The sequence below is a fragment of the Intestinimonas timonensis genome, from assembly GCF_900626145.1.
Lineage (GTDB): Bacteria > Bacillota > Clostridia > Oscillospirales > Oscillospiraceae > Intestinimonas > Intestinimonas aquisgranensis.
Map to the genome: position 1 here is coordinate 80702 of NZ_LR130817.1, position 55998 is coordinate 136699.

Below are 55998 nucleotides of genomic sequence, written 5' to 3' on the forward strand. Positions count from 1 at the left end.
CGACTGTGAGAAAGCAGATCGGCAAGACAACCTATATCGTCCGTGTGCATTTCAGCGAGACCGCCAAGGAGACAATGGAGGACAAAATCAAGCGTCTGCTCCGTGAGGAAGTCCGCAAAATGTGACTTCTTTTTGAATTTGATGAAAAAGTCCTTGACTTTTCGTCTCTGGCAAAACAGCCAAGTCGATTTTGATTAGCTGCGGAGCCCGGCTGGCCCCCTTTGACATAGCGGAGCTTCGGGAGATTATGAGCTATGACGAGCTGGAGCTTGACAAGCTCGGGGATGAGAAAACGGCCCTGTTCTTTCTGATAAGCGATACAGACACCACCTACAACTTTATCGTGGCCCTTGCCTTTTCGCAGATGTTCAACCTTCTGTGTGAACGGGCCGACAACAAATACGGAGGCCGCCTGCCCCATCATGTGCGGGTGCTGTGGGACGAGGCGGCCAACACCGGACAGGTGCCGGGACTGGAAAAAATCGTGGCTGTCATTCGGTCAAGAGAAGTCAGTCTGACCCTCTTTTATCAGGCCATGAGCCAGTGCAAGGCCCTGTATAAAGACAACGCCGAAACCATCATGGGCAACATGGACAGCATTGTGTTTCTGGGAGGCCGTGAAGCGTCCACCCTAAAGGACATATCGGAAAACTGGCTGGGCAAGGCCACCATCTCCATGCAGACAGACAGCCGCACAAGGGGCCAGTCGGAAAGCTACGGGCTCAACACCCAGCGACTGGGCCGGGAGCTTTTGACCACCAGCGAGATCACCACCATGCCCGGAAACAAGTGCCTGTTACAGCTTCGGGGCCTGCCCCCATTCTTTTCGCCCAAGTATGATTTGAAGCAGCACCCCAACTACCGCTACACAGCGGAATATGACAGTAAACGGAACGCCTTTCATCTGGAACGCCTGACTTCCCGGCGATTGAGACTAAAGCCCGAGGAAGAATACACGGTGTATGAGGTGGACGCCTCTGACGAGGACGCTGACATTCTCAATTATGACGATCTGGACAGCGCAGACGATTTCGTTTAACTGATAGATGGACTTCGGGCCAAGTTGGCCCGAGGTTCGCCGCCGCCTGAAAGGGCGGCTTTTTTGTTACCCACAATTCAATCTTTTTATCAAATGGAGGAAATGTATATGGAATTTTTCGCTTCTGCTGTTGACACTCTGAAGGTTCTGGTTATGGCTATCGGCTGCGGCCTCGGTGCGTGGGGTATCGTCAACCTGCTGGAAGGTTACGGCGCCGACAACCCTGCAAGCAAGAGCCAGGGCATGAAGCAGCTTATGGCTAATTAGATGTAACAAAAGCGAAGAAAGGAAAAGCACAATCCAGACGGAACCGGTGGTGCGGTCAAGAAATATTGTGGAAACACAAGATTTCTGCTATAATGAGTGCAGTACATTTGACGATGGAGAGAAAGGCGGGACGCCTATGCACATCAGCTATCAGCCGCTATGGAATACCCTAAAGGATCGCAGCATGAGGAAAGAGGACTTGCGGCTGGCCGCCGGTCTGACCACCAACATGATCGCCAACATGGGCAAGGGCAAGCATATCAGCATGGAAACGCTGACGAAGATTTGTGAAACCCTGAATTGTGGGATTTTGGATGTGATTGAGTTGAAACAGGACGAAAAAGATTCATAGGAGGAAACACAAGATATGGAGTATCAGGAAAATGTATTATGCTATGAAGATTATTGCCGACTGAGGGAAAGCGTTGGATGGACTAACTTTTCTAAAGAGCAGACACAGGCTGCATTGAGTAATAGCTTATATACCGTTGCAGTTTTTGAAAATAGTCAGGCTGTTGGGATGGGCAGATTGATAGGCGACGGTATGTATCTGGTAATAGCTGATATTGTAGTCAATCCTGTTTATCAAGGGAAAGGGATTGGAAGCAAAATTGTCAGTATGCTTATAGAATATACCACTAAGGAGCTGCCAGACGGAGGACGAACCAGTATCCAGTTGATTTCAGAAAAAGGAAAAGAGCCGTTTTATGAAAAACTGGGCTTCAAACGGATTCCGAATGACTTTTGCGGTTCTGGCATGAAAATGGTCATTCGCAAGTAAAAAAAGAGAGTGGAAAATGGATAATTGGTTTACCATTGCGCAAATAGACCGTGATACATTCTCTATTAGTGAATACAAACACTGGGAAGAAACACATTGCTATCTATTATGTGGAGAAAAATGCGCTATTCTCATTGATACAGGCTTAGGCGTTTCTAATATCAGAAAAATTGTGGACAGTCTAACAGAACTGCCTGTTATGGCAATTACTACTCATGTTCATTGGGATCACATCGGCGGGCATAAGTATTTTGATAATATCGCTGTATATGAAGCGGAAAAGGACTGGTTATCAGTCAGGTTTCCGATACCGTTGCAAGTTGTAAAGAACAATTTAACAAGACTTCCTTGTAATTTTCCAAGAGATTTTGATATTAACGCCTATCAGATATTTCAAGGTATGCCACAAAGAATCTTGCAGGATGGAGATTTTCTGAATTTAGGCGGACGGGAAATTCAGGTTATTCACACGCCGGGACATTCTCCCGGACATTGTTGCTTTTACGAGCCAGAAAGAAATTACTTGTATTCCGGGGATTTGATATACAAAGGAAGCCTTGACGCATTTTACCCAACTACTGATCCGCAACTATTTTATCAATCTATAAGGCGGATACGGAAATACAAAATAAAAAAAGTGCTGCCCGGACACCATCAGTTGGATATTCCTGTTTCTTTGATTGCTGACATTGAAGCCGGATTTGCACAATTATCGAGAGCCGGAAAACTCAAACAGGGAAATGGATTGTTTAAGTTTCGGGATTTCCAAATTCATATATGATTCAAAACTGCCGTTGAGAGGGCAACCTGCCTTGCGGTCTTACATATATATATCAGAGTATAAAAACACCCTGCAAGATTTTTAGTCTTGCAGGGGTTAAATTTTGCAATTCACAATGTGAGAGGGTAGGTTGAACGATACACCATTTTTGGAGGGTCGTTCAACTACATTGGAAGATAATTTACACAAGGTAAGATTATCCCCATAATTATTATATTGTTAAACTTTATTAAAGTCAAATGCTTTTTACATTTTAGTCATCTGCAGGTTCTTGACCTTCTTTTTTAGGTTCTTCCCATTCTGATTTATGCTTTTCCCACCACTCAGGAAAATTTGGGTCTTTTGGAGAAAGGGTAGGTTTGATTGAACTAATATCAGTAACAAGCGATTCTCCATCTTCTTGTAATGAAAATGGTGTTAAATTAATATTTACCATTCCCAATTCATATAATTTAAGAAGATTATCTGCACTAGTTGTCCATTTTTTTCCATTATAATTCATAATTCCATATTCTAAAAGCATAAGACCTTCTTTTTTATGTGCGCCGTCTAATTGTCCTAATAGGTAAGATATATTTTTAGAATTTTGAGCAATTCTAATTTTACTAAATCTAACTAAATCTGAATCCTTACCTGATAGAGCCTTTTGCAATACTTGTGCATATGTAGTTGCTTCTCCTTCTTTTGCTAAACATCGATTAAATATTGCTTGTACATTTCCTTCGTTTAAATCTATTGGAAAAAATTGATTTTCTTTTTCTTTTGCTTTCTTATCAGCTCTTTCTAAATTAAATTTCATAGTTAATCTCCTTTATAAAAAACTAATTATAGTTTTATTAAAACCCTGTGAGGGTTAATAACCACTTATAAAATTGTAATTTTCAAATCACAATTTATATCATAGCATATTATAATTAAATAGTAAACTAAAATCATCCTATGCCTTAGTTTAATTGTAAATCAGTAAGTGTACATTATTCTGGACTATTGAATACAACAATGTAATTGTAATGCTCAACTCTCTTACTTCTCTACCAGTATATTAACCCATACAATTTTTTGCTATTTATAGTACTTTGAAAGATTGTATGTTGGTATGCTGAAAGTGATTGTAAGGTAACCCATATTTCACAAAATGATGATTTCTGAACGCAAGCACAACTCAAGCATAGTAACTGAATAATAAAAAGAGGTGATGCCATTCTATAATCAAATGACTTCACCTCTAGTTTTTCATCTCATTATGATAGTATTTATCCCAGAGCAGCTAGAACCTGCATGATGTAGCTTACTATCTTCAGAGCGATATTAGTAAAGATATTAATGTTGCCAGTCAGCAAGATAAACAGTACTACGGATACAATGATGTAAGCCCAAATTCTCTTGTCTAAATAAGCTGTCAATGGACTCTTGCCCTGGTTTACATTGCAGTTCTCAACAACATACACTGCTTCATCGGATACAAAGCGAAGTTTGATTCCACCGTTTGCACCGGGCTTAGTGTACTTAGGATCACCAGTCATTTTTGCATTTGCCCCCTTTCCCGAATTGATGGACAAAAAAACATTCGTTATAATGGAAAGGAAAGGGGACAAAGGAAATGGAAAACAAACGCAAAAAAGGGATAGCGCCGCCCCGGTACGACGAGGCGTTCAAGGCCGGAGCGATCCGGATGGTGACAGAACAGGGCCGTCCGAGCACAGAGGTTGCCAAGGAACTTGGTATCTGCATCGACACCCTGCGCAGCTGGCTGAAGGCCGCAGGCGTACAGGCAGGTCAGGCAGACCGCCAGAACCGGGACAGCCGCCGGACACGTGAGCTGGAAGCGGAGGTGCGTGCACTGCGCAAGCAGCTAGCAGAGAAAGATGAGGTTATTGACGTACTAAAAAATCCGTCGGCATACTTTCCAGACCATAGAGGACAAATATCGGTACATCAAGGCCGACCGTTCGGGAGTCTCTGTGGAGAAATTATGCCGCTTGCTGGAAATCTCCCGAAGCGGGTACTATGCCTGGCTTACACGCCGTCAAAGCCAGCGGGCACAGCACAATCAGGCGTTAACGAGAGAACTGGTATATTTGCATGAGAAATACCCCGCGTTGGGTCTGGACAGCCTATATCACATGTTGAAGGCTAGCAATTCCTGCTCACGCGGGAGGGTCCACCGGCTAATGAAAGCCGCCGGAATCCACTCCATGCGCAAAAAGGCCTACAAATCCGTTGAAGGAACATAATTCCCCCAACGGCAGTTTTTATTTCCACGACCTGCGCCGGAAGTTGATCCCCGAATGTTTTATCAGCGGCGATCTTTTGAACAGCCTTTTCAGGGTCGTTCTTTCCTCATCTGTGAGCCGCTTATATTTTAGCTGGAACGCCTTGCAGAAGATTTCCAGAAATTCCTGCACCCTATCGCCGGGGGATTGCATGGCCTTTCGGACTTCCTTTATCAGTTCATCGGCGGGAGTTGTATCCGGCGCACTCTCCATGTCGTTCTCATGGGCTTTGCGTATATCGTGAAGGATTGCGTCCCATGTTTTGTGTGTCACATGGCAGAAAAAATCTTCTTCCTCTATCTGACCGGCTTCCAGAATTTTCAGGGAACGGTCTGCGGCAGCTTCGGGATGTTCTTCCAGTATCATTGCCCTTACAGCGGCCAGCGTACTATTGATGTCATGGAACCGCATGGTAGCCATTCCGTCCACATAGATTTCTGCGTCAGCCATCAGCTCCGCAAATTTTTCGTGGGACATCATCTCGCACAGCAGCCGGGTATTGATTCGTCTGCTTTTCAGAAGCGCCACAGCTTCATCGGTCAAATGCAGTTCAGACAGCGGGGTGTTGATCTGTTCCCGGTTTTCTGTCCGGCAGAACAGATAGTCAATGGACACCTCATAAAAGTCTGCCAGTGTGATAAGGTTGCCGTGATTGATTTCCTTATTTCGGTTTTCTTCATTTTCATAGCTGGCTAAAGCAGATTTTGAAATGCCGGTCTTTTCCGCCAGTTCTTCCAGCTTCAGCCCCTTTTCCACCCGTAAATCTTTCAACCGTTCCTGCAAGGAAACATGGTCTTTCATCGGTTTGTCACTCCCTTTCCATGTGGTTTTCGAGAATATATAACCATTATACCATACCGTTCCGAAATCGTGGAAATTTTCGATTTTGGGGCGGTATTCCTACTTTCTGGACATACGGGAAAGGGTTCAAAAATGAGCTATGATTAAGTCAGTTCATCGATGGATTATTCCAATCGAATGACCGGCCTGATGGGATATGCTCCCCGGCGATGTAGCGCAACGACCTGCTGCAAGGAGTTGGAGGAACCTTGACCGCAGCGAGCGTACCAACGGGAACGAAACGCTGCTGTGAGATTCAGGGGCAGGAACGACATCAGGGAAACCCGGCAGAACTGACACCAAAACGCTACCCAAACACGACAAATCGGCAGGGTGTAGTCTGCCCCATCCGTGATACTATGGGGCTTTTCCAAGCGGCTCTATGGCCGTATTTTTCTTGAAAATCGCCCCGAAACATGACACCAAAAACCGCTATCCGCCCATCTCCACCGTTACGGCTGAAATGGGCGGATTTTCTATGATAGGAGGCACCATGCCGAGAATGAGCAAGAAACGGAAGTTGGAGCTGTCCTTCTTCCTCAATGACCGGGGGCGTGTGACCTACAACGACCTGTGCCGGAAGTGTCAGCATGAGTGCAAACAGAGCTTCCGGGCTGTCGTGATTGACTGCCCCCGTTACCTGTCCAAACGAGCCAAGCGAAAGGAGAAAACCGACTAAATGGATTTTGAATTTATGACCGCAGACACCGTTCTGCCGCCCTGTATGCCACTTCCCACCGCCATGCTGAGGCTGCCGGTCAGCAGTACCGCAAAGGTCATGTATGCCCGCCTGCTGGACGCCACCCTTGCGGGAGGTGCGGAGGATACCAACGGGATACTGTTTGTCCGTTTCCCCATTGTGAAGCTGGCAGCGGCCTTGTCCCGCAGTTCCGTGACCGTCAAGCGTTCCTTGAAAGAATTGGAGGATGCCGGACTGATCCTGCGGGTGCGCCGGGGTGTGGGAGAACCGAACCGTATTTACACGCTGCTCCCCAAGAAGGAGGGCTGCCGTGATGAATGAAAAGCTGGAAAAGCTCAACCGGGAGCTTGCCAAAGGCGAAGCCAGACTGCGGCGGGCGCAGCACGAAGAAAAAATACTGGAACACCAACTGAAACAACTTACCCGGAAGGAACGGACGCACCGGCTCTGTACCAGAGGAGCTATACTGGAAAGTTTCCTGACAAGGCCGGAAGTGCTGACGGACGACGATGTGATGGACATTCTGAAACAGGCATTTTCCCAAACTGGTATAAAGGAAACCGTTGCGGAGAGCGTGAAAAGTCGGGTAACCGGGAACCCCCTTACGAAGTAAGGGCGCAACTATACACCGGTCAAGCCGGTACGTTGCGCCCTGCCGGGGGCTTCCTGCGAAAAGCGGATAATTGACCCCAGCGTTCCGGCTCCTGTCAATCATCACAGGGGAAGCTACACTTCCCCTGCGCTGGCTGCCGCCAGCTACCCCTTTGTGGACTTGCCGCCCGGGAACATCTTGCGCTGCAAGCTGTTCCCGTCCAGCAAGTTTACAAAATCATCCTATACTTACCCAGCTGGATGAAGTATAATGAAAACAATGACAAATCGGAAATTTACGGGGGAAAACTAATTGAAAATTAAGAATAAGAAATGGTATATCTCCCTGGGATTTTGGGTGATATTTGAAGCTATAGCAGTAATTCTTTGGCTGACAAAGGACAATCTATTTTATTTGTTTAATTTCTCATATATAGGTACAGTAATAGCTATTGGATTGCTGCTCTTCCAGATAGAATATAAACATGCCAGACGCATAGTTCAACTATTCATCGGCCTATATATGGTTGTTTATCTGGGGCTGATCTGTAACGAGAATATGCAGATAGAGGGCTTTTGGTATTATCTGTTTACAGGGGTATTTGAAGCAGCGACAATACATTATGCAGTTGCAAAAATATTTGGTCCACTGATCTTTGGAAGAGGATGGTGTGGATATGCTTGTTGGACTGCAATGGTCTTGGATTTTCTTCCATACAAGATTCCACAGACTTCTCGCAAAAAGAAATTGGAGAGAATACGGTATTTTACTTTTATTGTATCTCTGATTTTTGTAGCCTTGCTGTTTTTATTTCAGGTGGGTAATCTTGAACGCATCATGTTCTGGTGTTTCCTGATTGGAAATATCCTTTATTATGCAATCGGAATTGCTCTTGCTTTTGCATTTAAGGATAACCGAGCGTTTTGCAAATATATCTGTCCAGTCACTGTATTCTTAAAACCTGCAAGCTATTTTTCTTTATTGCGTATCAAATGTGATGAGGAAAAATGTATATCATGCGGAAAGTGTAAAAGTGTGTGCCCAATGGATGTTGATGTAACAGATAATTCGAGAAAACGAAAAAATGGAACAGAATGCATTCTTTGCATGGAATGTGTAAAGAATTGTCCTAAAAAGGCACTGTAAAATCCCAGTTTTCCAATCTTTCCGTCATCGGTCCAACCTGACCCGAACTTTTAAAACTGAATAACCAGCCGCCCACCAACGGCACCACCGAGCAGGAAATCAGAAACGGTTTCCTGCTTTTCTTTTGCCCAAAATAAGGTGGCAAACCGCCACCCCATCCAATTAACCACAAGAAGGAGGAACCCGTTATGCCCTGTCCCCACCATGATATAAAAATCGTTCAGCGCAGCAACCGCCAGTCAGCCGTAGCCGCCGCAGCTTACCAGAGCGGCGAACGGCTGTTTTCCGAGTACGACCAGAAGCAGAAATACTATGCCGAGAAACGAGGAATTGTCCACACAGAAATCATGCTGCCGCCCCACGCCCCACCGGAGTACGCAGACCGCAACAACTTGTGGAACGCTGCCGAAGCCGTAGAAAAACAATGGAACTCCCAGCTTGCCCGCAGGATCGTACTTGCCATACCGAGGGAAATCCCCTCGGAGCAGCACGCCGACCTGATCCGGGACTATTGCCGGGAGTTTTTCGTTTCCAAAGGCATGATTGCCGATTTTGCCATTCACGATAAGGGGGACGGGAATCCCCACGCCCACATCCTGCTGACCATGCGGGCAATGGACGAAACCGGGAAATGGCTTCCCAAGAGCCGGAAGGTTTATGACCTTGACGAGAACGGCGAGCGTATCCGGTTCCCGTCCGGGAACTGGAAAAGCCACAAGGAGGATACTGTGGACTGGAACGACCAGAAATACGGCGAGATATGGCGGCAGGGCTGGGCGGCTGCCGCTAACCGCTATCTGGAAGCCAATGACTGCCCGGAGCGCCTTGACCTTCGTTCCTATGAGCGGCAGGGACTTGACAAAATTCCCACCGTCCACATGGGGCCAGCGGTCAGCCAGATGGAGAAACGAGGAATACAGACCAATATCGGCAACCTGAACCGGGACATTACCGCCGCCAACCGGCTCATGCAGTCCATCCGTCAGATGGTGCGCCACCTGAAAGGTTGGATTGCAGACCTGAAGGAGAAAAAGGCCGCCCTGCTGGAAGCCTTGCAGGAAGCGAAGGAACCCACCCTGCCGGAGCTGCTGGGCAAATATCTGGATTTGCGCCGGGAAGAGCGCACCGGCTGGACGAGCAAAGGCCAGCTCAAAGGCACCGTAAATGACTTCAACAAGGTAATGGACGCTATCCGCTATCTGCGGGAAAAGGAGCTGTCCACCGTGGAGAGTTTGGACGCCTATCTGGATACCGTCAGCGAGCAGGCCGTTTCCCTCCGGGCAGAGATGAAGCCGAAGGAAAAGCGCATGAAGGAGATCGACACCCTGCTTTCCCATATCGCCAACTTTGAAGCCCACAAGCCGGTTCATGCGGAATATGCCGCCATCCGGTTTAAGCAGCCAAAGGAACAGTTTGCCGCCGCCCATCGGGACGAGCTGGACGCCTACAATGCCGCTGTCCGCTATTTCAAGGTACATTTGGAGGGAACCAAGTACAGCACCAAAAAGCTGAACGAGGAACGGACGCTGCTTGCCGGAGAAGTGGCCGAGTACAGGGAACACCTGTCAACGGTACAGGAGGATGTGAAGATTCTCCGAGATGTGCGCCACTGGCTCAATCAGGTGCTTCCGTCCGAGCAGTACCGCCAGACCGCCGAGCCGGGCAAGAAACCGTCCATCCAGCAGGCAGTCAAAGGTCGGGCGCAGCGTATTCGGGAGGAACAGGCCGAGAAACGCCAGCAGCCCCACACAGAGAAAAAACAGGATATGGAACTTTAACAGACGCTTGCCATTTTCTTTTCGAGAATGACAGGCGCTTTTCTTATTTTCGGGAGGATTTAGTTGAATGTATTTGAAGCTGTCAAGCAGTCTGTTACCACCCAGCAGGCTGCCGAGCATTTCGGAATCCGGGTGGGACGAAACGGAATGTGCGTCTGTCCCTTCCATACCGACAAAAACCCAAGCATGAAGGTTGACCGGCGCTTTCACTGTTTCGGCTGTCAGGCAGACGGGGATGTGATCGACTTTGTTTCTCGTCTGGAAGCTGTCAGCCCAAAGGAAGCCGCCCTCATGCTGGCACAGGAGTTTTCTATCCCCTATGAGGACAAGGAGCCATCCCACAGCAGGAGCCAGAGGAAGCCCCGGCAGGAAACCCCGGAACAGCGGTTCCGCCGTATGGAACGGTACTGCTTCCGGGTGCTGTGCGACTATCGAAACCTGCTGCGCCACTGGAAACGGGACTATGCCCCCAACACACCAGACGAGGATTTCCACCCTTTGTTTGTGGAAGCCCTGCAAAAACAGGACTATGTGGACTATCTGCTGGATGTGCTGTTCTCCCCGGATATGGAGGAACGGGCAGCCTTTATCATCGACTGTGGAAAGGAAGTGAGCAATCTTGAAAGACGAATGGCAGAGCTTGCCGCCGGAGATACGGCAGGCCGCAGAACAGACCATGCAAGGAGCACCGCCGCCCCGGAGCGTTGAGGAAGTCAAAGCCATGCTGGAAAGCACCGAGAAAGGGGGCGTCCGCAACAGTATCCGCAACTGCCTGACCGTCTTTCAGAATGACCCGCTGCTTTCCGGGGCAATCGCCAAAAATCTGCTGACCGAGCGCACTGACATCATCAAGCCCATCGGCTACCACCGTACCGGCACCGCCATCACGGACACGGATATGAACTATCTACTCCTGTATCTGGAAGAAACCTATGGGCTGACCAGCGAAAAGAAGATTGCCGCCGCCATCGGGATCGTTGCCAACGAAAACGGTTATCACCCCATCCGGGACTATCTGAACGGCCTTTCATGGGACGGAACCGAGCGTATCCGTACCTGTCTGCACCACTTTTTAGGAGCCGACAGCGACCAGTACACCTATGAAGCCCTGCGGCTGTTCCTGCTGGGAGCCATCCACCGGGCATTTCATCCCGGCTGCAAGTTTGAGGTCATGCTCTGTCTGGTGGGCGGTCAGGGTGCCGGGAAATCTACCTTTTTCCGGCTGCTGGCCGTGAAAGACGAGTGGTTTTCCGATGACCTTCGCAAGCTGGACGATGACAATGTGTACCGCAAACTGCAAGGCCATTGGATTATTGAGATGTCGGAGATGATCGCTACCGCCAACGCCAAGAGCATTGAGGAAATCAAGTCTTTTTTGAGCCGACAGAAGGAGGTCTATAAAATCCCATACGAAACCCACCCGGAGGACAGGCTGCGGCAATGCGTGTTCGGCGGCACTTCCAATGCCCTGGACTTCCTGCCCCTTGACCGTTCCGGCAACCGGCGCTTTCTGCCGGTCATGGTGTACCCGGAACAGGCGGACGTTCATATTTTGGACGATGAAGCCGCTTCCAGAGCCTACATGGAGCAGCTATGGGCGGAAGCCATGACCATTTACCGCAGTGGGGATTTTAAGCTGTCTTTCAGCCCCGAAATGGTGCGCTATCTCAAAGAACACCAGCGGGATTTCATGCCGGAGGACACCAAGGCCGGGATGATCCATGCCTACCTTGACCGCTACACCGGCAGCATGGTGTGTTCCAAGCAGCTTTTCCGGGAAGCCCTGAACCACCCCTTTGACGAGCCGAAGCAATGGGAAATCCGGGAGGTCAACGACATTATGAACCATTGTGTCACAGGCTGGCACTACTTTTCCAATCCCCGGATGTTCCCGGAATACGGCAGGCAAAAGGGCTGGGAGCGTGAAGCCCCGGCAACGGATACCAGCAACGGAGCCGAAAAAATTCCGGAGGGATTTGTGGAGGTCACAGAGCAGATGGAGCTTCCTTTCTGAAAATCCCACCTCGTTGCCGACTTTGTTGCACTCCCGTTGCCGGGCTGGTTGCCGGGGAAAGCCCCGTAATTGCGGGCTTTTTCCCCTATCAGCAACCAAAGCAACAGAAAAATAAAAGAAAATATAAATTGTAACCAAACCGCCAGACAGAGATGGTTTTGAGGTTTTTTGAAGCCCGTTGCCGGACTTCGTTGCCGACCTTCTCCTTGTCTGGCTATTCTATTATGGAGGATAACTGCCTATGGCAAAAACGAAAACAGAGATTCATGTTACCACAGTTTTTGACGGTGAGCTGGACGCAGCGGATGTCTTTGTGAGCCTGATTGCCCAAAAATATGGGCAGAATACCGGGAAGGAAAATCTTGCGAAAACACAAGATTTAGGATATAATAAAGACGAGGTTCAGAAGAACCGTGTTCCGTCTGGATTGTGCGGGTAAACGGTTATGATGAACGGATATGAATACACAGGCATGGACGCAATTCTGGCGGGCAGCTTCCGGGTGGCCATCTATTGCAGGCTTTCCAAAGACGATGACCTTGACGGGGAGAGCGCCAGTATTGCCAACCAGCGGGATATGCTGGAAAGCTACTGCGAAAAGCAGGGATGGGAGGTTGTGGCAGTCTATCAGGACGATGGCTACACGGGGCTGAACATGGAGCGCCCCGACCTGAAACGGATGTTAAAAGCCATCGAGCGCAGGCAGATAAATCTTGTGATAACGAAAGATTTATCGAGGTTGGGTCGAAATTACTTGCAGACCGGCACACTGATCGAGGACTTCTTCCCCCGTCACGGCGTCCGCTATATCGCCATGAATGACGGTATCGACACCATGCGGGATAACAACGACATTGCGCCGTTCAAGAACATCCTGAACGAGATGTACAGCAAGGACATTTCCAAGAAGGTACATTCCTCGTATCTGCTGAAAGCCCAGCAAGGCCAGTTTACCGGCTGTGTGGCTCCCTTTGGGTATCGGAAAGACCCGGAGGACAAAAACCACCTGCTGGTGGACGAGGAAACCGCCCCTATTGTCCGGCAAATCTTCCTTTGGGCGCTGGAAGGACACGGCCCCAACTTCATCCGGCGCAGGCTGGAAGAACAAAAGGTGCCTTGCCCTACATGGTGGAACCGGGAACGGGGCTTCCGCAATGTCCGCACCAAATGGGAAAAGAAAGACCCGGAAAACGGGCGGTATATGTGGGATTTCTCCGTGATAAAGGACATCCTGATGAATCTCGTTTATACCGGGGCGATCGCTTCCCAAAAGAAGGACTACCGCTTCAAAATCGGCACCATTGGCGAGAAGAAGCCGCAGGACTGGATCGTGGTGGAGCAGCGGCACGAACCGTTGATTGACAGCAAAAGTTTTGCCATCGTGCAGGACAAGCTGAAATCCCGCCAGCGCCCCCGGCAGGACGGGGAAACCAGCCTGTTTGCCGGGCTTATCAAGTGCGGCGAGTGCGGCAAGTCGCTGACCATCCGCACCACCCACGCCAAGCACCCGCAGCAGATTTACGCCTGTAAGACCTATGGGGCGTTTGGCAAGAACCATTGCACCCAGCACCGGGTGGAGTACGACACCCTTTACCACCTTGTCCTGAACAAAATCCGGGAGTGTGCCAAGGCCGCCCTGACCGATGGGGAAGCCATTGCCGGGAAGCTGAGCAACACCTGCGAAGCCGAGCAGAAAGGCCAGCGGGAAGCGTTGGAGCGTTCCCTGACAAAAGACGAGGAACGGATTGAGGTGCTGGAAAAGATGGTGCTGCGGCTCTATGAGGACATGGTTGCCGGGCGGATCAGCGAAGCCAACTTCAATCTCATGCTGGACAAGACGCAGAAAGAACAGGCCGAGTTGAAAGAACGGGTTGCACAGGGGCGCAAGAAGCTGGCCGATGAAATGCGGCTGGCGATGGACGCCAAACAATGGGTGGACGCCATTCAGGAATATGCCGACATCACGGAGCTGGACGCAGCCACCTTAAACTGCCTGATTAAAGAAATCGTTGTCCATGAACACATCGACAGCGATAAAACACGACACATTTCTATCGAAATTCACTTCAATCTCAAACCCATCCCGGAGGTAGAACAGGTCAAGGGCTGACCTGTCCACGCCGGGGCAGTTCTAAAACAATTCCATATATTTTTTGACACGCCGCCGCCCGCCATCGAGCAAGGTTTTACTCTTAATTAGGGATAAAACAGCTCATGGCTGGCGGCGGTATCGTCCTGCTGGGTATGAACCTGATCCCTCTGCTGGCAAACCTGTTCTAATCTTCCCAAAGGAGTAAGCTATGCAAAGTATCTTCGACGCTATCACGGAATGGCTCAAAGGGCTGTTGGTCGAGGGTATCATGGGAAACCTCGGCGGGCTTTTTACCAATGTGAATGAGCAGGTCGGAGAGATTGCGGCGCAGGTAGGGACGACCCCGGCGGCATGGAACGCCGGGGTCTTTTCCATGATACGGCAGCTCTCCGAAACGGTCATCCTGCCTATCGCCGGGCTGGTGCTTACCTTCGTGATGACCTATGAGCTCATTCAAATGCTGATAGACCACAACAATCTACACAACTTCGACACATGGATCTTCTTCAAGTGGATTTTTAAGACCTTTGTTGCGGTGATGATACTGTCAAACACCTTCAACATCGTTATGGCGGTGTTCGATGTGTCCCAGCAGGTCATTCAGCAGTCGGCAGGCCTGATACAAGGTTCCACCGCCGTCACGCCGGATGTTCTGAACGATATGCAGACCCAGCTTGAAGCGATGGAGCTGGGGCCGCTCCTTGGTATCTTCCTGCAATCCTTCTTCGTGCAGTTCACCATGACGGCCTTAAACATCGTGATTTTCGTCATCGTCTACGGGCGTATGATTGAGATTTACCTAATGACGAGCCTTGCCCCCATTCCCTTTGCCACCAGCGTGAACCGGGAGGTCGGCCACATGGGCCACAACTATTTCAAGTCCCTGTTCGCTGTCGGTTTCCAAGGGATGCTCATTATGGTGTGCGTGGCGATCTACGCCGTGCTGGTGCAGAGTATCGCCACGGACGGCGATATGATGAACGCCATCTGGACTTGCGTGGGGTACACGGTTCTTTTGTGCTTCGTGCTGTTCAAGACCGGGAGCCTGTCTAAATCCATCTTTGGAGCGCATTAAGCCACTTCGGGTCAAGTTGGCCCGAGGATGGAAGGAGGTGTAGAACGATGATGTATCAGGAACCGGAAAAGTCCCCGTGGGGCAAGGTGCAGACCTGTGACCTTCTCTGCCCCGGCGTATTCCTTGTGAGTACCGCCAGCCACGGCGGGACAATGGTTTCAAACGAGGTGGCGGCGTTCCTCTCCCCGGCGGCCAAACGGTGTGGCTTCAAGCGGGGCGGCTACCTCTGTTTTGAGGAAGATACGCAGGAGGATGTGGTGCTGCGGGAACTTTTGGACAAGAAGCTCTGGCAGATACCCGAGCGTATCAAGGACAAAGCCGCCTTTGAGAAAAATATCAACCTCTCCATCAGGCGGTACAACCCCGAGTATTGGCGGGCAAGGCAGTCCGGCCTTGAAGCGGCGCAGGCTGCCCGGAAGGAGGCCCCGGCCCGCCAGACAGAACGATGACCTCGGGCCAAGTTGGCCCGAAGCTGTGAGGAGGTGATCTCATTGGCCTATGTGCCAGTACCCAACGATTTGAGCCGCATTAAGACCAAGCTGGCCTTCAACCTGACGAAGCGCCAGCTTATTTGTTTTTCCATAGCGGGCGGTATCGGTATCCCGTTTTACCTGTTCACCCGCTCCCATATCGGGAACAGCACGGCCCTGTTCCTGATGATTGGCCTGATGATGCCGTGTTTTCTGTTCGCCATGTTTGAGAAGGACGGCCTTCCCTTTGAGAAGGTGCTCCGCAACATTATCCGAACCAAGTTTTTATTGCCACGGGTCAGGCCCTATAAGACCGAAAATTTCTATGCTTTTTTGAGCCGAAAGGAGGAAAAGCCGATTGCAGACCACCAAAGGGGCAGCAAGGCCGGGCGCAGAAAGAAAGCGTCCTGACCGCAAGCCCACAAAACAGGCCAAGCCGAAAAAGGCCGGGCCGCAGACCGCCCAGCAGACCATACCCTACCGGGAGCTTTTCAAGGATGGTATCTGCCGGGTAAACGATAAGCTCTACACCAAGAGCCTTGAATACGAGGACATCAACTACCAGTTGGCGCAGGCCGATGACCAGAGCGCCATTTTTGACGGCTACTGTGCGTTCCTCAATTCCTTTGACAGCTCCCTTCCGTTCCAGCTCTCCTTTATCAACCACAGGAGCCGCCCGGAAAGCAAGTACAAAATCAATATCGCCATGAAGGATGACGAGTACAGCGAAATGCGGAGCGAGTATGTGGAAATGCTGGAGGGCCAGATTGCCAAGAGCAACAACGGCATTGTGAGAACCAAGCTGTTGACCTTCGGTGTGTCGGCGGACAGCCTTGCGATTGCAAAGCCCCGCTTGGAGCGTGTGGAGGCTGACATAATGGGCAACTTCAAAAAGCTGGGGGTACAGTCCCGCTCCCTCAATGGGCTGGAACGCCTGGAGATTTTACACGGCCAGCTCCACCCCGGCGGCACCGAGCCCTTCCGCTTCACATGGGATATGATACCGAAAACCGGGCTGGGGACAAAGGACTTTATCGCCCCAACCAGCTTTGACTTCCGGCAAAGCCGCCTGTTCCGCATGGGCTCCACATGGGGAGCGGCGTCCTATATGCAGATCATGGCCTCCGAGCTTTCCGACAAGCTCCTTGCGGAGCTGTTGGAGGTGGACGCTGAAATGACCATCACCATGCACATTCAGACTGTCGATCAGGCCAAGGCCATCAAAACCATCAAGGGCAAGGTCAGTGACATTGACAAGATGAAGGTGGAGGAACAGAAAAAGGCCGTCCGAAGCGGCTACGATATGGACATACTCCCGCCCGACCTTGTTACATTCAGTCAGGATGCCAAGAACCTGTTGAACGACTTGCAGAGCCGCAACGAGCGAATGTTCCTCCTGACCTTCCTTGTGGTAAACACCGCCGCCACCCGCCGGGAGCTGGACAACGACCTGTTCACGGTGTCGGGTATCATGCAGAAATACAACTGCATTTTGAAGCGGCTGGACTTTCAGCAGGAACAGGGCCTTATGTCCAGCCTGCCCCTCGGCTACAACGGCATTGAGATACAGCGGGGCATGACAACCAGCTCCACGGCCATCTTCGTGCCGTTTATGACGCAGGAGCTCCGCATGGACGGCGAGGCCATCTATTACGGCCTGAACGCCCTTTCCCACAATGTCATCATGGCGAACCGCAAGAAGCTGAAAAATCCCAACGGCCTGTATCTCGGCGTACCGGGAGCGGGCAAGAGTTTCGCCGGAAAGAGGGAGCTTGTCAATGTGTTCCTTGCCACCAATGACCGCATTATCATTCTTGACCCGATGGGCGAATACTCGCCGCTGGTGCGCCAGTTCGGACAGGACGGCCTTGTGGTGGAGATCGCCCCCAACAGCCCGCACCATATCAATCCGATGGATTTGGATGTAAGCATTGATGACGAGGTTTCGCCCATCAGTCTGAAATGCGATTTTATCCTTTCCCTTATGGAGCTGATTGTGGGCGGCAAAGACGGCTTACAGCCCGTGGAGCGCACCATCATTGACCGCTGCGCCCGCATGGTGTACCGGGATTTTCTCAATGACCCGGACAATACCCCTATGCCGACGCTTCAAAATCTGTATGACCTTCTGTGCCAGCAGACCGAGCCCGAGGCAAAGCGGCTGGCAACAGCCCTTGAGATCTATGTGTCCGGCTCCCTCAACATCTTCAACCACAAGACCAATGTGGATTATAGAAACGCCCGTGTAGTGTGCTTCGACTTGAAGAAGCTGGGGGCGGGCCTCAGAACGATTGCCATGCACATCATCAACGACCTGATGAACAGTCAGGTGTCCCACAACTTCGCCCGTGGTATCGCTACATGGTGCTACTATGACGAGTTCCATGTGCTGTTGCAGGACGAGCTGACTTCCAGCTACTTTGTCACCATCTGGAAAATGCTCCGTAAAAAGGGCTGCGTCCCGAGCGCCCTGACACAGAATGTGAAAGACCTCCTTGCCAGCCGGCAGGTTGAGAACATCTTTGAAAACTCCGACTTCATGGTGCTTCTGTCGCAGGCGCAGGGAGACAGGCAGATACTTGCCAAGCAGTTGGGTATCAGCCCGCACCAGCTTTCCTATGTGACCCACTCCAATCCCGGCGAGGGGCTGTTGTTCTTCGGAAATGTGACCATTCCGTTTGTTGACCGTTTCCCGAAGAATACCAAGCTCTACTCCATTATGACTACTCGCCCGGAGGAAAAGGAGGCGCAGAATGAGTAAGGCTGCTTCGGGCCAAGTTGGCCCGAAGCCAGTGGGCGGCGGGAAATTCCGGCAGGACGAGGAACGGAAAAAGCCGTCCTCCCGCTTGCGTCAGGATGACGAGGCCCGCAGGGATACCGCCCATGAGGAACAGGACGCCCAAAAGGCCAGGAAGGACAAACAGGAGAAAAAGAAGGAACGGGCCGAGGCCAAGGCCGAACACTCCGCTGCCAAGCTGGAAGCCGCCAAGGAAAAGCTGGCCCAGCAGAAACCCCAGAAGCCGCCCGGCCTCCCCCGGCGGGCGGCAACGGCGGCGGGGGCAGGTGTATGGGCCTACACCCACCGCAAAATACATGAGGTCGAGCATGAGAATGTGGGTGTGGAGAGCGCCCACAAGGCCGAGCTTCTGGCGGAGGCCGGAGTGCATAAGGCCACCCGCTACACCAAGCGGCGTATCCGGGAGCACCCGACCCGACAGGTGGAGAAATGGGAACACAAGACCATGAAGGCCAATGCCAACCTCCACTATCAGCAGATGGCGCAGGAGCACCCGGAGCTTCAAAGCAGCTTCCTTTCCCGCATGGCCCAGAAATGGAAAATCAAGCGGGAGTATGCCAAGCAGGCCCGGGAGGCTGCAAGACAGGGGGCCAAGGCGGCGGGAGCGGCGGCCACTACCACCGAAAAGGCGGTGGCCTATGCCTCCCGGTTCGTGCGCCGTCATAAAAGCGGAGTAATCATCATTCTGCTGTTGTTCTGCCTGTTTCTGATTTTGAGCTCCGTCTTTTCCGCCCTCCCTTCGCTGGGTACTGGCATGATGAACGCCGTGGTCGGCACCTCTTACACCGCCGAGGACGAGGATATTTTAGGGGCCAACGAGGACTATACGGCTCTTGAAAACGAGCTCCGGCAGAAGATCGCCAACATTGAGCGCACCCACCCCGGCTATGACGAGTACCGCTATCAGGTGGACGAGCTGGGACACAACCCCTATGAGCTGACCTCCTACCTGATTGCCAAGCTCCGCACCTATACCCGTGAAAATGTGCAGGGTGAGCTCCGGGCCTTGTTTGAGGCGCAGTATAAGCTGACGCTGACCGAGGAAGTGGAGATACGCTACCGCACCGAAACGGACACATGGACGGACGAGGACGGAACCACCCATACAGATACCTACGAGGTGCCGTATGAGTATTACATTCTCCATGTGCGGCTCCAGAACAAGACCCTGCCTGTGGTGGTGAACTCCCTGCTGGATGCCGAGCAGAAAGAAATCTACGACATTACCTTGGAGCTCAAAGGCAACAAGCCCTATCTGTGGGATGACATTTACACGGGCGGCGGTGGCAGCTATGACCCCGGAAGTGATTACACCGTACCGGGCGAAGCTCTTTCTGACCCTGCCTTTGCGGCCCTTATCAAGGAGGCGGAAAAGTACCTGGGCTGGCCCTATGTATGGGGCGGCTCCAGCCCCTCTACCTCCTTTGACTGTTCCGGCTTTGTCTGCTGGGTCTATACGGCCAGCGGCGTCCACAACCTGCCCCGCACCACGGCAACAGGGATTTTCAATCAATGCGCCTATGTATCACCCGCTGACGCAAGGCCCGGAGATCTGATTTTCTTTACGAAAACCTATGACTGCGACGGCCCTGTTTCCCATGTGGGTATCTATGTGGGCGACGGCATGATGATCCACGCAGGCGACCCCATCAAATACGCCAGTATCAATACGAACTACTGGCAGGAGCACTTTTACGCCTTTGGGCGTTTGAACTGATTTTCCGAAAGGAGCGACGATATGACCAAACTTGAAAAAATCGACAAGGAGCTGGACAAGGCCCGGGAGAAGGCCGCCGAATGGCAGGCCAAGGTCAGGGACTTGGAGAAACAGCGTCAGGAGGAAGAAAACAGCATGATCGTTCAGGCTGTCCGCTCCCTGAAACTGACGCCATCCGAGCTGGCTGCCTTTTTCAGCAACCCCACCATCACCACCTCGGGCCAACTTGGCCCGAAGCACGATGAAGCAAAGGAGGATACCGAGCATGAAGAATAAGCTGTTTCGCAGGGCCGCGGTTTTGACCGCCGCCCTGTTTTCTCTTACCTGTATGAGCATCACGGCCTACGCCCAGAGTGACGAGCCCGCAGAGGAAACCACGCCGCCCGCCGTAACGGAAACCGTTGCCAAGCCCTTCACCCCGGATGGGACGGGAACGGTGGTAGACAATGCCACCGACGAGGACGGCAAGGAGTTTTTCACCATCACCACCCCCAGCGAGAATGTCTTTTATCTGGTCATTGACCGTCAACGCACCGAGGAAAATGTGTATTTCCTGAACGCTGTCACGGAAAAAGACCTGCTGGCCCTTGCCGAAGCCGACCCGGAACCCGAGGTCAAGGAGCCTGTCACACAGCCTGAGACTGACCCGGAGCCTGTTGCCGAGCCGGAACCCGAACCTGAAAAAGATGCAGGCTTTCCTGTTGGCAATCTCCTGATGGTAGCGGCTGTCCTGTTGGTGGGCGGCGGAGCAGCCTATTATTTCAAGGTCTACCGTCCGAAGCATGAGGCCCCGGAGCTGGACGAGGATGATTACGACTATGACGAGAACGACCCCTACGGCGATATGGCGGTTGAGGAAGAAACGGAGGACGAGGAATGAATTTCACCAACAGCCCTTATGAAAAGATGATGAAAGAGATCCCCCGTCCGGGCCGTGGCGGCGCTGACCGCTGTGCCGGGTGCCGCTACCTGAAGGAGTGCAGAAGCCAGAAGGGCCGATGCCGCAAGCAGTTCCGTACCTCGGGCCGAGTTGGCCCGAAGTCCTGATGTGCCGGGAACTGACCCGTGACGAGCGAAGAGGTATCCGAAAACTGGTCACGGAGATGTGCGCCAACTATGACCGGGAGTATGGCTGCCTGCCGCTGGACTGTGAGTGCTATATGCTGGGGAAATGCTGGACGGGAGCCTACTGCCGCTACTTCCGGGAGGCCGTTCTTCCCCTTGACCCGGCGCTGATGGCCTCCATCTGCGAGGACGGCCCGGCCCCGGATACCCGGCTGTGCGCCGTTTGCGGGAGGCCCTTTCTCCCGGAGGGGCGGCAAGCCTACTGTTCCGACGCCTGCAAGGCCGAGGGAAACCGCAGAAGGAGCCGGGAGCGCATGAGAAAAAAGCGGCTGAAAAACGGATAGACCTGTTACGATTTGCCCGGAGAAAAAGCCCGGTATTCCGGGACTTTTTCCGCCTGTTTTCCGGGCCGGAATACCTTAATACCTTCCGGCTCGGTTTGACCGGGTATTTCGTAACATTCATGCACTTCGGGCCAACTTGGCCCGAGGCTGGAAAGGAGGAAATTATGAACGAGAGAGACAATCATCTGCATACTGCCGAGCTTTCCGAGGAACAGAACGACAATATGCTGGACGGCATTTTGAACAATCTGCCGCCCTCGCCGCTCCCCAAGGGGCCGGAGAAAAAGGAACTGGACAAGGTGAAGGAGCCACCCGCCCACAAACGGAGCCGGGAACGGGAGGAACGCTGACGGCCCGGCGCAAGCGTGACAGGCACCTTCATGTGATGGTGACGGCAGATGAGCTGGCACAGATACAGGAGCGCATGGCCGAGGCGGGCATTACCAACGCCGGGGCCTATATGCGGAAGATGGCCTTGAATGGCTATATCCTCCATGTAGACCTTGCCCCTGTCCGGGAGCTGGTGTCCTTACAGCGAAGGTGCGCCAACAATCTCAATCAGGTGGCCGTCCATGCCAATAGCTTCGGCGTGTACCCGGAGGAGATCGCCGGGCTCCAGAGGGACTATGAAAAGCTCTGGGGGCGGGTGTCCGATGTTCTCACGGAGCTGTCTAAACTGGTGGAAAGATGATTTGGAGGGGTGCGGCCTTAGTGGCTGCACCCCTCCTTTTTCTCATTTACCATCTATATCTTCGACGAGGAAAATGTAATTCACGAAGCCCGGCCTCTCTGCAAATAGAAGATAAAACTTTTAATATTTCTTCTCTTGTAAGGTTAAACCATTCACCAAGTTCACTATCCGAAAAACAATAAAAAACATCTTGCCCCGAACCATATTTTGTATATGCCTTTTCTGCTTCGGCTATCTTTAACCGCCTGCGGATAGAATTGAGCATATCGGCAATAGTATCAAGCTTTTCACGCCAGGAAGGATTATGAACAGCAGATTTTCCTTCCGCTTGCTTTAATATTGCACCATCCCTTGTACGCAAAACCCCTGTATTTAACGCAACAAGAGTATCCTCAATCGCCTTATCAAAATCCTCCATTCGGCCTTCCTGACTAATATCGTCCTGAAATGCAGGGCGATCAAAGCATTGAACAAAAAACTTGATAAGGTCTTTATCTTCTTCAAAAGATTGCGTTGGCGAAACCATTTCTACCTCTAAGATGGCTAATTCTTCCGCAATTTTTTTCCACCTGAGAAGAACCTCTTTTGTATAACGAGCGGTATCTGTATCTATTAGCTTTGAACAAGATTGACATAGCCATATCCCATTATCAAAAGACTTTCGTTCTTCGGTTGTCATGCTTTCGTCATATCTGGGGTCACCCTTGGCCGCAGCACAAATATGGGAAGCTACACCGATATTTGTAATTTTATCAGGATCTGTATTTGCTCCACAGGTTAGTTTCCGACAGCTCGGATTACTGCATTTTCTACCCACTCGATTTGCAAGTAATTCCTTCGTAGCCAAGGAAAAATCATCTCTGTTGTTTGCCATAAGTGTCACCTCGTTTCGTTTAAGAACTATTTTAAGTATAGCACAATAAGTAGATTGTTTCTATGGACTCTCCTTAGCTTCGAGCCAAGTTGGCCCGAAGAATGGATAATTGACGATTTCTGAATTGTGCAGTAAAATTTAATTATAATTGACAATTAAAACAGGGGGGGACTTAAGATGGATAAGAGCTATATTTACCAAGTCCCAATCAGAGAATGGATTGAAAACGATTGGGGTAAAGGAATATTCGTGCCTGTATATGGCAGCAAAAAGGATGACAAGTGGGATGTATTTTTTCAAAGCTATCTTATTTCAGCAAATGAGGCAGAGGGACAATTAGAAACGGATTCCTATGACATTCATGGTTCGTTATTGCCCGGAATCACTGTTTATGGCGCATGGGATTCCGGAGAAGCCGTATATCATAAATGGAATAACGATTCTAACATGGAGCCCTTAGTTATCAAAAGAGATTATAATGGCTTGGCAAATGATAACATAGAAATTGTTGAAGAATTTAGATTTCTTTTTAACCTTTACTATAATTCACAATCTAAAGAATACATCGACTTGGAGAATGATATTTCTGTTATAAAAATATCTGGCGACAATTTAGTTAGCATACATAAGCGGTATCTCAAAAGCTATCTCGCTGTAAAGAATATGGCACTCATCATGCACATTGATAGTCGTTGTGTTGACATTACTGGAGAAAATGTTCCAACAGATGGGATCGCTTATCGTAATGAAGACAATACCATTTTTTACACAGTGAATACAGGCAGATGCCATACAGGAGTTCGGCAAGAAAGTTTTTCTATTCTATTTGGGAAAAAAGTACTATTTGGATGCGAACTTAAAGATTGTAATATTTGGCCTTATAACGAAGAAAAGCATTATATTGATTTTGTTATTGGTGTTGACGATGATGGTAGAGAAATACATCATACTTGTGATCCGAGTAAATTGAGTAATTATTTTGGTGCAAACCCTACTGCCCCACATTATTTGACTCCTGTATTCTTTGATTCGGCTGTTCTAAATAAGTATTATTCAAAGCCAGAAATATATAAGGTCGAAGATTGCATTATACGATGTGGTACATTGTGGTCGCTTTATATTGATAATCAAAATACGGGATATGTTTCGGTGTATCTTGGTGACTTGGGCAGAGATTTACCAAGCGAACAAGAGCAACACTATTGGCGAGGATTTAACAAAGCACTTGATGCAAAATTAAGTGACACAAAATTCAGAAGAGATTTTATGTCGTTGCCTACAGACCCACAATCATTAGATTTCATCTTCAAAAATACTTATTTGAAGATCAATCGTCAATTTACTGAAAAAATGGGATGGCCATTGTTCTTAGAGCTTGATGAACAGGATTTATATAATTTTGAAGGACTGCGTATTCCAATCAATAACTCTATTGTCGAAATGGATATGCTGGTGCTATCATTGGTTAAAGTAGTGCTGGATTCCTTAAATGAAAAGGAAATTGTAGCACAACTAACGGGTACATACGAAAAGCTGGTCGGGAGCATATCAAAATTAGAGGCATGGTTTCAAGAAAAACAGCTTACAGACTATCAAGATCATATTAAGTTCCTGAGAAATTTGCAGGAATTGCGCTCGAGTGGAACAGGGCATAGGAAAGGAAAAGGTTATCAAAAAATATCAAAAGTATTTGATGTTCAAAAAGAAAATTATGCAGAAACATTTTCTAATATCTTAGAAAACACAATTTCATTCTTAAATTATATAGGAACTCACTTAGAAGAACTAAGCAAGTAACTTTGAAACTCTGTTAATGGGGAAAGCAATTGGATTGCTTTCCCCATTCTATTTGGGACAAGATTCACTAACCATCTACAACATTGTTGCCCCTACGCCTGCATGGTAAAATATAGGTAAAAAGATATTTAGAAATGGGCTGAACCTATGAGACTATTATTAAAACTGATTGCTGCGCCGTTTGTGGTGCTGCTGACTGTCCTTGTGGCCGTCCTGCTGTTCCTGTTCTCCCTGTCCTCCTTCCTCCTGACGGCGGCCTCGGTCATTATGGCGCTGCTGAGCGTGGGGCTGTTCTTCATCAGCTACCCGGTGGGCGGCGTCATTTATCTGGTGATTGCGTTCCTGCTTTCCCCCTATGGCTTGCAGGCGGGTGCCGGAGCTGTTATCACGGGGCTGGACAGTCTGAACCTGTCTTTGCGCCAGTTCATCACAAGCTGACAGCTTCGGGCCAACTTGGCTCGAAGTGACACGGATTGATGGCGGCTCGGTGGGGCCGCCGTTCTCTATGAAGGGAGGGATTTTCTCTGGCAACGACCACCTTACTGCAACGCCATGCCAACGAGGGAGAAAGCATAGCCGAAGCCATCCGTGACTGTCTGGACTACGGGAAAAATCCCGAAAAGACGGAAAGCGGAAAATACATATCCTCCTATGAATGCGACCCGGCCACAGTAGCCGCCGAGTTCCTTTTGGCAAAGGCCAGCTACAAGGCCATGACGGGCCGGGAACAAAAGAAGGGCGAGGATGTGCTATGCTATCAGATCCGCCAGTCCTTCTATCCCGGAGATATCACCCCGGAAGAAGCAAACCGGGTCAGCTATGAGCTGGCTATGCGCTGGACGAAGGGCCGCCATGCGTTCATTGTCACGACCCACACGGACAAGGAGCATATTCACTCGCATATCTACTACAATTCCACGACCCTTGACTGTACCAGGAAGTTCCGAAATTTCTGGGGTTCGTCCTTCGCTCTGCGGCGGCTCTCTGACCGCTTGTGTCTGGAAAACGGATTATCCATTGTGGAAAATCCCAAGCCCCGGAGCAAGGGCAAGTTTCGCAATTACGGGGAGTGGCTGGCCAGACGTAAAAGGCCGTTGACCTATCAGGACAGACTGCGGGCCGCCATTGATACCGCCCTTGCAAAGAGGCCCGCTGACTTCCCGGAATTTCTCTCCCTGATGGAGCAGGCGGGCTATGAGGTCAAGCAGCATCGGGGAACAATCAGCTTTCGGGCTCCCGGTCAGGAGCGGTTTACCCGCCTGCGCTCTGACACCCTCGGGGACGGCTACGGCGAAACAGATATACGGGCCGCCATATCCGGCTCCCGTCAGCGCCCCGGCCAGTCCCGCCAGAAGGTCAGTCTTGCCATTGACATTCAATCCCGGCTCCAAGGGAAAGGCCCCGGCTATGAACGGTGGGCCAAGGTGTTCAATCTCAAACAGATGGCCGCCGCCCTTGCCTACTTGCAGGACAACGGCCTGACGGACTATGAGCAGTTGGAGCAGAAGGCCACGGCGGCGACCGAGCGGTTTCACAAGCTGTCCGACCAAATCAAAAGCACCGAGGCAGCCCTCCATACCAACATGGAATTGAAAGCGGCAACGGTGCAGTATGCCAAGACCCGGCCTGTCTTGGAGAAGTACAAGGCCAGCAAATACAGCAAAAAGTTTCTTGCGGAACATGAGGCGGATATTGAGCTTTACCGGGCGACCTATGCCGACTTCAAGCGCATTTTGGACGGTGGCAAGCTCCCCAAGATGGACGCACTCAAAGAGGAAGGCCGCAAGCTGGCCGAGCAGAAAAAGAAGCTCTACGCCGAGTACCGTAAGGCCAAGGCGGATATGCAGGAGGTCACGACCATCAAGGCCAACATTGACTATCTGCTGGGCTACTCGGAGCCGGGCAGAAAGAAGGAACAGGAGCGTTAGGGACTGTGACGCATAAGGAGCGAAGCGACGCTACAACTTCGGGCCAAGTTGGCCCGAAGCGCCGGGTTTGGGGAGGCTCCCCAACAAGCAGATTTTCACAGGCTGGCCGTAAGGCCGGGCTTGTGAAAATGGCTTCTGTGGCCACAGAAGCATTGCTTGCCATTTAGCGGCACCCCGGAAAAGCCCGCAAAAATGAGAAAACGAAGGCCCTCGTTACTTGACCTCCGTTTCTCTGGCTTTTTGTAGTCCTTCCGCTGTGGCCTCCATGACCGTCAATTCCTTTTCGTCCATTGTATTGAGCAATCTGTCAATATGCTGGCGGCAGTCGCTTTCGCCGTTCTGCCTGTCAGGATAAAAGAACTGGTCTACGGAAATGTCCAACAGGGTGACGATTTGGTAAAAGGTGTTCAGGCTCGGATGCTGGCCTCGGTTCTCAAAATACATGATGGAACGAGGGGTACGGTCTACAAGCTGTGCAAGATATTCCTGCGTCCAGCCTTTCGCCTCTCTTTTGCGCTTGATCTCCCGGCCTAATGCGTGGAAGTCAAGCCGTCTGGTGTCTTGGTACATTCTCATATCACTCCTATATTATTCTACATTTCGGGTTAGATTATGAGAACGAAATATAATTTTATTTCAAAGTAGCATTTTGTTTCATCATCTTATTGGCTTTGTAATTGCAACCTACTGTACTTGCCTATATAATAGGCATAAGGTCTAAGCAAATCCATTGAAGGGAATGATATTATGAGATTATATAGATTGTTACATTTAATGAACATCCTTGCAAATAATGAAAAGACCACAATAAAGTATTTGTCAGAAAAATTAGAGGTATCCAGACGCACCATATACCGTGATTTAGAGGACATTTCAATGGCTGGTTTTCCCATTGTCTCAACTCCGGGATATGGTGGAGGTATAAGTATAGTAGAGGGGTATAGGTTCGACAAAAATCTACTATCGTCAGAGGATTGGGAGCAAATTTTAATTGGGCTCAATGCAATTAAGACGATGGGCGATAATGAAAAGATTGAATATTTGATTGGGAGAATTGCACCTAAAGATATTCAGACTATAAATGAACAAAGTGATATAATGATTGATTTATCTCAATGGTATGATGATGATGCACAAGAGTTATTTGTAGATATTCGTAGTGCCATCAACAACAGGCAGTTACTTTCTATTGATTACCAAACAAAATCATCATCGACGCATAGGGAAATTGAGCCTTACAAATTGATTTTCAAAGAACGGGATTGGTATTTGTACGCATTTTGTCGGTTGAGAAATGAGTTCCGACTATTCAAAGTTAATCGCATTTCTTCGTATAAATTGATAAATACTTACTTTATTCCGCAAAAGATAACCCTCCCATCCTTTGAAGGATTGGTAGAAAGGCAAATCTTTCAAAAGGCGGCAAAAAACAAGTACCATGTAATACTTGAGTTTGATTTTCAAGACAAAGAATTTTTAATACAAACTTTGGGAGCTCTCAACTTCAAAACAACAGAAAACAAAGGTGTTATTGATTTCCAAACGACCAACATCGAATATACAGCAAACCTAATACTTAGCTTACAAGATAAAGTAAAAGTAATAAGTCCACCAGAGCTATACGAGAGAGTTTTATCAACTATATGCAAAATGAAAATGTTATATGAAAGGTGACATACTGATGGCACCTTCCTTGCACTATGATATAGACAAAGGAGGGGAAAGCCTAATGAAAATGCCTATGAAAATTGATACTGAAATGTTTGCTCCGTGCGGTATGAACTGCATGGTTTGCTATAAGCACTGTTATACTAAGAAAACAAAACAACCTTGCGGAGGATGTATGGTTGAAAGTAAAGGTAAGCCAGAACATTGCCGTAAGTGCAAAATTAAGGACTGCGTTCAATCCAAAGGAATAACATACTGCTATGAATGTAATGAGTTTCCTTGCAAACTAATAAAAAACCTTGAAAGAAGTTATAAAAAGCGGTATGGCGTAAGTCTGGTAGAAAATAGTCAGATTGTTAAAGAAAATGATATTCCATTTCTACTGAAAATTCATAGCCAAAAATATTGTTGTCCTAAATGTGGAGGTACTATCTCTATACATGATAAAGTGTGTAGTGATTGCCAGAAGCCCGTATAGCTAAACAATACCGAAGGAACGGAAATAAAAAAAACCGTTGTTTCGGCGGCTGGGTATCTGTGCGCCTAAACAAAATACAAGTAGCCTTACGGCGGTTTTGAGAAATTTCAAGCCGCCGTTTTCTTTTTCAAAAATTGAAATCTGGGGGGTGTATTAAAGTTACCCTTTTTTAAGGATACGGCGGTGTCCGGGAGGTATTGCCGTGTCCTTATTTATTTTTCACAGTCCCCATGACCTTTACCAGCTAAAAAAAGCGTAGCTCCCCCTCCGGGACAGTCCGGCCATGTAGGTACAAAATATCAGTACAATGTAGATAATGTAGTTTCGTGCGTCCGAGCGGCTTTGTGCCGCCCGGGCGTTTTTCTTTTCCGGTGGGGTCGCCTCGGGTCAACTTGGCCCGAAGTCCAGCCCCGGTGTCGCTCCCCTCCGGCCTTCGTTTCGGTCACTCGTCAACACCCAACACCGAAACGGAGGTACACAATGAAGGAAATCAATTTGCGGGATTTTTACCCGTGGTATAAAGAGAATGTCATTATCGAAGTCACAGAAGAAGTTGCGGAAGAACTGCTGGCGGGCCAGCGGTTCATTAAGGCCAGCCGCCGCCGTGTCTACCGTAATAAGGCGCATTATTCTCTGGATGCCGAGGATGGTATCGAGTATTCCGCCTGCTTCTCTAACCCCTCCCCGCAAGAGCTGATCGAGCGCATGGAGCGGTTTGAATATCTCTGCCACGCTCTGAACAGTCTGCCAGACGCACAGGGCCAACGGGTCTTTGAGCACTATCTGCTGGGCCACTCGGTCAAGGCGATTGCCGCCGCCGAAGGGGTGACGGAACAGGCCATTACCGCCGCTATCCGCCGGGGCTTGGAGAACATGAAAAAATATTTGAAAAATGTTCTGTGAGCCTGTTGTTTTTGATCTTCCAACCGACACGGTTAATAAGAGGAAGAACATTCCTCCCATAACTGAATAGCGGGTAACTTGGAGTACCCAGCAGGGAGCCGGGCGGCAGGTACGCAGAGACTTTTCCATGAGGAAAAAGAGCGACAACTACCCATGCCGCAGGTGGGGACGAGCCATCTCCACGGCCACGATCTGCAACGGGCCGCAAGGGATAAGCTGGCAGCTTATCCGCTCTGATTTGCCGCACGATCCAGCGGGGGTGCTGGCTGAAATAACCGTTGTCTTGCGACAAGCCGAACACACAGGGCCAGCACTCCCAGCTTTATGAGGAAGAAGGTTTTGACCATGTATGAGGAATGGAGCAACAACGCTTGCCGTGGCTATGTTATCAAGGCTATGGAAAACTGCGGCTTCCAGTCAAAGGACATTCGGCAGGTGCTTACCGAGCTCTACGAGGTCTTTGACTTCTGCGCCGTGGAGGAAGCGGCGCACTATTACGAAAACTGGCAGTCCTGACCTCGGGCCAAGTTGACCCGAAGCGTGGAGCAGAACGAAAGGGCAGCACCTTTTACCGGGTGCTGTCCTTTCGCTTTTCCCCACTGGGACAATGCGGGAAAACGCTGGCAGTCAACCAACTACGCAAAGGAGGCTTCAATGGTACAATCCGTTACTTATCAGAGCGAAACCAAGACCGTCCCTTTTCAGGGGAAAAGCATTGTGCTGGAAAGTCTTACGCCGGTACTTTCCCCGAAGGAAAAGGAAAAGCGGAAGAAAGAGATTGAGCGCTGTCTGTATGAGGTGTTCAGCAAATACCGGAAGGCCGTGGACAATCCGGCCTGAACATCGACAACATTGCCCCTCGGGGCTATCAATGGTATAATATACTTGTAGGTTGGTAGCTCCATTCCGCAGGAAAGGAGCCCGACATGAATATCAGAGAAGATGTAATTTATGCAAGACAATCCGTAGACCGCAAGGACAGTATCAGCATTGAGAGCCAGATTGATTTCTGCAAATACGAGTTGAAGGGAGGCAGTTGCCGGGTTTTCAAGGACAAGGGCTATTCGGGAAAGAATACCGACAGGCCCGAGTTTCAAAAGCTCCTTGGGGAGATACGCAAAGGCAAGGTACGCCGGGTAGTTGTCTATAAGCTGGACAGAATAAGCCGCTCCATTCTGGACTTTGCGAACATGATGGAGCTGTTTCAGGAATACGATGTGGAGTTTGTTTCCTCCACAGAGAAGTTCGACACCTCGACCCCGATGGGCCGGGCCATGCTGAATATCTGTATCGTATTCGCCCAGCTTGAACGGGAGACAATCCAGAAGCGTGTCACGGACGCTTACTACTCCCGGTGCCTGAAAGGCTTCCACATGAGCGGCCAAGCTCCCTATGGCTTTGAATTGGAGCCGACGGTGGTAGAAAATATCCGCACAAAAATGATGGTGGCCGACCCCGTAGCCGCCAACCATGTGCGCCTGATGTTTGAGATGTACGCCGAGCCCGAAACTTCCTTCGGGGACATTACCCGGTATTTTGAGGAACAGGGTATCAAGGTATATGGGAAGTCATTGACACGCCCCTTCCTGTCCCAGCTCCTACGCAACCCGGTCTATGCACAGGCCGACTTGGAAATGTATGAGTTCTTCAAAAGTCAGGGTGCGGTGGTAGTCAATGACGCCGCCGACTTCGCCGGGACAAACGGTTGCTATCTCTACCAAGGTCGGGATGTGAAGGAGGACAAGGACAAGAGCCTGAAAGATCAGATCCTTGTGATCGCTCCCCATGAGGGCTTCATATCCTCCGACATTTGGCTGAGGTGCCGCAAGAAGTTGATGACAAACATCACTTTTCAGAATGGGCGCAAGGCCCGCAATACTTGGCTGGCCGGGAAAATCAAATGCGGGAAATGCGGGTACGCACTCAAAACGACCCACAACCCCTCTGGCTATGAATACCTCCGCTGTTCCAAGCGGGCCGACCACAAGGGCTGTCCGGGGTGCGGCACACTCCGTAAGAATGAGTTTGAACAGTTCATTTTCACCGCTATGGGAGAAAAGTTCCGGGAGTTCAAGCTGCTTCGGGGCGGCGAGGAAAAGGCCAACCCGAAGATTACTGCCTATCAGGTGGAGCTTGCACAGGTAGAGGCCGAGATTGAAAAACTGCTTGATACGCTGACCGGGGCCAACGCCACCTTGCTGGCCTACGCCAACAAGAAAATCGAGGATTTGGACAACCGCCGCAAAACGCTGTCCAAGGCGATTGCAGACCTGTCCGTTGAAACGCTGTCCTCCCAGCAGATCGAATTGCTATCCGGGTATCTGGACGATTGGGAGCATATCAGCTTTGAGGACAAACGAAAAGCCGCTGACGGCCTGATTTCATCAATCAGCGCAACCAGCGACTATGTAAAAATAGAGTGGAAAATATGACCTATTTTCCACTCCGTCAAATCACTTGTTTCTTTATACCGCTTGTAGCCCCTTGTAAACCGTTGCTTATGGTTCCGGATTCAGACTATTCGCAAGATATGTTTATTTCCGGAATTATTAAGAATACAGATAACGGAATTTTAATTCTGGATTGTGTGGAATCGGAAGCAGTTCGATATACCTCCGCTGGAGATAATGTAGTAGACAAGAACTCTGCTGTAGAATTGGTAATCCTTTTAAAAAACCATGTTGAAACTTTAAAGGGATTTCATCTTTATATAAAAGATGTGTATGGAAACCGATACAGTTATGAAATGCCATTAAACGGAGACCAGTTTACTCTTGGAGAATGCAAGGAGGTGTAACCGTGCCTGATTTTGATGTAAAAGAGAAACGCTTTGAACAGGATATTGAGGAATACCTACTTACCCACGGCGGCTATCAGAAGGGCAACCCTGCCGCCTTTAACCGGGAAAAGGCGCTGGACACCGGCACATTTCTCTCCTTCATCCGCACCAGCCAGCCCAAGCAGTGGGAGCGGTTTGAGAAGATTTACGGTGCCGACAGTGAGCGGCAGCTCATCGACCGTTTTTGCCGGGAAGTGAAACTGGTGGGCCTGCTGAAAGTGCTGCGCCAGGGTTTTACCGACCGGGGCATCAAGTTCCGGGTCGTGTTCTGGAAACCGGAGACCTCCATCAACGAGACCAGTCAGGCCCAGTACGCCGCCAATATCCTCCACTGCACCCGGCAGCTCCACTACTCCCTAAGCAACGAAAACAGCATTGATATTGTCCTGTTCCTTAACGGCATCCCAGTGGTGTCTATGGAGCTGAAATGCCAGTTCACCGGGCAGGACACCGCCAACGCCATCCAACAGTACAAGTTTGACCGGGCGGGCAAGGATGCCATTTTCGAGTTCAAAAACCGTGTGCTGGTCCACTTTGCCGTGGATCTGACCAATGTGTATATGACCACCCGGCTGGAGGGGGCGAAAACCTATTTCCTGCCCTTTAACCAGGGCAGCAACGGGGCCGGAAATGTGGGCGGCAAAGGAAATCCCATTAACCCGGACGGCTACGACACTGCCTACCTGTGGAAAAATGTGCTGTGCAAGGATCGCCTGCTGGAGATTTTACATAAATATCTCCATTTGCAGCAGGAGAAGGACGAAAAGATCGGCGAGGTGAAGTCCGAGCGGATGATCTTTCCCCGGTATCACCAGCTGGATGTGGTGACCAAGCTGCTGGCCGATGTGAAGGCCAATGGCTCCGGTAAGAACTATCTCATTCAGCACAGCGCCGGTTCCGGCAAGTCCAATTCCATTGCCTGGCTTGCCCACCGGCTTACCGGCCTGCACGATGACCACGACGAGAAGATCTTCCAGTCTGTCATCATCGTCACTGACCGCCGGGTACTGGACAGCCAGTTGCAAAACACCGTCTATCAGTTTGACCATGTGGCGGGCGTAGTGCAGAAGATCGACAAGAACGCCCAGCAGCTCCGTGAGGCCATCGAGGCCGGGACGGGCATCATCATCACCACCCTCCAGAAGTTCCCAGTCATCTACAAAGAAGTGCGCTCCGGCAACAAGCGGTTTGCGGTCATTGTGGACGAGGCCCATTCCTCCCAGACCGGCGACGCCGCCCGCAAGCTGAAACGGGCGCTGGCCGATACCGAGAAGATTCTGGAGGAGTATGCCAAAGAGGAGTATGAGGAGGAAGCCAAACGCAAGGACGATGAGGACAAGCTGCTGGATGAACTGGCCGCCCAGGGTATTCACGAGAACCTGTCCTTCTTCGCCTTTACGGCCACCCCCAAGGACAAAACGCTGCAAATGTTCGGCCAGCGGGATGAAAATGGTAAATACCATCCCTTCCACGTGTACTCCATGCGGCAGGCCATTGAGGAAGGCTTTATTCTGGATGTACTGCAAAACTACATGACCTATAACATGTACTATAAGATTGCCAAGGCCATCCCCGACGACCCGGAGCTGGACACCGCCGCCGGTGTCCGTGCTATTCGCCAGTTTGAGACGCTGCACCCCCACAATATCTCTCAAAAAACGGCTATCATGCTGGAGCAGTTCCGCAATGTAACCCGACACAAGATCGGTGGTAAGGCTAAGGCCATGATCGTGACGCCCTCCCGGCTCCATGCGGTGCGCTACCTGCTGGAGTTCAAGCGGCAGATCCAGGAGAAGGGCTACACTGACCTGGATGTGCTGGTGGCCTTCTCCGGCGAAGTGGAGGACAATGGGGAGACCTACACTGAGGAGAAGCTGAACAAAACAAAATCCGGCGAGACCATCAAAGAGAAGGCCCTGCCGGAGGCGTTCCATACAGACGAATATGGAATGCTAATCGTGGCGGAAAAGTATCAGACCGGCTTTGACGAGCCGCTGCTGCACACCATGTTTGTGGATAAGAAGCTATCTGGCGTGAAGGCTGTCCAGACTCTCTCCCGGCTGAACCGCACTATGCGGGGCAAGAAGGATACATTTGTGTTGGATTTCGTCAACTCCGCCGAGGATATCCGAAAAGCCTTTGAGCCGTATTTTGAGGAGACGGTTCTGGAGGAGGAGACCGACCCCAATGTGGTATACGATCTGAAAAACACCCTGGACGAGTTCCGGGTGTATCAGCAGATAGAGATCGACCGGTTTGCGGAGATTTTCTATTCCTCCAAGGAGCAGTCCAGCGGCGATTTGGGTAAGCTCCAGGGCGCTATCCGCCCGGCGCTGGATCGTTTCGAGGCGCTGGAGGAGGAAAAGCAGGATCTCTTCAAGTCCACTCTGGCCCGGTTCAACCGGATCTATGCCTTCATCACGCAGGTTTGCCGCCTGTTTGATAAGGAGATCCACAAGTTCAACGTGTACGCCAAGTTTCTCTATACCATGCTGCCCAAGGGTGGGCGGGATAAAGTCTATGTGGACGACAAGGTGTTGCTGGAGTATTACCGCTTGGAAAAGGACTTCGAGGGCGGAATCCAGTTGGAGAGCGCTCCGGAAGGCTTCCGGCCTATCACCGGCGAGGCTGGCCGCAGGGAAAAGAAGCGTGATCCATTGACGGTCATCATTGAGAAAATCAACGAGAAGTACGGCACCAACTTCACCGAGATGGATAAGGTCCTGCTTCAGATGGAGAACGACTATGCCGCTCAGGACAAGTGGCACAGCTACGCCCAGAATAACGACCGCAAGACCTTCATGCTGCTCTTTGAAAAGGACTTCCCCAACATGGCCGCCGCCCGCTATGAGCAAAACGAGGACTTCTTTGTAAAAATGTTCTCTGATCCGGATATGATGCGGCAGGTAATGGAGACGGTGGGCACGGTGCTATATGAGAGGTTGAGAACAGGAACCTAAAACAGAAGGAGAGTGCCGTTTGCGGCTCTCTCCTTTGCCTTTGTAAGGGATTTTCGCCTTTTCTGGCCATTGCCGTTGCCTCCAGAGATGTCTACACCTGCAATGAGCAAAAAACTGCTCATTTTTCTAAAGGCTTGTAATGTTTTTCTCACTTTAATATTTCAAAATGGTTTTGGAAATTGAGCACAATCTGCTCAATCTATCCTTATTTAAGCCGACACAGAAAGTCATTGCCGTGGTTAATATTGATTATTATAAAACCGACATATAAAATCTTAAATGAGATCATAATGGCATAATCTTGATAAAAGGTATTTGCCGTTTAATCTTGCCTTCATAACCCACAATTCTTTGTGACGGCTTAAATAGTTCAGTCGTGAACACAAGTCTCTCAAGAATTTTCCTGCTGCAAGTGCCAGTGTCATTAGAAAAAGGATATTAAACGATGAACCAGCCATAAAAACTCCTCTCGGTTATGAATTTATGACCGGGAAAGAAAGAGGTGTAACCTGTGTGCCGTTTTTTGTTTCGGGCCACTGAAAAAGAAAAACAATCCCTAGCCGACAATATCGTAGGGTTTATGAATGACACCTGTAATTTTTCTGAAGAAGCAAAAAACTTTATTTCAAATTGGATTTTGACTGGTCCTGATGAAAAAACAAAAGCATACTTTGATATTTGGAGTAAAGTTTTAGACCGCTACTTACCGACTAAAAGGCCGATACTGTTTCGCTCTTGTCTAAGGGTATCTTGTAAACCTATACAATCATTTAGTGGTAGTATGTCAGCGGTGGAAAAATTTTCAGAAGGACACAAAGGGCATGTTCTTGTCTGCGACACAAAAGAATACATGAAATATTTGAATCTTGAAAAAGAACACATATACAAGCGAAATTTCTTCTCAATTTATGACCTTATATTGAAAGATATTTCCAGTTCAACACCTCACTTTCGGCAGGAGTTCTATGAAAAATATAAAGGTGAGGATGAATATATAGTCCGGGTGGATCTGGGCCATTTGTATGACTTAAGGTGGGGCACAAAATAAAAATGAGGGGTAATATTTGATTACAGAGGCCGATGCAAAAGAAAACCGTTTTAAGTAGGATATTGAAGAATATCTTACGATGATACACGGAGGCGGAGGCTGTTCAAGGGGCAGTTCTTTTAAGAACATCCGAAAAGCCTTTGCGCTGTATTGTGTGGGGATGCGTTGCTAAAGGAGACCATCTATACCTTTGGTTATGGAGAACATAATTCTGTACACTTTTATGCTTAAAGGCCTGCGAGAATATTATTACTCAAAGAAAAGAAAGGATGAACGGTTTGGCTGTAACCGTCAAATCTCCCTGCGCATAAAAAGGCCGCCATCTCAGTGCCTGTGCATTGAGATGGCGGCCTGCAGTTCTATTATGATTTAGGACTTCTGCATTCCTGGGGTGCGTTCACCGGGAGGAAAGATTCGGCCCAGGCTTCATCCGTCTGGCTCATGTCAGGCGCGTTGTGCAGGAGCCAAACCAGGTAGCGGTAGGGATTCAGGTCGTTCTCCTTTGCGGTCTCAATCAGGCTGTAGATCACAGCGCTGGACTGGGCGCCGGCCGGGGTGTTGGAAAAGAGCCAGTTCTTCCGGCCTATGACAAAGGGCTTAATGCTGCGCTCGGCACGGTTGTTGGAGAGTTCCAGCCTGCCGTCCTCCAGATAGCGTACCAGATAGGGCCACTGCTCCCGCAGATAGTGCAGTGCCTTGCCCAAGGCGGACTTGGGCGCCGTCTTGGCGCTGGTCTCATTTGCCCATGCCAACAGAGCGTCCAGAACCGGTTTCTCCAGTTCCAGCCGCTTGGTATAGCGCTCTTCCGGCGTCAGTTCCACGAGAGCCTGCTCCAACTGAAACAGCCTGGTGCAGTAACACTCGCCGGTGGCCGCCAGAGATTCCTGCCGTTTCTCTTTGAGCAGCGTTTGCAGCGCCTCGTCAAATTTTCGCCTGGCATGAGCCCAGCAGCCCACCACCCGGATGTTCTCCGGCAGCTTGTGGTAGCCCTGGTAGCCGTCTGCGTGCAGCCAGCCGGAAAAGTCCTTGAGGAAGGCCGCCGCGTGCTCCGCCTTCCGGCTGGGCTGGTACTCATACAGGACAATGGGATACTCGGCGCAGCCGCTGGTCCGGTAGACCCACATATAGGACTTGCTTGTAGAAGTCCTGCCCGGTTCCTTCAGCACCTGCAGCGTGGTCTCATCCCCGTGCAGCACGGTTTCCCGGCACAGCTTCCGGTGCAGGGCGTCATACACCGGCCGCAGCCAGGTGTCCGAGGCCTGCAGGATCCAGTTGGCCATCGTCTGCCGGGACAGCTTCAGCCCCTGCCGCTGGAACTCCTGCTCCAGACGGTACAGCGGCGCGTACATGACGAATTTCTGCGTCATGATATGGGCTACCGCCTCTGGTGAGGCGAAGCTGCCTGGGCAGAGCGTCGGCTGTTTGGGTGTTTTCCGGAGATTGCCTTCGCCTGTTTCCGCCTCGCACTGCTTGCAGGCGTAGGTGTAGTACACATCCTCCCGGATCCAGAACCGGGCCGGCTCCATCTTCAGGCTCCGGTGCACCTCTTTCCCAATCTCCTCCATCACGGCACCGCAGGTATCACAGGTGCGCTCTTCTTCGCAAAGGCGGTGCTCCACCACTTCCGTAGGGGTTCCCTCCGGCACGATATCCAGTACATTGCCGCTGTGCCGCTTGCGGGCATGGGCCTTCACCGCCACCTGTTCCGCTGTGGCATTTTTCGTCCCATAGGCGTAGGCCTCCGCCTCATTTGCCATGAGAGACAGTTGGTCCATTAGGCCCTCCTGGAGCCGCTCTGAGGATGTGCCAAACTGCCGTTTTTTTGCAAGACCAAGCTGCTCCAGAAGCCATTGGTTCTGGAGCTTCAATTCTTCATATTCCGCCCGTGAGATGGTCACCATTTCCGGGGTGCTTGCGGCAGTGTTCTTCTTGTTTTCCATGAGAAAATGATACCATAAAACAGGTTAAAAAGCCAGCATTTTCAATGCTTTCCGGTATTATATTGCGCTCAGGCCGCTCACTGCTTTGTTTGCCTTCGGCTGCTCTGTCTTCAGCCCCTCCATCAGCCAGCGGTACTGTTGAGGTGTTAAGGCCTGCACTTCCTCCGTGCTCCGAGGCCATTGAAAACTGCCGCTCTCCAGGCGCTTATACAGCAGCAGAAAGCCGTCTCCCTCCCAGTACAGCGCCTTGAGCCGGTCCCGCCGCCGCCCGCAGAAGAGAAACAGCGCCCGCTGAAAGGGATCCATCTGGAACTGGCTCTTTACCAGAGTGGCCAGTCCATCAATGCCCCGCCGCAGGTCTGTGTATCCGCAGGCGATGTAAACCGGACAGCTGCAACTAAAATCGTTCAGCATGACTTTGCTGCCCGGAGGATCGCCAGCAGTGTGGCCTCATCCGCTCCCCCATAGACCTGGATCCGCACACCGCTTACCTCCATAGCGGCTACGATATGCCCGGAGAGCTGGGAACGCTCCATGATTGGCGCCTCTGCAAAGGTTACCTCCTGGACTTCTTTCAGGGCCTGGAACACCTTCCTCTGCCAGGAGAAATAGGTGGATACCGCGATTCCATTCTCCTGGCACCATTGGCCTACCGACAGCCCACTGCTCCGGCAGGCCTCCACACGCCGGCTCCATTCCACCAACCGCTGTTGTTGATTGGCTCTCTGTAAACTTGCTGCCTTCTCCATGTCTGCACCTCACTATCTTGGAGTCTGGGACACTCTCTGGTACTACTTGGTACTACCATGCACTTCCTCAGACTCTTATAGTTTGGCAGAGGCATTTTACCCTGACAAGCCGCCGACTGTTTTTACGCTTACGTTTGGCTAATTTTAATATCATCGGAAATGGTTTTGATCTATATCATGGCATGCCCACCAGTTACTATTACTTTGCCTGCTACCTTTTAGCTAAAAATGAAGATATATATGATGATTGGGCAGAAATGTATGGCTTCTCTAGGGGTATAATACATAGGCCTTTTGAAGACCTTGAAAGGAAGATTGACGATAAAGGATATTGGAGTAATTTTGAAAAGAGCTTAGGGTATATATCATCAGAGTGGGTCGAAAACTCTTTGCTAGACGACCTAGACTTAGAAAATCCTGAGGCTGTAGATTTGCCTATAGAGCGTCCCAACCATGTAGCTGAAATAAAACAAATGCTAAGTGATTGGATAAGAGAAACTGTAGATACAGACCACAATTTTGAGGTAGTCAACCAGTTAATTGGGACCAAAAAGTTGGATATTTCAGCATCTGATGCCTTTCTTTCTTTTAATTACACTCATACACTTGAAAAATTATATCATGCGCACAATGTGTTACATATTCATGGCGAAAACACATTAGATTCAGAAGATTGTGAATTGGTAATAGGGCATGGAAATGATAGTGAAATTAAAAAAATGCAAGAAACAATAGAGGATCTTGAGCAATATTACTATGAACAACCTTCGAGAAATAGAATTCAGGAGTTTCAATTCGAAATTGATATATTAGAAGATTTGAGAAAACCTGTTGAAACATGCTTAAAAAGGCTGAAGGCCTTTTTGGCTAAACTTCCAGAGCCTGAAGCTATTTATGTATATGGATTCTCACTTGGTGATGTAGATGTACCATATATCAAATTTATAAGAGCTAAATGGCCCAATTGTAGATGGAAGTTTTCATATTATTCTGATTCTGATAAAATAACTATTGATAAAACAGCGGAATTTTTGGGGCTCAAAGAATCACAGTATGAGTTATTTGAACTAAAAAATGAAACATCGAATGAAATTGAAAAAAGGATAGTAAAAGAGAATCATATTCAAACATTTCCGGTGTTATAAGTGGCCCCTGCTAAGAATTTTTTGCACTTTATTTTATGACACCTAGTAGGAATGGCGGAAACTGGATATCAAAATATCCTCAACGGCAGCCTTTGGATAAATCATATTCATGTACTTTCTGTAGCCTCTGGGCCTATACTGTAACAAGCAAAAAGGGGGTGTTCTAATGGGCCACGAAAGGATGACTCTTCGGCTATATGACACAAACCTCTTGACCTTTGCCATTATGCCAAGAACCATCGGCTTTGAAATCGAAATTGTCTCCGTCAACGAAAGATACAAAGAGTTATTTCCTGTCAATCTGGAGCTGACTAATGATGGCGTTCTAAAATGGCTCGGGAGCCGAAGCATTCCAAAGAATCGGTCCTTTGTCAAAGAGATCCTGCAATCCTTGGGTCTCAAGCCGAACGACCTTCTTGGCATCCTTCGGGTGTGTAAAGGTCTTTCTTTGAATGACAGCTACTGGATCGTTCCGGAGGGTTTTGATGGAAAGTTTTCGGATTGCAACTTGTATGAAAACTCCTTCTCGGAGGCGCTGGCCCTAGTTGCCTATACAGGACGCCCATCAATGCTCCATAGCCCTTGTCTCTCTCCTGAGTTAACTACCGACGGCATGCTGCCAAAAGCATGGCGCAAGCTCCCAGATGGTATCTATCTGTACAAGGGCAATACCAGTCAGACTCTTGGAGGTGCAAACTCTGGAAATGAGCCATACAGCGAGTACTATGCAGCGCAGATTGCAAAGACCATGGGACTCAATGCAATCTCGTATGGCCTGGAGCGTTGGAAGGGGATCCTCTCTTCTACCTGCAGGCTCTTTACAGATATTGATACCTCTTATGTAGCAGCCGGCAAACTGATTAAAAATGTAAATATTACCAAATGCCTTGACTATGCGGATGCCTTCAATCCAGAGTGCAGTAACCAGATTAGAAGTATGATGATCTTTGATTGCCTCATCTGCAACGAAGACCGGCATTTTGGCAATTTCGGTGTTCTGAGGGACAACCACACAGGCCGGATTCTCGGTCCCGCACCGTTGTTTGACTATGGCTTGGGCCTTTTTTCACAGGCTCTCAGTACGGATCTTGAATCTGAAAAAAGTCTTACAGCGTTGGCGGAGCAGTATGCGCCATATTACCCAGAAGCCTCTATTGATGACATCTGTCGTTTGGCAGGGAAGCAGCAGAAGAGAGAACTCCTGAGACTCATTGATTTTCACTTTAAGCGTCACCCGCTGTACAACTGGCCGGAGCATAGGCTGAAGATCACAGAACGAGTGATTCATGAACGGGCACGATGGCTCTATGAGAAGATTTAAGGGAGCCGGAATTAAAGGTAGTTATCAAAAATGGAGCCCACAAACCCATGGATAAGCAATTCCTAAAGAGCATAACGATAGAGGCGGCCTGACAAACTAGGACGCCTCTATCGTTCATTGACTGGGCCTTTTTGCGACCCGCAGTTCACTATACATTTTGAAATAATTCGAAAAGTAAAAATTTATTGGTTAATAATCGACGAAATAATGCTAAAAACGAAATTCCGGACTTTGAAAAATTGAGCCAAATCGGACTGGCTGCGCCCAATAACAGGCATATCGTAACGGGCAGACACTGTGTTGTCGGCTTCTCGAAGAAATTTCACTCCAATATAGTGGGAATTCAACTCATTCAGATCGCAACTCGCCAAAAAATCAAGATCCTGAAAATAGAATGACAAGAAACCCGACACAGCCATGGAAATGGTATAGTTAATTGCAATGCCGCCAGGAAGTGAAAGCGTTGCTGTGATTTGATCGCCATCTTCGGTAAGCTGATAATCTTGATTACCGCTGATTGCATTCCGTAATTCTGGCCAGGGGTGAGTCGTGGCAGGAACTCCATATACAAAGTCGGCTGTTCTGGCTTCAAGGAGCGCCCTCACGGCATCCTCGAAGGACAGCTTGTCCCGAGTCCGCCGAGCATTAATGGAGCCCATCGATAACCCCAGTGCACCAGCTGCTTCCAGTTGTGAATCGTATGAGATACCATTAATAATAACAGGGGTACGCTTGCGGCGCTGCACACCACGGGTAGCTGCCTCTTCCAGTACTGCACGGGATGCGGATTCCAGGCTATAACCATCATCCATTAGTCGCTTACGTTTAGCATATGCGGACGATTCTCTAAGTCCAAGGGCTTGACACGCCGCTGAAAACGAGGCATATGTTTCTCCGGCAAATTCAATTTCGCCTTGGCCAGGGCGTGAGCTTTTGTGTGGAGCGCTGCCCGAGGCCGTCCGTGCATCTCTGACATTGATACACTCTTTGACTGCATCCTCTATGGACATGCCCTTTTTTAAGCGATTGCGCAGCAACTGCGGGCTGATATTATGCTCTCGTGCAATCTGTGCGGCACTCTCAGTCGTACGTTTCATGGATTTCCCCCCGGCAGAATAATATCCTTGCTCACTGCATATTATACTTGTTTTTCCGAAAAATAACAGGGAATTATGGGGGAACATCAATTTTCCTTGTGTGTATATAGCGGCATCAGATAGCGGGGCATCGTTTCGCTTTCTGGATTTTGAAAATAAAGTTGTAAAAACGAGTGAAATTAAATATTTTACAAAGTTTTATGCATCATTTTGTGCGAAGTTCCATATTGCGTTTTCTGCGCTTTTCTGCTATTATATTCAAATAAACAACGAATTACCTTGAGTCTCCCTGAGGCCATCCCCCCGCATCATAGCCTCATTGTCCACTCAATAATGACTCGCAAGGAGTCCAAGGTAATCGTAATGATTGCCCTGGGCTCCTTATTTTTTTGGAGACAAAGGGACCAAGAAAACCCTTTTGGTCTCCATTTTTTTATTTTTTGGGTTCTTTGGAGCTTCAGGATACCCCCTCTCNATTGTGAGCTTGTCCCGCTGAAAAACGCTCATTGTCCAATAAAAATCGACTCAGAGAGAGTCCCGAGGAATTGTTTCCCCGGGGCTCTTTTTTTATTGTTTTCACACATGGAGCCTCGATATTGCCTCTAATTTTCACTTCTAATAACTTTTTGGAGTTTTTTGTGGGGAAGCGTGAGGTTCGTTTGAGAAGACCGTTTTCGTGGGACAGGCGACGGTTTTCGGAAGGACGATCACATGGTATCTAAGATAATTAGCAATTTTTTCGAAAAATTGAAGCAAAAATTTGATTTAATTCAAAATTTTGCGGGTGCCATCGTCAATTTTTTGAGTTAATTCAGCTGTGACCGTCAATTTTTTGAGTTAATTCCATCGTGACCATCAAATTTTTGAGTTAATTCGAGGAGGTGTCTTTGAAATGATGAGCATGGCCTGCTTTTTCTTAGCTGCTACTATTGTTCTCTTTGTCGACGGGTTTGAGGTGAAGGGGATCCGACTGACCAGCCGAATCATGCTGTACTTGACCGGATATATCATGCGCCCTGCCGCCGCTACGCTCTGGATGGTTGTCGTGCTGTACCTCGTAATGAAGTATCAAGTAAAGGGCCTTGCTGTGGTCAGTGTGCTTATCGTGGCCTGCTGGATTGCCTGGATCATGGCGGTGGCGGAATCTATTACTGATGAGACCTGCTAAGTATTGTCAAGAAGAAAAAGCAAACATTGTAAGTAGTTGAAAATCGGTGCACCTATTCAAGCCGCTTTGCATCTCAAAATGAAACGGCGGCCAGCCAACGCTATGCAACGCAATAAGATCAGCTCTGTTCTAATGTTTCCAGATAGGCTTTCACTGTGGCGTAGTAGATCCGCAGGAATTTATTCGCGGATGCCATCATGTAGACGCGGTAGGGTTTGCCTTCGGCTCGTTTTCTGTTCATGAACTGGTAAATTGGTTCATTCGGCGGCGAGTTTTGCAAATAGACGCTCATGACAAGGAATAGCGTCCGGCGTAGCGACGATGCACCTACCTTGCTCATGCTCTTGTGCCTACCGATCACATCACCAGAGTCATTCGGTGGGGCATCAATACCGGCATAGGCAACGAGTGCTTTCTTGGAGTAAAAACGGCGAACATCCCCAATTTCAGCTATGAGCTGCGGCCCAAGAGTCGGGCCAACGCCAAACATGTCCATGACAACAGGATATTCCGGCAGCTGAGAGGACAGAGATTGCATCTCCTGTTTGAGCGCAGCAAGCGCAGCGGAAGTAGCGCTAAGCTGAGATACAGCCTGCTCCACAAGTAGCTTTGTAGTTTCAGATTTCGGCATGACACCAATATGTCCGCTGGCTTCATCGTAAATGGCGTGTGCTTTTTCTTCACTGAAGTTGTACCCATGCTTTCGGCACCACCGCCAGTACTTGTTCACGAATGACTTTAGGGGGCGTTCAGAGACGCATTCACAATGCCAAAACTCCGCTACGAAATCCACCCACTTCTCACTTCCGTCTGCACGGGCAGGGCTGTTAAACAGACGATTTGCATTTGGAAAGGTCATATCCAACAAGGAAATCAGATTGTTCTTCAACACAGTCTGCACCTTGGAATACTGTCGGTACTGGCGATAGCAGTTCTTCAGCAACAGCCGAGTATTTTCCTCCGGGATATATCTCGGCAAGGTAAGCCAGCGATCAAGGCCATAGTTCGCCAGCTTTATAGCATCCTTCCGGTCGGTCTTGACACGCCTCAAATCATTGTTCCCGTAGCCATGCACCAGCTTTGCATTGACAACGGAAACATATAACCCTGCGTCGTGAAGCAGCTTTGCCACCGGCGCATGGTAGTTCCCTGTGGCCTCCATGACCACACGAGTCTCACCGTTCAGGCTTTTGAGCCGCCTTGCCAGCTCGCTCAGTTCACTGTCGGTGTGACGCACTTCAAAGGGTGAGATGACAACCTCTCCAAAGGGACGCATGACGGCAATCGTGCTCCTGCCTTTGGAGATGTCAATACCTACAGAGTTCATGTATCTGCCTCCCATACGAATTTGCAACCGGAATCCATCTTTTTTCTCATTGCCGATTCAATCTATTGGGTGACGCGAACTCTATGGCTCAACCTGCTCAAAGCGAACACTGCAATAAGAGGGATGGCTGACAGTCTTATCAACGGACATCTAAGCCCAAGGAGGTGATGGTCAGCCAGTTGCTCCCCTTATTGTAGCTTAGGCATGAGACGGAAAGAAGCCCAGCCGGATGCTGGGCTTCCAACCAATAATTATTGTAATAGGAGATTCCTGTAATATGAGAAAATCCGGCGTTTGAACAAAAAAGGACACTCCCTTACAATCAAAGTACACGAACAGGGTCAAAGCCCTAATAAAAACGTACGTTGAGATTGAAAGGAAGTATCCAAAATGAGTGTAACACAGAACGAGAAAATCCGTCAAGTCACAGAAACAACAATGGTCATTGGTGTGGATATTGCCAGCGAGATGCATTGGGCCGGAGCGTTCGACTGGCGCGGTTTGGAGCTTGGTAAGGCAGTCAAGTTTGAGAACAGCGCAGAGGGCTTTCGGTTCTTCCTGCATTGGCTGTCAGAATTGGCAGCCGAACAGAAGAAAAGCAGCGTCATGGTAGGGCTTGAGCCCACAGGACACTACTGGTTCACCCTGGCAGCGTACCTGCAAGGAAGCAGTATTAAGCTGGTGCTGGTCAATCCATACCATGTGAAGCGCAGCAAAGAACTGGACGACGGACATCCCAGCAAGAGCGACAAGAAGGACCCCAAGACAATCGCAAAGCTGGTGCTGGAAGGGCGCTATGCATTCCCATATATCCCACAGGGGCTGTATGCGGAACTGCGAGTTGCCATGAACTGCCGCTGGAGAGTACAGAAAGAGCTCACTTCAGTGCAGAATCAAATCCAACGTTGGCTGAAGATCTACTTTCCAGAACACAAAACAGTATTCGGAAAATTTGAGGGCATGGGAAGTATGGCGCTGCTTCATGCAGCACCGTTTCCTTCCGATTTAATCGCTTTAGGTGTGGATGGAATCAACCAGATATGGCGACAGATGAAACTGCGCTGTGTTGGCCTGAAACGGGCGCAAAGGGCCTTTGAAGCGGCCAAAAACAGCGTAGGATGCACAACGGGGATTGAAGCGGCCCGCATGGAGCTGCAAATTCTGCTGGAGGATTATGACGTGAAACTTCAGCAGTATGAACGCATCATGGAGGTTGTGGAAAGCCTGTGCGGGCAAATCCCAGAGGCAGAAGAGCTGCTTCAAATCAAAGGGATCGGTCTCACCACTGTCGCTGGCATCTTTGCCGAAGTTGGAGACATTCGGCGCTTCTCATCCCCTCGCCAACTGCAAAAGCTGGCAGGACTCGCCATCACGGAAAACAGTTCCGGAAAGCATAAAGGCCAGACGGAAATTAGCCGGCGAGGGAGAGCACATCTGCGTGCAATCCTGTTCCGAGCGGCGATGCCACTGGTGGCGAAAAATGAGGAATTTCAAAAACTCCATCAGTATTTTACGACAAGAGCAGAAAACCCATTGAAGAAAATGCAGTCGATGATTGCGATATGTTGCAAGCTGCTTCGGGTGTTCTATGCAGTGGCCATAAAAGGCTGTGCATACAGTGCAGAAAAAATGCTTGCTGACATCCACAGAAACCAGCCGCTGAAAGCGGCGTAGTTCGCTTACAGGAAGCGTCTCTCTGTTGCGTCGCGGAAGAGACTCACACCGCTTCCGTTTAACTTGATTCCACAGGTATAAATACAGAGCCGGTAGTTGGTCAATGAATTTCACCATTAGAGCTTAGACTCGGTATAGGAGAACGACTGACACCACTTTGCAGGCAAGCAGGACGAAGGAATGTAGGGCAACGACCCTGATAGATATGGGAGGTTTGCTGCTGCGAAAGATGTGGTTTACCGTATGGCCTGTCATCCAGAAACCACTGGACGCGGGCTTTGCTGTACCCATTTTTCGCCGGAACCGATACTTGATGCTGTTCCTGCCTGTATCCTGCTCTGTATGAATTTGTGAAATCCTGCGAAAACGCAAGCATCAATGAGAAAAACTAAGATTATTTAGGGAGGTGAAAAAAGATGAAGCGGCTCGGTGATGATCGATACACTGTGCGGGACTGGGTTGGACTGCTGCTCTGTGTGGTGTTCGTTTTTTCTGTCATAGTTTGCGGTCTGCGGATCGCCATCGTTGTGGGCCCGTCCATGCAGCCAACGCTTGCAGACCACAGCGTTCATATTACGGTTCCGGACCACGAACCAGATGTGGGTGACATTGTGACCTTCTGGCATAGAGGCACCCTGCTTATCAAGCGCATTGTGGCCGGCCCTGGTGATACAGTGGACCATTGGGGAGACACTCTCTGTCTTGGTCATGGTCAGTACTATGTCGTAGGCGACAACCGCAGCAACTCCAGGGACTCCAGGTCGTTCGGGCCGATTGACGCAGACGATATCACAGGGCGGTTGTTATTCTAAGGAGGTGGTATTTGGAACGAACAGGCGAACGCACCAGGGACATCCGATTTTTCAGCAACAAAAATGGCGACATCGTATGCCTGCACAGCAAGTGGGCCCGTGACTATGCTAAGTGGCTCGAGACCCAGCCATGGGTGCAGAGCTACGAGGCCGGCTGTCCTTTAGATGCTGACATCATGGGCCGCATATCACGGGCGGGCATACGCACGGACTACATGCAGGCCGGATGGGCTACTGACTTCTTGATTTGCTATGCAGACGGACACAAGGGGGTGAGAGAACTTGTTCAACAGCAGCAGCTAAAGAAAAAAGCTTATGTGGAGCGTCTGGAGCTATCCAGGCGATATTGGGCGGCGACGGACACAGAGTGGATGGTGGTGATCGTGGACATGTAATAACCAACTCTGATCACAAAACACAATAATTATTAGACAGGAGGAACATTAAATGGAACGCCCCGAAGATCGCAAGGTTCTTTATAAGTTTTTTAGTCACAAAAATAACCGCAATATGTATGTACACAATCGAGGTGCCATGGAGTATGCCGCAGATCTGGAGGAAGCTCCGTGGGTTAAAAGCTACGAGACCAATGTAATCCTTGCCCCTGACCGCCTCTCCCGTATCCCGATGCATGTTTCTGATGAAGATTTGTCGACAGAGTGGACCACCGACTTTGTCATAACTCACGTCGACGGACATCGGATCGTCAAGGAAATCGTGCCAAAAAAATGTATGGCAGATGTATCGTACCTTATGCGTCTTGAAATGTCCCGCCGGTACTGGGCCTTGGATGATGATGGAACCCAGTGGATGATCGTGTCTGTCAATGACTGATCCATTACGCTTTGTGTGTAGGCTTGGAGCCGTTTTCAGAATTTTGAAAGCGACTCAAGCCGGCTACTGGCTCATTAACTGTGACTCTCCCTCTCCCCCATTTTTCGATGTGGCCCTTGAAGGATATGAGCGGGTGCCTGCGCCGGAAAGCTGGATGATAGATTGCCCGACAACTCCAGCGCAGGCTACCCGCCTGCAAATGATACAGCCTCTGCTCAATTGCGAGGACTGCATCTCTGACAAGTCTCTTAGATACCGGATGGCAGCAGATGCTGCCCAGCAGCACCAGACCACAACACGACGCATCCTGCACCTATATTATAGGTATCTTGCAACAGGACGGGTCACAGCCAAAAAGCGGACAAAAAGCGCAAACACAGACAACCATATGATAGAACAAGCCATCCGTAGATACTATTACGGATCTAAACGCCTGTCGCTCAGAGCTGCCTACGAGATGATGCTGCTGGAGGATTATGTGGGCCCAGATGGAGAGCTGGACAGCGATGCTCCCACATGGTCGCAATTCCGGCATTACTACTATGGGCACGGGTTTCATCGACGCCCTCAAAAGATCATTGCCCGGGATGGCCTTACAAAATACCAGCGGGACCACCGGTCGGCGTGGGGATCATCTGCCGAATGGCGGCCACAGCCGGGATCGTACCAGATGGATGCGACACAGGCGGATATCTACCTGGTGTCCCGACAGGACAGATCCATCGTGGTATGCTCGATGCAGCACCAATGAGAGCAAACAAGATATTGACAGGCAGGTGCGAGAACTCAAGGCAGCAGGTGCAACCAAGATATGGATGGAGTATGAGCACGGGGATTCACCGACCAAAGAGCAACAGGATATGATGTGGGATACAGTCCGCCCGGGAGACACGGTGATAATCACAGAGCCCTCCAGATTGTCCCGCTCGGTGCAGCAGTTTTGCCAGATCGTCGAGACGATCAAGGCGAAGCGCATCCGACTCCATATCCTGGGTAGTATCACCATTGACTGCCGCAAGGATGATCCCGATCCGATGACTGTGGCCTTTCTCCAGCTCATCGCTGTTTTTAGTGAACTGGAATTGAGTATGATCCGGTCCAGGGTGCGATCCGGTGTAGATAATGCCCGTGCAAAAGGCAAGCAAATCGGACGACCAGCACTTTGACAGGAAGATATCCCGGACCGTTTTTGGCGTTACTATGCAATGTACCAAAGCCAGCAAATCAACACCTCAGAGCTCGCCCGACTATCTAACATCAGCCGCCCTACAGTCTACCGATACCTTGCGTGCATTAAGGAGGACACACCATGACAGAGCATGAGATCACCTATCGCATATATCCGCCTGGGAGAGTACACACAGAGATCGAGCGAGATCCTGAGGAGTACCCTTACCCTCCAGATGTCCGGATTGCATGGGCTGAACGCAAGGAGTACTCTAATATCGATCTGTCGTATGATGATCTGTCGGTGGCGATTGAGTCTTGTGTTGTGGAGATCGTGCACGGAGAGACCGAGTATGGCCAGTGTTTTCGGGCATACCGGATTACTAAACTCGATGGCCTGAGGGCGATCGAGTATGCCTCAAATCACTACCCAATCTTTTTGCGGCCGGCAAACATGATCCGTGGAACACTTATCGTGGATGACGGGAGAGACTGGTGGCGCTATATTATTGATAAGTGGTACGATTGCGACAAGACTCGGGATCACGATATCGGCTATGACGACCCGCCTGACCTGGTCCCGGCTCTGGCCCTGCTCTTTAAGCCTTATTTGAGAGATCCTGATATGTGACACTGAGCATTTTTTCATCTGCATATTTTTTGTGGGACAAAAGAGGGAAGATTGAGGGTAAGTGCTTAGGGCTTGTTTGAAAAAAGGCGGAGATTGTGCTAAAGCAACAAAATAGCGATGGAGGCAAGATACACAAAGGCTAGGAAGGAAGCATCCGACTTGTCATATCTGGTGGCGATTCTGCGAAACCACTTGATTTTCTGGAAAAAACACTCCACCAGATGGCGTTCTTTATACAGATGCCAGTCAACCGGCCAGGGATCGGAAACGTTGCTTTGCGGCGGGATCACATAGCTGGCCCCGTGCGCTGAGATATATTCCCGAATCGTCCGGGCACCATAGGCCCGGTCTGCCAGCACGGCACTCCCGCCGATTCTGACCTTTTTCAGCAGTTCAACAGCGTGAACCGAATCGTGGTCATTTCCAGCGGAGAGAAGGAACTCCACCGGGTTTCCCAGACCGTCTACGACAGCGTGGAGNCCAAAATCTTTGAGGAATTTCGCTGGCCGTTTTCCACTACGGTCTGGCTGGTACTCAAAGATTCGGATGGGCTTTTTGCTGCCTTCCCCGCTGGCGTATACCCACATCCGGGACTCAGAGGCTGCGGCTTTGCCATCCTCTTTCAAAACCTGCACAGTGGTTTCATCCGCGTGGATCACGGTGTCTTCCAGCAAGGCCTGCTTCATATNGCCTTTGCCGTCTCTACTATCGAGTATACAATGGCACTGGATTCTGCACCCTTCACGCTGTCACAAAACAGCCAGTTCTTTCGGCCCACAACAAATGGACGGATCGCATTTTCGGCCAAGTTGTTAGAGATAGGAACCTCAGGAGAATCTAAAAACGCCGTCAGTTGGTGCTCCTGGTTCAGCGAATAGCGGACTGCGTCCTCCAGCTTGCTGCCTTTTTCGGGGTGTACCGTTTTTAGCCAGCAAAAATACTCCTCCAGAAGGGGACGAACCACATTCTGGCGGTATTCATTGCGTGTTTTCGGTAATATATAGCTCGTTTTGCCATCCAGGGTGAACAGCTTGGTACAATACCGGTATCCCACTGCCGCTTTGCTCGTTTTCACAGTTGCTCCGTCCGGCATAGCTTCCCGCCATTTTCTCCTGGCGTGGGCCCAACAGCCGCAATGGGTAACATTTGCAACCTGGTTGTACCCAGCATAACCATCCGTCACCAGATAGCCGTTAAAACCTTTTAGAAAGTTTGCGGGCCGTTTTCCACTACGGTCTGGCTGGTACTCAAAGATTCGGATGGGCTTTTTGCTGCCTTCCCCGCTGGCGTATACCCACATCCGGGACTCAGAGGCTGCGGCTTTGCCATCCTCTTTCAAAACCTGCACAGTGGTTTCATCCGCGTGGATCACGGTGTCTTCCAGCAAGGCCTGCTTCATATGCCGGTACAGAGGTTTCAGCCAGGTTTGGGTACACTGGATCACCCAGTTGGCCAGTGTGCGCGGCTCAACTCCACTCCCTGTCTGGCCCAGATCTTCTCCTGGCGGACCAAAGGAAGCCCGTCCACATATTTCTTAATTATGACGTCAGCCACGGTGGAGGGAGAAGCCAGAGAATGCTTCATCAGGGCAGCAGGCGCCTGTGTGGTCAGAATATGGGCAAAGCCGGTGTCCTTTTCGCACTTGTCACAGGCGTAGGTACAGCTGTAGTATTCCAAAATTTTTTCTTGCTGCGGAATAATAATCAATTCCCGGCGAACCAGCTTCTTACCAATCAGCCGGAACGTACCACCACACTTGCTGCAGTTCAACTTGGATTCCGGCAGCTGGAGTATAATCTCCTCTACAGGGAGATTTTTTGCCAGTTCAGCAATTGTGCGCTTTTTCTTTCGGGCATGCGCCTTTACCGTAAAGGTCTCCTCGGTGGGTTCTTCTGCCTTGTGGTCCTGCACCTGCTCCGCTTCATTAAACAGACAAATCTGGTCTTCGCTTAGAACATAGGCCTTTTTCTCGCTGGACTGTCCGAAACGGGCACGCTGAGCGTTGAGAAGGATCTCATTCATATGATCCAACTTCTTTTTCAGGGTATCAATCTCGGCCTGCTGTTGCCGGATGGTTGTCTGGAGTTCTGCCACTTCGGCAGCAGTATATGTATTTTTCTTCTGTGCTGCCGCCATGACGAACCTCCTCCAAAAACAACTTTATCGTAGGCTTATGATACCATAAACCTACGATAAAGTACATACATGTGCCATTTTTAGTTGAGATTTTTGCTCAAAACAGGTCTTTCGGCTTTCCTTTGCGGATTGCTGTCCGCTGCTCGATTTTCAGTCCCTCCATGAGCCAACGAAAACTCTGGTGGTCTATGAGCCGGAGTTCTGCCTCACTCCTCGGCCACTGAAATCGTCCATTGGACAGACGCTTGTATAGCAGAATATATCCATCTCCGGACCAGTAGAGTGCTTTGATTCGGTCTGTCCGGCGCCCGAAGAACAGAAACAGGCTTTCTTCACTCAGACAACCGCCGTACTGCTGACTTACGATAGCCGCCAGTCCGTCTATCCCGCGGCGAAGATCCGTGTATCCGCATGCCACGTAGTAGTTTTGGACTTTGCTCAGGTCGATCATAGCGATTGAATCGAGCGCAGTAAGGCTGCCACCACATCCATATCCACTCCAGAGGGAAGCCGGAGTTCTGCTCCATGATACCGGATATGAAGCATATCTTCGACCGTTGGAGTTGGATCCAACTTTATGAGATGGGTCTCTGCCGCTTCCGCCGCCTGGTGCCGCAGTTTTCGCAGCCAGTAGTAGAAACTCTTTTCTGAAATTCCGTGTTGCCGACAGAATTCACGATTGCTGAGTCCGCTTGCATTACACTCCTGGATCAGCGCTGACCAATTTTCTACCCGATACTCGTTACGCACCGCCAGTACGTCTGCCATTGTATCACCGCCTTGCTAATTGTCCTGAAAAACTCACCGTGAGTTTTTCAAGTTTTGAACTATTATCTCATTTCTGACGGTGAGATGATAGGCGGGTGATTATTAATCACTTACGGCCTATCCCAAATCCGTACCGGTATCTTCCCGATAAGAGAAACGAGAGCGCATCGCAATTTCCATGCGATGCGCTCTCGTTTTGTAGGGAGAAAACCGCTTGTTTTCCGATTCGTGCCTCTTTTGAAGGCTATCCGAAGCAGGTCATCGTCAGTGTTCCAACTGTCATGAGGCAGAGACCAACTCCGGCTCTCTTGCTCAGCTTCTCCCCAAACACGAAATAGGAAAACGCGATCGTGAGAAGAATGCTCATCTTATCAATCGGGACAACAATACTTACCACTCCATTTTGAATGGCGTAGTAATAGCATAGCCACGAAGCACCCGTTGCAATGCCGGAAAAGAACAAAAAGACCAATTCTTTATGATCGAGATGCCGTAGTTGGGATTGCTTGCCCTTCATAAAGACAATTATCCATGCCATAATCAAAACGACAACCGTTCGGATTGCCGTCCCCAGATTAGATTCCACTCCGGTTATGCCAACCTTTCCCAGAATGGATGTCAGCGCGGCGAACACTGCTGAGCCGATTGCATAGAAAATATATGTATGATCTGTGATCTCACCGCTGTCTTTCTTTTTCTCTACCATTAAAATGATGCCGGTACCGAGCATGAAAGTGCTTATCAATTTGATGAGGAGATGTTCTGTCTCCCCAAAACAAATGATTGCCAGCAGGACGGAGAGGATCGTGCTGGATTTGTCAATGGGAACGACCTTGTTTACATCTCCGATGGACAGTGCTTTGAAATAGCACATCCACGAAGCACCCGTCGCGGCTCCAGACAATATCAAAAATAACAATGAGCTTGAATTGATTTGTGTGATGGTTCTGGCAGAACCAACCACAAAAACCATCAGCCAGGAAAACACCAACACGACAACTGTCCGTATAGCGGTCGCAATGTCAGAGTCCGTTTTTTTGATCCCACATTTCGCGAGAATGGCAGTGAATCCCGCAAAAACGGATGATAAGGTTGCTGCCACTAACCACATTTTCATTCCCTCCAATGATACGCTTTATGTCCGTCGAGAGGTTTGTGGTGACTCACATGATCTGATTGGGGGTGAAGGGATATCCCTGAGAACTTCAGTTCCATACGTATATTTCAGTATCTGCCGCCCATGATGATTTCTTACAATCGCGCCGTGATGGTCTGAACGACGCCAATTTTCTCACATAAGGGGCTTTTTACGTCACCGCCCGTTTAGACTGGAGACATATGCCCCCTTCCATCAGGAAGCCCCTTTTTCCGCCTGAGATATCTCCCGACAGATAGAATGCGCACACTTTTCTGTGAGCGTTTTAAGTTTTTCCACAAACTGCTCGGGCGGCATACACTCTTTGGTCCGCAGCCAGCGCTCCATGGTACAGATCACCGCCCGCGTCGCAAAAAAAATCCAAAATAAATTCGTCTACTTGCTCCTCTCCAAACAAGCTGGAAATGCGTGCTGCTATAAACGGCCGAATATACTCCTGAAAGTGATCGCTGAAAGAATTTTGCCCTTTGATCTGCAATGCTTTTCGATAGAACGAATGATTCTGGTAAAAATACCGGCAGTTTTTTCGATAAAAGCCCAATGTTCTGTATAGTCGGCACTCAAGTTTTCATGTTTGATAAGTTCAATAAATTCCGTATCAAAAAACCAATTTACAAGGTCATATTTATCCTTGAAGTGATAGTAAAAGCTCTTTCGGTTCATGTTGCAGTGTTCGCAGATCTGCGCCACATTGATCTTGTCAAAGGGCTGTTCTACCATCAGCTCTTTCAAAGAAGTTGCTAATGCCCGTTTTGTAATATTGGAATCTGCCATACACAGTCTCCTTTCATCACATCCACAAATGCTCCACCAAAATCAAGCCCCCCATGAGGAGCAATACAATTCCCCCAACTACTTCGGCCTTTGATTTGTATTTGGCCCCAAAGTGATTGCCAATTTTCACACCGGCCACAGAAAAGGCAAATGTTGTCAGTCCGATCAGAAAAACAGCCGGAAGGATGTCCACCTTCAAAAAAGCAAAGGATACGCCCACAGCCAATGCGTCAATGCTGTCGGCTAGGGCCAGAGGGAGCATGACCCGAGGCGCGAAGGACGCGTCCATTTTCCTGACGGGCTCCCGAGCTTCCTGGAGCATATGAATTCCGATCGCCGCCA

At 49.7% G+C, this 55998-nt stretch carries 65 protein-coding genes and 3 pseudogenes (1 of these 68 running past the window's edge); 50 read left to right on the plus strand and 18 right to left on the minus strand.

Going from position 1 to position 55998, the window contains the following annotated elements; translation table 11 throughout:
• The 6 genes and pseudogenes from E0E29_RS06420 to E0E29_RS06445 all read left to right on the plus strand — a co-directional run.
• A partial coding sequence (locus E0E29_RS06420) for a transposon-encoded TnpW family protein (RefSeq protein WP_242622543.1) occupies nucleotides 1–125 on the plus strand: 125 nt, incomplete at its 5' end.
• A 41-nt stretch (nucleotides 126–166) separates the two neighbouring features.
• Nucleotides 167–1039: pseudogene (locus E0E29_RS06425) on the plus strand (VirD4-like conjugal transfer protein, CD1115 family); the annotation flags it as partial.
• Nucleotides 1040–1147: 108 nt separating this feature from the next.
• A pseudogene (locus tag E0E29_RS06430) lies at nucleotides 1148–1300 on the plus strand (Maff2 family mobile element protein); the annotation flags it as partial.
• Nucleotides 1301–1442: 142 nt separating this feature from the next.
• Nucleotides 1443–1658 (plus strand): helix-turn-helix domain-containing protein, encoded by a 216-nt coding sequence (locus tag E0E29_RS06435; RefSeq protein ID WP_130849180.1) that lies wholly within the window; start codon nucleotides 1443–1445, stop codon nucleotides 1656–1658.
• A 15-nt stretch (nucleotides 1659–1673) separates the two neighbouring features.
• Entirely contained in the window at nucleotides 1674–2087 is a 414-nt protein-coding gene (locus tag E0E29_RS06440; protein WP_087203490.1) for a GNAT family N-acetyltransferase, read from the plus strand.
• Nucleotides 2088–2103: 16 nt separating this feature from the next.
• Nucleotides 2104–2868 carry an MBL fold metallo-hydrolase gene (locus tag E0E29_RS06445; RefSeq protein ID WP_130849181.1) on the plus strand — a complete coding sequence of 255 codons (765 nt, stop codon included), beginning with the start codon at nucleotides 2104–2106 and terminating at the stop codon, nucleotides 2866–2868.
• Between the two features lie 253 nt (nucleotides 2869–3121).
• On the opposite strand, the gene E0E29_RS06450 is transcribed toward E0E29_RS06445, so the two are convergent.
• Nucleotides 3122–3667, minus strand: coding sequence for a hypothetical protein (locus E0E29_RS06450; protein ID WP_130849182.1), 546 nt, complete (start codon nucleotides 3665–3667; stop codon nucleotides 3122–3124).
• A gap of 454 nt (nucleotides 3668–4121) precedes the next feature.
• Nucleotides 4122–4391 (minus strand): hypothetical protein, encoded by a 270-nt coding sequence (locus E0E29_RS06455; protein ID WP_130849183.1) that lies wholly within the window; start codon nucleotides 4389–4391, stop codon nucleotides 4122–4124.
• Nucleotides 4392–4468: 77 nt separating this feature from the next.
• Between E0E29_RS06455 and E0E29_RS06460 the strand changes: the two genes are divergently transcribed.
• Nucleotides 4469–4954 (plus strand): transposase, encoded by a 486-nt coding sequence (locus E0E29_RS06460; protein WP_130849184.1) that lies wholly within the window; start codon nucleotides 4469–4471, stop codon nucleotides 4952–4954.
• A 166-nt stretch (nucleotides 4955–5120) separates the two neighbouring features.
• Here the strand turns inward: E0E29_RS06460 and E0E29_RS06465 are convergent, their stop codons facing one another.
• Nucleotides 5121–5942 (minus strand): helix-turn-helix domain-containing protein, encoded by an 822-nt coding sequence (locus E0E29_RS06465; protein ID WP_130849185.1) that lies wholly within the window; start codon nucleotides 5940–5942, stop codon nucleotides 5121–5123.
• A 532-nt stretch (nucleotides 5943–6474) separates the two neighbouring features.
• Here E0E29_RS06465 and E0E29_RS06475 point away from each other — a divergent pair.
• The 21 genes from E0E29_RS06475 (at nucleotide 6475) to E0E29_RS06575 (ending at nucleotide 22462) form a co-directional block, all read left to right on the plus strand.
• Complete coding sequence (locus E0E29_RS06475; protein ID WP_130849186.1) at nucleotides 6475–6660, plus strand: hypothetical protein; 186 nt, start codon at nucleotides 6475–6477, stop codon at nucleotides 6658–6660.
• Entirely contained in the window at nucleotides 6661–7002 is a 342-nt protein-coding gene (locus E0E29_RS06480) for a DeoR family transcriptional regulator (protein WP_117477603.1), read from the plus strand. It abuts the gene before it with no gap.
• The gene (locus tag E0E29_RS06485; protein WP_207303580.1) at nucleotides 6995–7294 is read left to right on the plus strand and encodes a DUF3847 domain-containing protein; all 300 of its coding nucleotides are present in this window, start codon (nucleotides 6995–6997) and stop codon (nucleotides 7292–7294) included. Before E0E29_RS06480 ends, E0E29_RS06485 begins: the two co-directional genes overlap by 8 nt.
• Before the next feature lie 291 nt (nucleotides 7295–7585).
• Complete coding sequence (locus E0E29_RS06490) at nucleotides 7586–8419, plus strand: 4Fe-4S binding protein (RefSeq protein WP_423202436.1); 834 nt, start codon at nucleotides 7586–7588, stop codon at nucleotides 8417–8419.
• A 188-nt stretch (nucleotides 8420–8607) separates the two neighbouring features.
• Complete coding sequence (gene mobQ / locus E0E29_RS06495; protein WP_130849188.1) at nucleotides 8608–10197, plus strand: MobQ family relaxase; 1590 nt, start codon at nucleotides 8608–8610, stop codon at nucleotides 10195–10197.
• 63 nt (nucleotides 10198–10260) lie between these two features.
• A complete protein-coding gene (locus E0E29_RS06500; RefSeq protein ID WP_130849189.1) occupies nucleotides 10261–10905 on the plus strand; it encodes a CHC2 zinc finger domain-containing protein in 645 nt (214 codons plus the stop codon).
• 13 nt (nucleotides 10906–10918) lie between these two features.
• Entirely contained in the window at nucleotides 10919–12211 is a 1293-nt protein-coding gene (locus E0E29_RS06505) for a virulence-associated E family protein (RefSeq protein WP_130849190.1), read from the plus strand.
• Nucleotides 12212–12452: 241 nt separating this feature from the next.
• A complete protein-coding gene (locus tag E0E29_RS06515) occupies nucleotides 12453–12650 on the plus strand; it encodes a hypothetical protein (protein WP_015536493.1) in 198 nt (65 codons plus the stop codon).
• A gap of 6 nt (nucleotides 12651–12656) precedes the next feature.
• The gene (locus tag E0E29_RS06520) at nucleotides 12657–14321 is read left to right on the plus strand and encodes a recombinase family protein (protein WP_130849191.1); all 1665 of its coding nucleotides are present in this window, start codon (nucleotides 12657–12659) and stop codon (nucleotides 14319–14321) included.
• 104 nt (nucleotides 14322–14425) lie between these two features.
• The gene (locus E0E29_RS06525; RefSeq protein WP_438821672.1) at nucleotides 14426–14491 is read left to right on the plus strand and encodes a Maff2 family mobile element protein; all 66 of its coding nucleotides are present in this window, start codon (nucleotides 14426–14428) and stop codon (nucleotides 14489–14491) included.
• A gap of 20 nt (nucleotides 14492–14511) precedes the next feature.
• Nucleotides 14512–15378, plus strand: coding sequence for a VirB6/TrbL-like conjugal transfer protein, CD1112 family (locus tag E0E29_RS06530; RefSeq protein ID WP_118572181.1), 867 nt, complete (start codon nucleotides 14512–14514; stop codon nucleotides 15376–15378).
• 47 nt (nucleotides 15379–15425) lie between these two features.
• Nucleotides 15426–15827, plus strand: a complete 402-nt coding sequence (locus E0E29_RS06535) for a DUF7007 domain-containing protein (RefSeq protein WP_242622408.1) — start codon at nucleotides 15426–15428, stop codon at nucleotides 15825–15827.
• Between the two features lie 42 nt (nucleotides 15828–15869).
• Nucleotides 15870–16259 carry a PrgI family protein gene (locus E0E29_RS06540; RefSeq protein ID WP_130849192.1) on the plus strand — a complete coding sequence of 130 codons (390 nt, stop codon included), beginning with the start codon at nucleotides 15870–15872 and terminating at the stop codon, nucleotides 16257–16259.
• Nucleotides 16207–18609 (plus strand): VirB4-like conjugal transfer ATPase, CD1110 family, encoded by a 2403-nt coding sequence (locus E0E29_RS06545; RefSeq protein ID WP_423202437.1) that lies wholly within the window; start codon nucleotides 16207–16209, stop codon nucleotides 18607–18609. Before E0E29_RS06540 ends, E0E29_RS06545 begins: the two co-directional genes overlap by 53 nt.
• 85 nt (nucleotides 18610–18694) lie before the next feature.
• Nucleotides 18695–20362, plus strand: a complete 1668-nt coding sequence (locus E0E29_RS06550) for a CD1108 family mobile element protein (RefSeq protein WP_130850804.1) — start codon at nucleotides 18695–18697, stop codon at nucleotides 20360–20362.
• Between the two features lie 21 nt (nucleotides 20363–20383).
• Nucleotides 20384–20638 carry a DUF4315 family protein gene (locus E0E29_RS06555; RefSeq protein ID WP_130849193.1) on the plus strand — a complete coding sequence of 85 codons (255 nt, stop codon included), beginning with the start codon at nucleotides 20384–20386 and terminating at the stop codon, nucleotides 20636–20638.
• On the plus strand, nucleotides 20628–21242 hold the full coding sequence (locus E0E29_RS06560) for a DUF4366 domain-containing protein (RefSeq protein ID WP_130849194.1): 615 nt from the start codon (nucleotides 20628–20630) through the stop codon (nucleotides 21240–21242). The genes E0E29_RS06555 and E0E29_RS06560 overlap by 11 nt, the downstream gene beginning before the upstream one ends.
• Nucleotides 21239–21409 carry a hypothetical protein gene (locus tag E0E29_RS18070; protein ID WP_165449826.1) on the plus strand — a complete coding sequence of 57 codons (171 nt, stop codon included), beginning with the start codon at nucleotides 21239–21241 and terminating at the stop codon, nucleotides 21407–21409. The genes E0E29_RS06560 and E0E29_RS18070 overlap by 4 nt, the downstream gene beginning before the upstream one ends.
• Complete coding sequence (locus tag E0E29_RS06565; RefSeq protein ID WP_165449827.1) at nucleotides 21409–21771, plus strand: cysteine-rich VLP domain-containing protein; 363 nt, start codon at nucleotides 21409–21411, stop codon at nucleotides 21769–21771. Before E0E29_RS18070 ends, E0E29_RS06565 begins: the two co-directional genes overlap by 1 nt.
• 164 nt (nucleotides 21772–21935) lie before the next feature.
• A complete protein-coding gene (locus E0E29_RS06570; RefSeq protein WP_130849195.1) occupies nucleotides 21936–22121 on the plus strand; it encodes a DUF4316 domain-containing protein in 186 nt (61 codons plus the stop codon).
• On the plus strand, nucleotides 22118–22462 hold the full coding sequence (locus tag E0E29_RS06575) for a plasmid mobilization protein (RefSeq protein WP_207303622.1): 345 nt from the start codon (nucleotides 22118–22120) through the stop codon (nucleotides 22460–22462). The genes E0E29_RS06570 and E0E29_RS06575 overlap by 4 nt, the downstream gene beginning before the upstream one ends.
• Before the next feature lie 46 nt (nucleotides 22463–22508).
• Here E0E29_RS06575 and E0E29_RS06580 read toward each other — a convergent pair whose 3' ends face one another.
• The gene (locus tag E0E29_RS06580; protein ID WP_242622409.1) at nucleotides 22509–23336 is read right to left on the minus strand and encodes an HNH endonuclease; all 828 of its coding nucleotides are present in this window, start codon (nucleotides 23334–23336) and stop codon (nucleotides 22509–22511) included.
• 177 nt (nucleotides 23337–23513) lie between these two features.
• Here E0E29_RS06580 and E0E29_RS06585 point away from each other — a divergent pair, with 177 nt between their 5' ends.
• The 3 genes from E0E29_RS06585 to E0E29_RS06595 all read left to right on the plus strand — a co-directional run bounded on the left by E0E29_RS06585 (nucleotide 23514) and on the right by E0E29_RS06595 (nucleotide 27061).
• Nucleotides 23514–25133, plus strand: a complete 1620-nt coding sequence (locus E0E29_RS06585) for a hypothetical protein (protein ID WP_130849196.1) — start codon at nucleotides 23514–23516, stop codon at nucleotides 25131–25133.
• A gap of 147 nt (nucleotides 25134–25280) precedes the next feature.
• Entirely contained in the window at nucleotides 25281–25571 is a 291-nt protein-coding gene (locus E0E29_RS06590; protein ID WP_130849197.1) for a CD1845 family protein, read from the plus strand.
• A 146-nt stretch (nucleotides 25572–25717) separates the two neighbouring features.
• Nucleotides 25718–27061, plus strand: coding sequence for a relaxase/mobilization nuclease domain-containing protein (locus E0E29_RS06595; protein ID WP_479723856.1), 1344 nt, complete (start codon nucleotides 25718–25720; stop codon nucleotides 27059–27061).
• Nucleotides 27062–27274: 213 nt separating this feature from the next.
• On the opposite strand, the gene E0E29_RS06600 is transcribed toward E0E29_RS06595, so the two are convergent.
• Nucleotides 27275–27637 (minus strand): helix-turn-helix transcriptional regulator, encoded by a 363-nt coding sequence (locus tag E0E29_RS06600; protein WP_330366484.1) that lies wholly within the window; start codon nucleotides 27635–27637, stop codon nucleotides 27275–27277.
• Nucleotides 27638–27808: 171 nt separating this feature from the next.
• Here E0E29_RS06600 and E0E29_RS06605 point away from each other — a divergent pair, with 171 nt between their 5' ends.
• The 9 genes from E0E29_RS06605 to E0E29_RS06645 all read left to right on the plus strand — a co-directional run bounded on the left by E0E29_RS06605 (nucleotide 27809) and on the right by E0E29_RS06645 (nucleotide 36957).
• Nucleotides 27809–28735, plus strand: a complete 927-nt coding sequence (locus E0E29_RS06605) for a helix-turn-helix transcriptional regulator (protein ID WP_130849199.1) — start codon at nucleotides 27809–27811, stop codon at nucleotides 28733–28735.
• A 55-nt stretch (nucleotides 28736–28790) separates the two neighbouring features.
• The gene (locus tag E0E29_RS06610) at nucleotides 28791–29207 is read left to right on the plus strand and encodes a DUF3795 domain-containing protein (RefSeq protein WP_130849200.1); all 417 of its coding nucleotides are present in this window, start codon (nucleotides 28791–28793) and stop codon (nucleotides 29205–29207) included.
• A gap of 480 nt (nucleotides 29208–29687) precedes the next feature.
• Nucleotides 29688–30110: an RNA polymerase sigma factor gene (locus tag E0E29_RS06615; RefSeq protein WP_130849201.1), complete on the plus strand. Its 423-nt coding sequence runs from the start codon at nucleotides 29688–29690 to the stop codon at nucleotides 30108–30110.
• Between the two features lie 345 nt (nucleotides 30111–30455).
• Nucleotides 30456–30626: a hypothetical protein gene (locus E0E29_RS06620; RefSeq protein ID WP_423202438.1), complete on the plus strand. Its 171-nt coding sequence runs from the start codon at nucleotides 30456–30458 to the stop codon at nucleotides 30624–30626.
• 24 nt (nucleotides 30627–30650) lie between these two features.
• Entirely contained in the window at nucleotides 30651–30950 is a 300-nt protein-coding gene (locus E0E29_RS18670) for a hypothetical protein (protein ID WP_242622410.1), read from the plus strand.
• Between the two features lie 86 nt (nucleotides 30951–31036).
• A complete protein-coding gene (locus E0E29_RS06630; RefSeq protein ID WP_130849203.1) occupies nucleotides 31037–32542 on the plus strand; it encodes a recombinase family protein in 1506 nt (501 codons plus the stop codon).
• On the plus strand, nucleotides 32539–32907 hold the full coding sequence (locus E0E29_RS06635; protein ID WP_130849204.1) for a hypothetical protein: 369 nt from the start codon (nucleotides 32539–32541) through the stop codon (nucleotides 32905–32907). Before E0E29_RS06630 ends, E0E29_RS06635 begins: the two co-directional genes overlap by 4 nt.
• Before the next feature lie 2 nt (nucleotides 32908–32909).
• Nucleotides 32910–35909 (plus strand): type I restriction endonuclease subunit R, encoded by a 3000-nt coding sequence (locus tag E0E29_RS06640; protein WP_207303581.1) that lies wholly within the window; start codon nucleotides 32910–32912, stop codon nucleotides 35907–35909.
• A 511-nt stretch (nucleotides 35910–36420) separates the two neighbouring features.
• Nucleotides 36421–36957, plus strand: a complete 537-nt coding sequence (locus E0E29_RS06645; RefSeq protein ID WP_130849206.1) for a hypothetical protein — start codon at nucleotides 36421–36423, stop codon at nucleotides 36955–36957.
• Nucleotides 36958–37319: 362 nt separating this feature from the next.
• Here the strand turns inward: E0E29_RS06645 and tnpC (E0E29_RS06650) are convergent, their stop codons facing one another.
• Genes tnpC (E0E29_RS06650) through tnpA (E0E29_RS06660) form a run of 3 tightly spaced genes read right to left on the minus strand, consistent with a single transcriptional unit; the run spans nucleotide 37320 to nucleotide 39646 of the window.
• On the minus strand, nucleotides 37320–38897 hold the full coding sequence (tnpC, locus tag E0E29_RS06650) for an IS66 family transposase (RefSeq protein WP_207303582.1): 1578 nt from the start codon (nucleotides 38895–38897) through the stop codon (nucleotides 37320–37322).
• 57 nt (nucleotides 38898–38954) lie between these two features.
• Entirely contained in the window at nucleotides 38955–39311 is a 357-nt protein-coding gene (gene tnpB, locus E0E29_RS06655; RefSeq protein ID WP_130848408.1) for an IS66 family insertion sequence element accessory protein TnpB, read from the minus strand.
• Complete coding sequence (tnpA, locus tag E0E29_RS06660; RefSeq protein WP_130849207.1) at nucleotides 39305–39646, minus strand: IS66 family insertion sequence element accessory protein TnpA; 342 nt, start codon at nucleotides 39644–39646, stop codon at nucleotides 39305–39307. Before tnpA (E0E29_RS06660) ends, tnpB (E0E29_RS06655) begins: the two co-directional genes overlap by 7 nt.
• Before the next feature lie 134 nt (nucleotides 39647–39780).
• Here tnpA (E0E29_RS06660) and E0E29_RS06665 point away from each other — a divergent pair, with 134 nt between their 5' ends.
• Nucleotides 39781–40791, plus strand: coding sequence for an AbiH family protein (locus tag E0E29_RS06665; protein WP_130849208.1), 1011 nt, complete (start codon nucleotides 39781–39783; stop codon nucleotides 40789–40791).
• Nucleotides 40792–40957: 166 nt separating this feature from the next.
• Complete coding sequence (locus tag E0E29_RS06670) at nucleotides 40958–42112, plus strand: HipA domain-containing protein (protein ID WP_242622411.1); 1155 nt, start codon at nucleotides 40958–40960, stop codon at nucleotides 42110–42112.
• A gap of 182 nt (nucleotides 42113–42294) precedes the next feature.
• Here the strand turns inward: E0E29_RS06670 and E0E29_RS06675 are convergent, their stop codons facing one another.
• Nucleotides 42295–43209, minus strand: coding sequence for a hypothetical protein (locus E0E29_RS06675; RefSeq protein ID WP_130849209.1), 915 nt, complete (start codon nucleotides 43207–43209; stop codon nucleotides 42295–42297).
• 892 nt (nucleotides 43210–44101) lie between these two features.
• Here E0E29_RS06675 and E0E29_RS06680 point away from each other — a divergent pair.
• Entirely contained in the window at nucleotides 44102–44377 is a 276-nt protein-coding gene (locus E0E29_RS06680) for a hypothetical protein (protein WP_130849210.1), read from the plus strand.
• Between the two features lie 118 nt (nucleotides 44378–44495).
• Here E0E29_RS06680 and E0E29_RS06685 read toward each other — a convergent pair whose 3' ends face one another.
• Nucleotides 44496–45704 carry an IS110 family RNA-guided transposase gene (locus E0E29_RS06685; protein ID WP_130849211.1) on the minus strand — a complete coding sequence of 403 codons (1209 nt, stop codon included), beginning with the start codon at nucleotides 45702–45704 and terminating at the stop codon, nucleotides 44496–44498.
• Between the two features lie 390 nt (nucleotides 45705–46094).
• Here E0E29_RS06685 and E0E29_RS06690 point away from each other — a divergent pair, with 390 nt between their 5' ends.
• From E0E29_RS06690 to E0E29_RS06720, 7 genes are all read left to right on the plus strand, one after another.
• Entirely contained in the window at nucleotides 46095–47378 is a 1284-nt protein-coding gene (locus tag E0E29_RS06690; RefSeq protein WP_130849212.1) for an IS110 family RNA-guided transposase, read from the plus strand.
• Nucleotides 47379–47794: 416 nt separating this feature from the next.
• On the plus strand, nucleotides 47795–48190 hold the full coding sequence (locus E0E29_RS06695) for a S26 family signal peptidase (protein WP_130849213.1): 396 nt from the start codon (nucleotides 47795–47797) through the stop codon (nucleotides 48188–48190).
• Nucleotides 48191–48201: 11 nt separating this feature from the next.
• Nucleotides 48202–48585: a PDDEXK family nuclease gene (locus E0E29_RS06700; RefSeq protein WP_242622412.1), complete on the plus strand. Its 384-nt coding sequence runs from the start codon at nucleotides 48202–48204 to the stop codon at nucleotides 48583–48585.
• Between the two features lie 52 nt (nucleotides 48586–48637).
• Nucleotides 48638–49024, plus strand: coding sequence for a hypothetical protein (locus E0E29_RS06705; RefSeq protein ID WP_130849215.1), 387 nt, complete (start codon nucleotides 48638–48640; stop codon nucleotides 49022–49024).
• 674 nt (nucleotides 49025–49698) lie between these two features.
• Entirely contained in the window at nucleotides 49699–50190 is a 492-nt protein-coding gene (locus tag E0E29_RS06715) for a recombinase family protein (protein ID WP_242622544.1), read from the plus strand.
• 39 nt (nucleotides 50191–50229) lie between these two features.
• Complete coding sequence (locus E0E29_RS18675) at nucleotides 50230–50337, plus strand: helix-turn-helix domain-containing protein (protein WP_242622413.1); 108 nt, start codon at nucleotides 50230–50232, stop codon at nucleotides 50335–50337.
• Nucleotides 50334–50822, plus strand: a complete 489-nt coding sequence (locus E0E29_RS06720; protein WP_130849216.1) for a hypothetical protein — start codon at nucleotides 50334–50336, stop codon at nucleotides 50820–50822. The genes E0E29_RS18675 and E0E29_RS06720 overlap by 4 nt, the downstream gene beginning before the upstream one ends.
• A gap of 98 nt (nucleotides 50823–50920) precedes the next feature.
• On the opposite strand, the gene E0E29_RS06725 is transcribed toward E0E29_RS06720, so the two are convergent.
• The 8 genes and pseudogenes from E0E29_RS06725 to E0E29_RS06760 form a co-directional block, all read right to left on the minus strand.
• Nucleotides 50921–51508: an IS5 family transposase gene (locus E0E29_RS06725; protein ID WP_130849217.1), complete on the minus strand. Its 588-nt coding sequence runs from the start codon at nucleotides 51506–51508 to the stop codon at nucleotides 50921–50923.
• A pseudogene (gene tnpC / locus E0E29_RS19210) lies at nucleotides 51505–52958 on the minus strand (IS66 family transposase). Before tnpC (E0E29_RS19210) ends, E0E29_RS06725 begins: the two are co-directional and overlap by 4 nt.
• A gap of 97 nt (nucleotides 52959–53055) precedes the next feature.
• The gene (gene tnpB, locus E0E29_RS06740; protein ID WP_130849220.1) at nucleotides 53056–53409 is read right to left on the minus strand and encodes an IS66 family insertion sequence element accessory protein TnpB; all 354 of its coding nucleotides are present in this window, start codon (nucleotides 53407–53409) and stop codon (nucleotides 53056–53058) included.
• Complete coding sequence (tnpA, locus tag E0E29_RS06745) at nucleotides 53406–53726, minus strand: IS66 family insertion sequence element accessory protein TnpA (protein ID WP_130849221.1); 321 nt, start codon at nucleotides 53724–53726, stop codon at nucleotides 53406–53408. The genes tnpB (E0E29_RS06740) and tnpA (E0E29_RS06745) overlap by 4 nt, the downstream gene beginning before the upstream one ends.
• Nucleotides 53727–53970: 244 nt before the next feature.
• Nucleotides 53971–54837 (minus strand): EamA family transporter, encoded by an 867-nt coding sequence (locus E0E29_RS06750; protein ID WP_130850811.1) that lies wholly within the window; start codon nucleotides 54835–54837, stop codon nucleotides 53971–53973.
• A gap of 310 nt (nucleotides 54838–55147) precedes the next feature.
• Complete coding sequence (locus tag E0E29_RS18680) at nucleotides 55148–55360, minus strand: TetR-like C-terminal domain-containing protein (RefSeq protein WP_242622415.1); 213 nt, start codon at nucleotides 55358–55360, stop codon at nucleotides 55148–55150.
• Nucleotides 55297–55656, minus strand: coding sequence for a TetR family transcriptional regulator (locus E0E29_RS18685; RefSeq protein WP_242622571.1), 360 nt, complete (start codon nucleotides 55654–55656; stop codon nucleotides 55297–55299). Before E0E29_RS18685 ends, E0E29_RS18680 begins: the two co-directional genes overlap by 64 nt.
• Nucleotides 55657–55672: 16 nt before the next feature.
• Nucleotides 55673–55998: the 3' portion of a manganese efflux pump MntP gene (locus E0E29_RS06760; protein WP_130849222.1), read on the minus strand. Its footprint extends 229 nt past the window's final position; the window shows 326 of its 555 coding nt (coding positions 230–555); the start codon falls outside the window, past its right edge — the gene reads right to left on this strand; the stop codon is at nucleotides 55673–55675.

What these genes read in the sequence shown, in the direction of transcription:
- E0E29_RS06615 (WP_130849201.1), top strand. Translation starts at nt 29,688, where the DNA reads ATGAAGGAAATCAATTTGCGGGATTTTTACCCGTGGTATAAAGAGAAT.
- E0E29_RS06675 (WP_130849209.1), bottom strand. Translation starts at nt 43,209, where the DNA reads ATGAAACGTACGACTGAGAGTGCCGCACAGATTGCACGAGAGCATAAT.
- E0E29_RS06445 (WP_130849181.1), top strand. Translation starts at nt 2,104, where the DNA reads ATGGATAATTGGTTTACCATTGCGCAAATAGACCGTGATACATTCTCT.
- E0E29_RS18675 (WP_242622413.1), top strand. Translation starts at nt 50,230, where the DNA reads ATGTACCAAAGCCAGCAAATCAACACCTCAGAGCTCGCCCGACTATCT.
- E0E29_RS06450 (WP_130849182.1), bottom strand. Translation starts at nt 3,667, where the DNA reads ATGAAATTTAATTTAGAAAGAGCTGATAAGAAAGCAAAAGAAAAAGAA.
- tnpA (WP_130849207.1), bottom strand. Translation starts at nt 39,646, where the DNA reads ATGGAGAAGGCAGCAAGTTTACAGAGAGCCAATCAACAACAGCGGTTG.
- E0E29_RS06570 (WP_130849195.1), top strand. Translation starts at nt 21,936, where the DNA reads ATGAACGAGAGAGACAATCATCTGCATACTGCCGAGCTTTCCGAGGAA.
- E0E29_RS06630 (WP_130849203.1), top strand. Translation starts at nt 31,037, where the DNA reads ATGAATATCAGAGAAGATGTAATTTATGCAAGACAATCCGTAGACCGC.
- E0E29_RS06610 (WP_130849200.1), top strand. Translation starts at nt 28,791, where the DNA reads ATGAAAATGCCTATGAAAATTGATACTGAAATGTTTGCTCCGTGCGGT.
- E0E29_RS06705 (WP_130849215.1), top strand. Translation starts at nt 48,638, where the DNA reads ATGGAACGCCCCGAAGATCGCAAGGTTCTTTATAAGTTTTTTAGTCAC.
- tnpB (WP_130848408.1), bottom strand. Translation starts at nt 39,311, where the DNA reads ATGCTGAACGATTTTAGTTGCAGCTGTCCGGTTTACATCGCCTGCGGA.
- E0E29_RS06715 (WP_242622544.1), top strand. Translation starts at nt 49,699, where the DNA reads ATGCGACACAGGCGGATATCTACCTGGTGTCCCGACAGGACAGATCCA.
- E0E29_RS06555 (WP_130849193.1), top strand. Translation starts at nt 20,384, where the DNA reads ATGACCAAACTTGAAAAAATCGACAAGGAGCTGGACAAGGCCCGGGAG.
- E0E29_RS06605 (WP_130849199.1), top strand. Translation starts at nt 27,809, where the DNA reads ATGAGATTATATAGATTGTTACATTTAATGAACATCCTTGCAAATAAT.
- tnpB (WP_130849220.1), bottom strand. Translation starts at nt 53,409, where the DNA reads ATGATCGACCTGAGCAAAGTCCAAAACTACTACGTGGCATGCGGATAC.
- E0E29_RS06600 (WP_330366484.1), bottom strand. Translation starts at nt 27,637, where the DNA reads ATGAGAATGTACCAAGACACCAGACGGCTTGACTTCCACGCATTAGGC.
- E0E29_RS06620 (WP_423202438.1), top strand. Translation starts at nt 30,456, where the DNA reads ATGTATGAGGAATGGAGCAACAACGCTTGCCGTGGCTATGTTATCAAG.
- E0E29_RS06750 (WP_130850811.1), bottom strand. Translation starts at nt 54,837, where the DNA reads ATGTGGTTAGTGGCAGCAACCTTATCATCCGTTTTTGCGGGATTCACT.
- E0E29_RS06670 (WP_242622411.1), top strand. Translation starts at nt 40,958, where the DNA reads ATGGGCCACGAAAGGATGACTCTTCGGCTATATGACACAAACCTCTTG.
- E0E29_RS18070 (WP_165449826.1), top strand. Translation starts at nt 21,239, where the DNA reads ATGAATTTCACCAACAGCCCTTATGAAAAGATGATGAAAGAGATCCCC.
- E0E29_RS06520 (WP_130849191.1), top strand. Translation starts at nt 12,657, where the DNA reads ATGATGAACGGATATGAATACACAGGCATGGACGCAATTCTGGCGGGC.
- E0E29_RS06565 (WP_165449827.1), top strand. Translation starts at nt 21,409, where the DNA reads ATGTGCCGGGAACTGACCCGTGACGAGCGAAGAGGTATCCGAAAACTG.
- E0E29_RS06585 (WP_130849196.1), top strand. Translation starts at nt 23,514, where the DNA reads ATGGATAAGAGCTATATTTACCAAGTCCCAATCAGAGAATGGATTGAA.
- E0E29_RS06435 (WP_130849180.1), top strand. Translation starts at nt 1,443, where the DNA reads ATGCACATCAGCTATCAGCCGCTATGGAATACCCTAAAGGATCGCAGC.
- E0E29_RS06690 (WP_130849212.1), top strand. Translation starts at nt 46,095, where the DNA reads ATGAGTGTAACACAGAACGAGAAAATCCGTCAAGTCACAGAAACAACA.
- E0E29_RS06590 (WP_130849197.1), top strand. Translation starts at nt 25,281, where the DNA reads ATGAGACTATTATTAAAACTGATTGCTGCGCCGTTTGTGGTGCTGCTG.
- E0E29_RS06455 (WP_130849183.1), bottom strand. Translation starts at nt 4,391, where the DNA reads ATGACTGGTGATCCTAAGTACACTAAGCCCGGTGCAAACGGTGGAATC.
- tnpC (WP_207303582.1), bottom strand. Translation starts at nt 38,897, where the DNA reads ATGGAAAACAAGAAGAACACTGCCGCAAGCACCCCGGAAATGGTGACC.
- E0E29_RS06485 (WP_207303580.1), top strand. Translation starts at nt 6,995, where the DNA reads ATGAATGAAAAGCTGGAAAAGCTCAACCGGGAGCTTGCCAAAGGCGAA.
- E0E29_RS06680 (WP_130849210.1), top strand. Translation starts at nt 44,102, where the DNA reads ATGATGAGCATGGCCTGCTTTTTCTTAGCTGCTACTATTGTTCTCTTT.
- E0E29_RS06480 (WP_117477603.1), top strand. Translation starts at nt 6,661, where the DNA reads ATGGATTTTGAATTTATGACCGCAGACACCGTTCTGCCGCCCTGTATG.
- E0E29_RS06685 (WP_130849211.1), bottom strand. Translation starts at nt 45,704, where the DNA reads ATGAACTCTGTAGGTATTGACATCTCCAAAGGCAGGAGCACGATTGCC.
- E0E29_RS06515 (WP_015536493.1), top strand. Translation starts at nt 12,453, where the DNA reads ATGGCAAAAACGAAAACAGAGATTCATGTTACCACAGTTTTTGACGGT.
- E0E29_RS06580 (WP_242622409.1), bottom strand. Translation starts at nt 23,336, where the DNA reads ATGGCAAACAACAGAGATGATTTTTCCTTGGCTACGAAGGAATTACTT.
- E0E29_RS06475 (WP_130849186.1), top strand. Translation starts at nt 6,475, where the DNA reads ATGCCGAGAATGAGCAAGAAACGGAAGTTGGAGCTGTCCTTCTTCCTC.
- E0E29_RS06720 (WP_130849216.1), top strand. Translation starts at nt 50,334, where the DNA reads ATGACAGAGCATGAGATCACCTATCGCATATATCCGCCTGGGAGAGTA.
- E0E29_RS06635 (WP_130849204.1), top strand. Translation starts at nt 32,539, where the DNA reads ATGACCTATTTTCCACTCCGTCAAATCACTTGTTTCTTTATACCGCTT.
- E0E29_RS06560 (WP_130849194.1), top strand. Translation starts at nt 20,628, where the DNA reads ATGAAGAATAAGCTGTTTCGCAGGGCCGCGGTTTTGACCGCCGCCCTG.
- E0E29_RS06695 (WP_130849213.1), top strand. Translation starts at nt 47,795, where the DNA reads ATGAAGCGGCTCGGTGATGATCGATACACTGTGCGGGACTGGGTTGGA.
- E0E29_RS18685 (WP_242622571.1), bottom strand. Translation starts at nt 55,656, where the DNA reads ATGGCAGATTCCAATATTACAAAACGGGCATTAGCAACTTCTTTGAAA.
- E0E29_RS06535 (WP_242622408.1), top strand. Translation starts at nt 15,426, where the DNA reads ATGATGTATCAGGAACCGGAAAAGTCCCCGTGGGGCAAGGTGCAGACC.
- mobQ (WP_130849188.1), top strand. Translation starts at nt 8,608, where the DNA reads ATGCCCTGTCCCCACCATGATATAAAAATCGTTCAGCGCAGCAACCGC.
- E0E29_RS06440 (WP_087203490.1), top strand. Translation starts at nt 1,674, where the DNA reads ATGGAGTATCAGGAAAATGTATTATGCTATGAAGATTATTGCCGACTG.
- E0E29_RS06465 (WP_130849185.1), bottom strand. Translation starts at nt 5,942, where the DNA reads ATGAAAGACCATGTTTCCTTGCAGGAACGGTTGAAAGATTTACGGGTG.
- E0E29_RS06530 (WP_118572181.1), top strand. Translation starts at nt 14,512, where the DNA reads ATGCAAAGTATCTTCGACGCTATCACGGAATGGCTCAAAGGGCTGTTG.
- tnpA (WP_130849221.1), bottom strand. Translation starts at nt 53,726, where the DNA reads ATGGCAGACGTACTGGCGGTGCGTAACGAGTATCGGGTAGAAAATTGG.
- E0E29_RS06505 (WP_130849190.1), top strand. Translation starts at nt 10,919, where the DNA reads ATGCTGGAAAGCACCGAGAAAGGGGGCGTCCGCAACAGTATCCGCAAC.
- E0E29_RS06460 (WP_130849184.1), top strand. Translation starts at nt 4,469, where the DNA reads ATGGAAAACAAACGCAAAAAAGGGATAGCGCCGCCCCGGTACGACGAG.